The organism is Hyphomicrobium sp. CS1BSMeth3 (genome assembly GCF_900117415.1).
Classification (GTDB): Bacteria; Pseudomonadota; Alphaproteobacteria; order Rhizobiales; family Hyphomicrobiaceae.
This window is the reverse complement of the sequence record NZ_FPEI01000003.1, coordinates 168036-225706: the sequence shown is the minus strand read 5'-3', so window position 1 is coordinate 225706 and position 57671 is coordinate 168036. Positions and strand designations below refer to the sequence as shown.

At 62.8% G+C, this 57671-nt stretch carries 40 protein-coding genes (2 of these 40 cut by a window edge); 22 read left to right on the top strand and 18 right to left on the bottom strand.

The window, feature by feature from the left end; translation table 11 throughout:
* A protein-coding gene (locus CS1BSM3_RS02665) for a UbiA family prenyltransferase (protein WP_083528182.1) crosses the window boundary here: on the bottom strand, position 1 shows a 1-nt sliver of it. Its footprint begins 1547 nt before the window's first position; just 1 of its 1548 coding nucleotides falls inside the window; its start codon straddles the left edge of the window (only 1 of its three bases is visible, at position 1); its stop codon lies off the left edge, out of view.
* Between the two features lie 427 nt (positions 2-428).
* On the opposite strand from CS1BSM3_RS02665, the gene CS1BSM3_RS02660 reads away from it, so the two are divergent.
* From CS1BSM3_RS02660 to CS1BSM3_RS02650, 3 genes are all read left to right on the top strand, one after another.
* Positions 429-1082, top strand: a complete 654-nt coding sequence (locus CS1BSM3_RS02660) for a GNAT family N-acetyltransferase (protein WP_072385423.1) — start codon at positions 429-431, stop codon at positions 1080-1082.
* A gap of 450 nt (positions 1083-1532) precedes the next feature.
* On the top strand, positions 1533-2852 hold the full coding sequence (locus tag CS1BSM3_RS02655) for an exopolysaccharide biosynthesis polyprenyl glycosylphosphotransferase (RefSeq protein ID WP_174263608.1): 1320 nt from the start codon (positions 1533-1535) through the stop codon (positions 2850-2852).
* A gap of 189 nt (positions 2853-3041) precedes the next feature.
* Positions 3042-4811: an FAD-dependent oxidoreductase gene (locus CS1BSM3_RS02650; protein WP_072385422.1), complete on the top strand. Its 1770-nt coding sequence runs from the start codon at positions 3042-3044 to the stop codon at positions 4809-4811.
* Here CS1BSM3_RS02650 and CS1BSM3_RS02645 read toward each other — a convergent pair.
* Complete coding sequence (locus CS1BSM3_RS02645) at positions 4707-5975, bottom strand: glycosyltransferase (protein ID WP_083528180.1); 1269 nt, start codon at positions 5973-5975, stop codon at positions 4707-4709. The genes CS1BSM3_RS02650 and CS1BSM3_RS02645 overlap by 105 nt on opposite strands.
* A 421-nt stretch (positions 5976-6396) precedes the next feature.
* Here CS1BSM3_RS02645 and CS1BSM3_RS02640 point away from each other — a divergent pair, with 421 nt between their 5' ends.
* Both CS1BSM3_RS02640 and CS1BSM3_RS02635 read left to right on the top strand, forming a co-directional pair.
* The gene (locus CS1BSM3_RS02640; protein WP_072385421.1) at positions 6397-7758 is read left to right on the top strand and encodes an oligosaccharide flippase family protein; all 1362 of its coding nucleotides are present in this window, start codon (positions 6397-6399) and stop codon (positions 7756-7758) included.
* Positions 7758-8750: a glycosyltransferase family 2 protein gene (locus CS1BSM3_RS02635; protein WP_072385420.1), complete on the top strand. Its 993-nt coding sequence runs from the start codon at positions 7758-7760 to the stop codon at positions 8748-8750. The genes CS1BSM3_RS02640 and CS1BSM3_RS02635 overlap by 1 nt, the downstream gene beginning before the upstream one ends.
* A 33-nt stretch (positions 8751-8783) precedes the next feature.
* On the opposite strand, the gene CS1BSM3_RS02630 is transcribed toward CS1BSM3_RS02635, so the two are convergent.
* On the bottom strand, positions 8784-9578 hold the full coding sequence (locus CS1BSM3_RS02630; protein WP_072385419.1) for a WecB/TagA/CpsF family glycosyltransferase: 795 nt from the start codon (positions 9576-9578) through the stop codon (positions 8784-8786).
* A 555-nt stretch (positions 9579-10133) separates the two neighbouring features.
* Between CS1BSM3_RS02630 and CS1BSM3_RS02625 the strand changes: the two genes are divergently transcribed.
* The 7 genes from CS1BSM3_RS02625 (at position 10134) to CS1BSM3_RS02595 (ending at position 25465) form a co-directional block, all read left to right on the top strand.
* On the top strand, positions 10134-11393 hold the full coding sequence (locus tag CS1BSM3_RS02625; protein WP_072385418.1) for a polysaccharide biosynthesis/export family protein: 1260 nt from the start codon (positions 10134-10136) through the stop codon (positions 11391-11393).
* Positions 11394-11468: 75 nt separating this feature from the next.
* Positions 11469-13169 carry a Wzz/FepE/Etk N-terminal domain-containing protein gene (locus CS1BSM3_RS02620; RefSeq protein ID WP_072385417.1) on the top strand — a complete coding sequence of 567 codons (1701 nt, stop codon included), beginning with the start codon at positions 11469-11471 and terminating at the stop codon, positions 13167-13169.
* Between the two features lie 201 nt (positions 13170-13370).
* Positions 13371-19847: a type I polyketide synthase gene (locus CS1BSM3_RS02615; protein WP_072385416.1), complete on the top strand. Its 6477-nt coding sequence runs from the start codon at positions 13371-13373 to the stop codon at positions 19845-19847.
* 90 nt (positions 19848-19937) lie between these two features.
* On the top strand, positions 19938-21890 hold the full coding sequence (asnB, locus tag CS1BSM3_RS02610) for an asparagine synthase (glutamine-hydrolyzing) (RefSeq protein WP_072385415.1): 1953 nt from the start codon (positions 19938-19940) through the stop codon (positions 21888-21890).
* 71 nt (positions 21891-21961) lie between these two features.
* Positions 21962-22981: a glycosyltransferase family 2 protein gene (locus tag CS1BSM3_RS02605; protein ID WP_174263607.1), complete on the top strand. Its 1020-nt coding sequence runs from the start codon at positions 21962-21964 to the stop codon at positions 22979-22981.
* Between the two features lies 1 nt (position 22982).
* The gene (locus CS1BSM3_RS02600; protein ID WP_174263606.1) at positions 22983-24239 is read left to right on the top strand and encodes a glycosyltransferase; all 1257 of its coding nucleotides are present in this window, start codon (positions 22983-22985) and stop codon (positions 24237-24239) included.
* Between the two features lie 50 nt (positions 24240-24289).
* Positions 24290-25465, top strand: a complete 1176-nt coding sequence (locus CS1BSM3_RS02595) for a hypothetical protein (protein ID WP_072385414.1) — start codon at positions 24290-24292, stop codon at positions 25463-25465.
* A gap of 30 nt (positions 25466-25495) precedes the next feature.
* Here CS1BSM3_RS02595 and CS1BSM3_RS02590 read toward each other — a convergent pair whose 3' ends face one another.
* The 6 genes from CS1BSM3_RS02590 to CS1BSM3_RS02565 all read right to left on the bottom strand — a co-directional run bounded on the left by CS1BSM3_RS02590 (position 25496) and on the right by CS1BSM3_RS02565 (position 38235).
* Positions 25496-26863 (bottom strand): O-antigen ligase family protein, encoded by a 1368-nt coding sequence (locus CS1BSM3_RS02590; RefSeq protein ID WP_072385413.1) that lies wholly within the window; start codon positions 26861-26863, stop codon positions 25496-25498.
* A gap of 103 nt (positions 26864-26966) precedes the next feature.
* Positions 26967-29798: a glycoside hydrolase family 9 protein gene (locus CS1BSM3_RS02585; protein WP_072385412.1), complete on the bottom strand. Its 2832-nt coding sequence runs from the start codon at positions 29796-29798 to the stop codon at positions 26967-26969.
* A gap of 83 nt (positions 29799-29881) precedes the next feature.
* Positions 29882-31099: a glycosyltransferase family 4 protein gene (locus CS1BSM3_RS02580; protein WP_072385411.1), complete on the bottom strand. Its 1218-nt coding sequence runs from the start codon at positions 31097-31099 to the stop codon at positions 29882-29884.
* Positions 31096-32436: a glycosyltransferase family 4 protein gene (locus CS1BSM3_RS02575; protein WP_072385410.1), complete on the bottom strand. Its 1341-nt coding sequence runs from the start codon at positions 32434-32436 to the stop codon at positions 31096-31098. The genes CS1BSM3_RS02580 and CS1BSM3_RS02575 overlap by 4 nt, the downstream gene beginning before the upstream one ends.
* A 55-nt stretch (positions 32437-32491) precedes the next feature.
* A complete protein-coding gene (locus CS1BSM3_RS02570; protein WP_072385409.1) occupies positions 32492-37135 on the bottom strand; it encodes a MupA/Atu3671 family FMN-dependent luciferase-like monooxygenase in 4644 nt (1547 codons plus the stop codon).
* A 221-nt stretch (positions 37136-37356) separates the two neighbouring features.
* The gene (locus CS1BSM3_RS02565) at positions 37357-38235 is read right to left on the bottom strand and encodes an aldo/keto reductase (protein WP_072385408.1); all 879 of its coding nucleotides are present in this window, start codon (positions 38233-38235) and stop codon (positions 37357-37359) included.
* Positions 38236-38470: 235 nt separating this feature from the next.
* On the opposite strand from CS1BSM3_RS02565, the gene CS1BSM3_RS02560 reads away from it, so the two are divergent.
* Both CS1BSM3_RS02560 and CS1BSM3_RS02555 read left to right on the top strand, forming a co-directional pair.
* Positions 38471-39190 (top strand): 4'-phosphopantetheinyl transferase family protein, encoded by a 720-nt coding sequence (locus CS1BSM3_RS02560; protein ID WP_072385407.1) that lies wholly within the window; start codon positions 38471-38473, stop codon positions 39188-39190.
* A gap of 157 nt (positions 39191-39347) precedes the next feature.
* Positions 39348-40007, top strand: coding sequence for a peroxiredoxin (locus tag CS1BSM3_RS02555; protein WP_072385406.1), 660 nt, complete (start codon positions 39348-39350; stop codon positions 40005-40007).
* A 112-nt stretch (positions 40008-40119) separates the two neighbouring features.
* On the opposite strand, the gene CS1BSM3_RS02550 is transcribed toward CS1BSM3_RS02555, so the two are convergent.
* The 5 genes from CS1BSM3_RS02550 to CS1BSM3_RS02530 all read right to left on the bottom strand — a co-directional run bounded on the left by CS1BSM3_RS02550 (position 40120) and on the right by CS1BSM3_RS02530 (position 45515).
* Positions 40120-41022, bottom strand: coding sequence for a carbohydrate ABC transporter permease (locus tag CS1BSM3_RS02550; RefSeq protein WP_072385405.1), 903 nt, complete (start codon positions 41020-41022; stop codon positions 40120-40122).
* The gene (locus CS1BSM3_RS02545; RefSeq protein ID WP_072385404.1) at positions 41015-41968 is read right to left on the bottom strand and encodes a carbohydrate ABC transporter permease; all 954 of its coding nucleotides are present in this window, start codon (positions 41966-41968) and stop codon (positions 41015-41017) included. The genes CS1BSM3_RS02550 and CS1BSM3_RS02545 overlap by 8 nt, the downstream gene beginning before the upstream one ends.
* Positions 41969-42030: 62 nt before the next feature.
* Positions 42031-43368 carry an ABC transporter substrate-binding protein gene (locus tag CS1BSM3_RS02540; protein WP_143149051.1) on the bottom strand — a complete coding sequence of 446 codons (1338 nt, stop codon included), beginning with the start codon at positions 43366-43368 and terminating at the stop codon, positions 42031-42033.
* Positions 43369-43416: 48 nt separating this feature from the next.
* Positions 43417-44469 carry an ABC transporter ATP-binding protein gene (ugpC, locus tag CS1BSM3_RS02535; protein ID WP_072385402.1) on the bottom strand — a complete coding sequence of 351 codons (1053 nt, stop codon included), beginning with the start codon at positions 44467-44469 and terminating at the stop codon, positions 43417-43419.
* 293 nt (positions 44470-44762) lie between these two features.
* Positions 44763-45515, bottom strand: a complete 753-nt coding sequence (locus CS1BSM3_RS02530; RefSeq protein WP_072385401.1) for an SDR family NAD(P)-dependent oxidoreductase — start codon at positions 45513-45515, stop codon at positions 44763-44765.
* Between the two features lie 149 nt (positions 45516-45664).
* Between CS1BSM3_RS02530 and CS1BSM3_RS02525 the strand changes: the two genes are divergently transcribed.
* Entirely contained in the window at positions 45665-46090 is a 426-nt protein-coding gene (locus CS1BSM3_RS02525; protein WP_072385400.1) for a lipocalin-like domain-containing protein, read from the top strand.
* Here CS1BSM3_RS02525 and CS1BSM3_RS02520 read toward each other — a convergent pair.
* Positions 46078-46866, bottom strand: coding sequence for a class II aldolase/adducin family protein (locus tag CS1BSM3_RS02520; RefSeq protein WP_072385399.1), 789 nt, complete (start codon positions 46864-46866; stop codon positions 46078-46080). The genes CS1BSM3_RS02525 and CS1BSM3_RS02520 overlap by 13 nt on opposite strands.
* Positions 46867-47134: 268 nt before the next feature.
* Between CS1BSM3_RS02520 and CS1BSM3_RS02515 the strand changes: the two genes are divergently transcribed.
* A complete protein-coding gene (locus CS1BSM3_RS02515; RefSeq protein WP_072385398.1) occupies positions 47135-48247 on the top strand; it encodes a TRAP transporter substrate-binding protein in 1113 nt (370 codons plus the stop codon).
* 63 nt (positions 48248-48310) lie between these two features.
* On the opposite strand, the gene CS1BSM3_RS02510 is transcribed toward CS1BSM3_RS02515, so the two are convergent.
* Both CS1BSM3_RS02510 and CS1BSM3_RS02505 read right to left on the bottom strand, forming a co-directional pair.
* A complete protein-coding gene (locus CS1BSM3_RS02510) occupies positions 48311-49846 on the bottom strand; it encodes a TRAP transporter large permease (RefSeq protein ID WP_072385397.1) in 1536 nt (511 codons plus the stop codon).
* 5 nt (positions 49847-49851) lie between these two features.
* A complete protein-coding gene (locus tag CS1BSM3_RS02505; protein WP_143149050.1) occupies positions 49852-50427 on the bottom strand; it encodes a TRAP transporter small permease subunit in 576 nt (191 codons plus the stop codon).
* A 403-nt stretch (positions 50428-50830) separates the two neighbouring features.
* Here CS1BSM3_RS02505 and CS1BSM3_RS02500 point away from each other — a divergent pair, with 403 nt between their 5' ends.
* The 4 genes from CS1BSM3_RS02500 (at position 50831) to CS1BSM3_RS02485 (ending at position 54214) form a co-directional block, all read left to right on the top strand.
* Positions 50831-51451 carry a hypothetical protein gene (locus CS1BSM3_RS02500; protein ID WP_143149049.1) on the top strand — a complete coding sequence of 207 codons (621 nt, stop codon included), beginning with the start codon at positions 50831-50833 and terminating at the stop codon, positions 51449-51451.
* 15 nt (positions 51452-51466) lie between these two features.
* Entirely contained in the window at positions 51467-52684 is a 1218-nt protein-coding gene (locus CS1BSM3_RS02495; protein ID WP_072385396.1) for an HlyD family secretion protein, read from the top strand.
* Between the two features lie 118 nt (positions 52685-52802).
* Positions 52803-53435, top strand: a complete 633-nt coding sequence (locus tag CS1BSM3_RS02490; protein WP_072385395.1) for a response regulator — start codon at positions 52803-52805, stop codon at positions 53433-53435.
* A gap of 146 nt (positions 53436-53581) precedes the next feature.
* On the top strand, positions 53582-54214 hold the full coding sequence (locus CS1BSM3_RS02485; RefSeq protein ID WP_072385394.1) for a response regulator: 633 nt from the start codon (positions 53582-53584) through the stop codon (positions 54212-54214).
* 32 nt (positions 54215-54246) lie between these two features.
* Here the strand turns inward: CS1BSM3_RS02485 and CS1BSM3_RS02480 are convergent, their stop codons facing one another.
* Entirely contained in the window at positions 54247-54543 is a 297-nt protein-coding gene (locus tag CS1BSM3_RS02480) for a hypothetical protein (protein WP_072385393.1), read from the bottom strand.
* Positions 54544-54996: 453 nt separating this feature from the next.
* On the opposite strand from CS1BSM3_RS02480, the gene CS1BSM3_RS02470 reads away from it, so the two are divergent.
* A complete protein-coding gene (locus CS1BSM3_RS02470; protein WP_072385391.1) occupies positions 54997-56820 on the top strand; it encodes a PAS domain-containing sensor histidine kinase in 1824 nt (607 codons plus the stop codon).
* 240 nt (positions 56821-57060) lie between these two features.
* On the top strand, positions 57061-57671 hold the 5' portion of the coding sequence (locus CS1BSM3_RS02465; protein WP_072385390.1) for a hypothetical protein. The gene runs 88 nt beyond the window's last position; 611 of the gene's 699 nt are visible here — the first part of the coding sequence; the start codon lies at positions 57061-57063; its stop codon lies beyond the right edge, outside the window.

Genomic DNA, 57671 nt, shown 5'->3' with positions numbered 1-57671 from the left:
TATCTGTATGTTCGCCTGTTTTCGTGCTTCGAGAGGTGGCCTCCGCCTCCTCGGTCAGCCCTTGTCACGGGGCACCAAGCGCCTGGCACAGCCGGTGCCCAGAACGGGGAGCGTCGACGTGACCGCGTCAGTGGTTGCCGATTCCCCCGTACTGGTTTCTTGCGCTTGATAGTTACTGATACCTACACTTATACTAAAGTTCCGTATCTGTGGACTTGCTGCTTTGCCCACGAAATGGATGAGAGCCTGCTGTCATTTCGCAGTTAAGTAAAGCAATAGGATATGTCTACGAACGTATTAACCACTTTGATCTTCTGCCGGCGGCTCGGGACACGCTCGGTCAAAACTCTGGCCTTGATCTGATTGGCAGGGCCGATGTCGGCGGCCGGCAGCCGAATAAGAAATAATTCCCAAAGAGGAGCTTTTTGGTGCCCGCGAAGGTATCTGTCGTCCGAGCCACCCCAGATCATTCGCCGTTTCTTGCCCGGGCCATTCTGGCGGCGTCGCGATCACACCTGGAGTTTGGCCCCTTCGATGTCGCGCTCGGACTCGATGATGCAGAGATCCTCGACATCCTTGAATGGATGACGCTGAGCGATCTCGTCTGCAATTGCCACTTCACGAAGTTTCTGGTCGCGGAAGTCGATGGAACCCCGGCTGGCGCGCTCGCAGGGTTCGATCCCGCCGAGCCTGACTTGTTCCCGCTGGGTGCTGCCCTCTCCGATGCTCATGGTGGGCTCGGCCACGACGAAGATGAGCTTGTCAATGTGATGTCGCGTATCGAGGCCCTTCACAGGTGCTTTCCTGAAACGCGGCCTGGCGTCTGGGTTATTGAGTGGGTAGCGGTGGATGGAGCCTACCGAAGGCGCGGCATCGGCGGTCATCTCATGCAGGCAATACTTGCGGCAGGCGCGAGGCGCACACTCAAGAAAGCGCAGATCTCGACCTACATCGGCAACTGCGCGGCTGTCGCAACCTATGAGCGCGCGGGCTTTCGTATTGAAAGGGAGCGTCGCGACCCGGCATTCGCGGCTATATTGCAGGCTCCGGGCATGATTACCATGACGCGCGGCCTGCCCTAGAAAGCTTCGTTGCCGCATTTGACTGGGACGGTGGTGAAGTCTCTGTCGTGTGCGCGCCTCTACGGACGCAGATGGAAAATTGCCCGGACTGTTGCCGCCGGGTGCCGCTTCCCAGGCCGTTGGATCGAAAGTGGCGATAGCAGGGTCAGCAGTCGTTAAACATTAATAAACTTGGACTAAGTCTTTTACACTTTAGCGCTTTCCTGGCGTGAATTTTATGCTTATGCTCTCTATCGCTTATGCAACCGTGGGGCTGGGGAGCTCTGCCGCTGTTGCGCAGGCCGGGTTTGGTTTTTGCGTTTGTGAGCGTTCCATATGCGGCAGTCGATTTCGGGAGGTGCGCTAGTCGCGTCACGCGCTAGCGTCTTCGCAAAAATACTTGGATCTATTCCTGCTCCTGCTTTGGAGCGCTACTGCCTTCAGCTTTTGGCGCTGTGCCAATCAGCGGTCGTGATTCTCGCCGGCGGCGCTGCAAAGATCCTCTACCTGGATCTTGCTCTCGGACAGCCGCACGAGTCTTTTCCATATCTTGTGCCGGCCGTCCTTTTCGCGATCGCGCTGCACTACTGCTACAAGCAGCTCGGCCTGCAAAGCATCGATGCGCTTACGGGCCCCACCATTGGCTTCGGCCGCATCTGGGCCGGTCTGGCCATTGCCTTCATGGCATTGCTCGGCGCCATGTACTTGCTGAAGATCACCGAGGCGTACTCTCGCGGCTGGTTCCTGATCTGGTTCGTCATGAGCGCAGGCGCGCTGATTGTCGTGCGCTGGGCTTTCGCGCGCGGCCTGCATCAATTGGCGGCCCGTGGGTATCTCAGCCGCCACATCGGTGTCCTCGGCACGCGGGAATGCGTCGAGGCGCTGAAGGGCGAGTTCGACAAGGCAATGCCCTACGTGATCGTCGATGGATACTTCCTGTCGGACAGCAACTCGGATGACGCCGCCGACCAGGAGGCGATCCGCCGGCTCCTGGCTGCCATGCAGGCAGGCTCGTTCGGGAAGGTGGCCATTGCCCTGCCGGCAGGCGAAAAAGACCGTATTCGCAGGGCCTTGCGCCGTCTGGCACCCTATGCGCCCGAGATCCTGCTCTGCACCGACCTCCTGTCGTCCCCGGTACCGATCCACGGCTCGACCGTCATCGGCACGCGCCGCGCCGACGTCGTGAGCCCGGTGCCGACCTCGGAACGTTACCGGCTCGAGAAGCGCTTGTTCGACGTTGCTGCGGCAGCGATCGGTCTCGCGCTTCTGGCGCCGCTGCTCCTGCTCGTGGCGCTTGTCATCAAACTCGACAGCTCCGGCCCCGTGTTCTTCCGCCAGAGGCGATACGGGCGCAACAACAGCGTGTTCCGCATCTTCAAGTTCCGCACGATGACGGTTGCTGAGGACGGCGAGCGGGTGATCCAGGCAATGCAAAATGATCCGCGCGTGACGCGGGTCGGAAGGTTCCTTCGTGCGACCAGCATCGACGAGCTTCCCCAGCTCATCAATGTGCTGCTCGGGGAGATGTCGATCGTCGGACCGAGGCCCCATGCTCTCGTGCATGAGGAGCGCTTCGAGGACAACTTTGATCTCTTCTCGAGGCGGCGGCGCGTTCTGCCGGGCATCACCGGCTGGGCCCAGGTCAACGGCTATCGCGGCGAGACCAAGACGCCGGAGGATGTCAAGAAGCGCATGGATTACGATCTCTACTACATCGACAACTGGTCCATTTGGCTGGACCTGGAGATCGTCGTGCGGACATTCGGCGCCGTTCTTCGGGGTGCGCACTAGTTCTCGTCGAGCAGTCGAGGCGGGGTGGCGACGAGCCTTGATCTAAGCAGATTTGTAAGCATTTTGGCTCTCTCATGGTCGTCCCGCGGGGGATTGATCATCCGAGGTTCAGCCCTTGCTGCACTGTGCGGCGCGTGAGGTCATTCCGCGCTCCCGGTCGAAACGATCTGCGATAGGAGAGCCGATCCTGTGATTCTCGACATCGCAGATCTCGCCGATGGGCAGGAGTTGAGCGCGGACCTCTGCATCGTCGGTGCGGGTGCGGCCGGCATCGCGCTTGCTCTCAAGCTCATGAACCGCGGCCTGGACGTGCTCGTCGTCGAGTCGGGCGGCCGCCGGCACGAGGACGATGTCCAGGATCTGTACGCCGGTAGCGTCGCCGATCCGACACTGCACGCGCCGACCGATCGTTTTCGCTGCAGCCAGCTCGGCGGCAGCACGACGCTCTGGGGCGGGCGATGCGTTCCCTTCGATGCGATCGACTTCGAGAAACGCAGCTACGTCGCGCACAGCGGATGGCCGATCACGCTCGACGAGTTGCTCCCCTACTACCGCGAGGCCAACCGTCTCTGCGAAGCCGGCGCGTTCGCTTATCAGATCGACGAGGCCTTCGGCCGCCCGATGAAGCCCATGATCGCGGGTTTCGAGAGCAGCGCGTTTTCCACCGATTGCATCGAGCGCTTCAGCAAGCCCAGCAATTTCGCGGAGCGCTATGGCCCGGAACTCGAAGCGGCGCGCAATGTCCGCGTTCTGTTGCACGCGACGGCGACGCAATTCAGCTCCGACGACTCCGGCCGAACGCTGAGCCGACTCACGCTGCGCAGTCTGCGCGGCAGGAGCGTGACGGTGCGGGCGCGCGCTTTCGTTCTCGCCGCCGGCGGCCTCGAGGTGGCGCGACTACTGCTCGCCAATCGCACGCTGCATCCCGATGGGATCGGCAATCAGCATGGCGTCGTGGGCCGATACTACATGTGCCATATCGCGGGGACCATTGGGCGGATCAAGATCGATCGCCCCACCTCGGCAGTCTGGCACGACTACGACGTCGCCGATGATGGCACATACTGCCGCCGGCGTTTTGCGCTTCTTTCCGAGGCTCAGCGTCAGCACCGGATCGGTAATTTCGTTGCCCGCCTCCATCATCCGCAGATCGGCGATCCGGCGCATCGCACGGCAGCGTTGTCGCTGGTTTTTCTCGGGAGCCGGCTGCTGCCGTGGGAGTACAGGATCCGCGTTGCAGGATCTGACGGCGCGTCGCTTGGCCACTATGCGCATCACTTCACCAATGTGATGCTTGATCCGCAGTCTGCTGTGCGGTTTGCCTATCGCATGGTGACCGGGCGCTTTCTCGCGAGGCGTAAAATCCCCTCGCTGGTCGTGAAGACGAAGGCCAATCTGTTCAGTCTCGACTTCCATGCCGAGCAGGTTCCGAATCCCGAGAGCCGTATCGGGCTCGGCAATGAGACGGACGCGCTTGGCATTCCGCGGATCCACGTCGATTGGCGCTACTCGCCGCAAGATGTGGCGACTGTCGCGAAGTCCGTCGAGCTGCTCGCGAGTGACCTCAAGTCTTCGGGTGCCGGTACGCTTTCGTATGATCCTGGGACGATCGAAGCGGAAATGACGCGCTACGGCGCCTATGGCGGGCATCATGTTGGCACGGCTCGAATGGGCGACGACCCGAGATCGAGCGTGGTCGACCGCAATTGCCGCGTCCACGGCGTGGACAACCTCTATATCGCCAGCGCCGCGACATTCCCGACGTCGAGCCAGGCTAATCCCACACTGACGATCGTGGCGCTCACGCTCCGGCTCGCAGAGCACCTTCAAGGCAAGCTGCAACTCACGCGCAGCTCATCGGATAAGAAGGCCGTCATTTCGGAGATTGGCATCGGCGGTCGCGATAGCGCGAGCTTCGGCGCCGAGAACCTCCTGTCCAAACAGCTCGCGCAACATTGATGCGTTGCGGTCGATGTCGTGAGCTTCGATGACGCGCCGACGGCCCTCTTGGCCCATCTCGGCGAGCTCATTTGCCGGGGCTTCGAGTGCCGCGATCATCGCATTGGCAATGTGCTCGACTGAACCCGACGGGATGATCCAGCCGGAGTTGCTGTCGACCAGCTCCGGGATGCCCGCGATGAACGTGGTGATCACCGGGCGCGCAAGAGCGTAGGCCTCCATGATCGCAACAGGCAGGCCCTCCGCAAAACTCGGCAGCAAGAGCGCGCAGGCACTTCCGACGGCGCGGCGCACGTCCGCGTTGCTCCGCCAGCCCAAGAGCGTGACGTGCTCTTTCAGGTTGAGGCGGGCGATCTGAGCCTCGATCTCGCTCCGCGATTCCCCATCGCCGATCAGGACGACTTTCGTTTGAGGGTGGAGGGCGACGACGCGGCTTGTGGCTTCGACGATCAGGCTCTGCGCCTTTTGCGGACAGAGGCGCCCGACGCAGACGAACGTCGAGTTGCCTTCAAACGGCGCTTCGCTTGCCTCGAATTCCCGCAATTCGAGGCCGCAGCGCACGACGTGCAGCTTGTTCCACGCCGACATGCCCGCAGCACGCGCCAATTGCACGCGGCAGAAGTTGGAGATCGCAACAACGAAGCGTGCGCCGGCGACCTTTTCGGCGAGTGAATTGTCGCTCCAGTTGTCGAATTCATCGGGGCCGTGGGCGGTGAAGCTGAAGCTTGGGCCGCCCAGTCGCTCAGCCAGCAGCGCGACCGCAGTAGCATTGGTCGAGAAGTGTGCGTGGAGGTGGTCGACAGAGTCGCGGGCCGCCTGGCGCTTGAGCGACGCGGCCTCGAGCAAGTAGGCCGTATGGCGGATGACACTACGTCGTGCGTTGCGTACCAGCCGGAACCACGTGCCGGTTGCGCGCAGCATGCCTCGCGGATTGGTCGCGAGCTCGACGAAGAAGTCGGCGAGCAGGCCCGGTAACCGGCCGGAGAGGATGTAGCGTGTGCGGGCCTGCTCGGCTTTGTCCTGCTCGTCCACGAGCGCTTCCGGCCACCGCCGCACGGCATAGCGCTGCACTTCCACGCCCTGCGCCTCGAGGGCGTGGATCTCGCGACGAATAAAGGTTCCCGTGACCACCGGGTAGGTGTTCATGAGATACCCGACCTTCATTCTTCCTACCGTCATCGGGACAGCAGACATCCGCAAAGGCAGCGCATGAATTTCTAGCTTATCCAGAATGTTAAGAGGTCGGTTGCGTCATGGCGCACACTGGGGAATATGAATAATTCTCCACCGGCTGGCAAGGAATCTTCAGTCTGATGCTTGACCGGAGGTCTGCATCTTGCCGTCGAGGTTACTACCGTCAATACAACGCGGGCAATCGACACGACGATGGTTTCTTGGGGCGCGCAGCCACACTGTCAGCTTTCAATGGTACATATCCTGCACAAAGCCACGGACAAAGCTTCGGACATTCGGTTGGGCAGCAGGGCAGCTCCCCGGTGGAGCGCTTGCCACAATGCTCAGGTCCCGAGCAGAAGGCGCGCCCGCTGCGCGACCGGCGAAGCGCCTCGGACTTGAGATGCAATAAGTGAACACGAACGCCAAAATAGTCCGCGCTACATTCTGGACCGCGGCAACGTACGCTGCGTCTATCGTGCTCCGGTTCGGGTCGAATGTTGTCCTGTCCCGGCTGCTCACGCCCGAGACCCTCGGTGTCCTCCTCATCGTAAACACGGTCCGCCAGGGCATTGAGCTCTCTTCCGACATCGGCCTGGCCCAGAACGTCGTACAAAACAAGTCCGGCGGCACTGCCCGCTTTCTCAACACCATATGGGTGCTGCAGATCCTCCGAGGCGTGGCCCAGTCCGTGCTGGTGTTCGCATCCGCCGTGTGGATCGCAGGGCTCTACAATGTGCCGGTCCTAGCGTTCGAGTTGAGCGCCGGCATCCTTGTCGTCGGGGCGCTAGCCTCCACGTCCCTTTTTCTCATGCATCGCAACATGCAGATTGCGCGCATGAGTTTGTTTGAGGTCGGCGTGGATGCCATTGGTGCAAGCATAGCCATCACCGCTGCCCTCTTGAGCCCGACGGTTACGTCCCTGCTGATCGCGGCGATCGTATCTCAGGCCATGCGCACGCTGCTGACGCACTTGATCGCCGAGGAGCCCAACAAGCTGCAGTTCAGCAGCGAGTATGCGCGCGAGATACTTCAGTTCGGGCGCTGGATATTCCTGTCGTCGATTGTCATATTTTTGTGCGCAAGCTTTGACCGGTTGTACATCGGCAAGGTCGCACCGCTCGCCCTCGTCGGCATCTACGGGCTGGCGCGCGGCCTCTCCGACCTCCCTGCGGCCATGGTCGCACGCATCGGCTATTCGGTAATCTTCCCGATCGTCTCGGCGAACCAGAGCCTGGCGAGATCCGATGCGCGATCGAAGGTAGCCCGCGTGCGCTTCGCATTCCTATTGGCGGCCGCATCGATCATCGCATTTTGCGTCTCATTTGCCGATGTCGTTGTCGCCTTGATCTACGATGCCCGGTATCACGATGCTGCGTGGATGCTGCCGATCCTGCTCTGCGGCGTGTGGCTCGCCATTCTGTGCTCGATCAACGAGTACGTCCTTCTCGGCTTCGGCAAGCCCGCCTACAATATGATCGGTAACATCATAAAGCTGATCTACTACGTCGTTTTCCTGCCCTTGGCATTCCAGGCTGTCGGAATGGTCGGGATTGTCATGGTCGTTTCCGGCAGTGAGGTCGGTCGTTACCTGGCTCTCGCCGTGGGGCAGAAACGAGAAAACTTCTCGTTCATCAGGCAAGATCTGATTGCGAGCCTGCTCTTCGTCGCTCTCGTTGCTTTGTTTTCCTGGCTCAGATTGGTCGCAGGCTTCGGTACGGCCTTCTCGACGGTTCCCTTGGAGTTCGGCTGGCTGCTCGGGAGGCCGAGCTGATGTCCGCCCTGCCCGAAAACGCGACGCGGATCGGGGTCGTTCTCATTGGTCGCAACGAGGGCGAGCGGCTGATCGCGGCTCTGAGGTCTGTCTCTGGTCGAGCGGATACGATCGTCTATGTCGACTCCGGCTCGACGGACCGCAGCGTTGAGGCCGCTGAAGCCATGGGCGCGGCGACCGAGAGCTTGGACATGAGCACGCCATTCACTGCGGCCCGCGCGCGCAACGCCGGTTTTGCTACGCTCCTGAAGCGCGATCCGGCGGTCGACTTCGTGCAATTCATCGATGGCGATTGCGAGCTCGATCGCGGCTGGATCGACGTGGCGGCAGCCTTTCTCGAAAGCCATCCGGATGTGGCGCTCGTCTGCGGCCGCCGGCGCGAGAGGTTCCCGCAGCGCTCGATCTACAACAAGTTGTGCGACATGGAGTGGGATACGCCGGTCGGCGAGACGCGTGAATCAGGGGGGGACTTCCTCGTCCGGCGGGAGGCCTTCAGCGAGGTTGCCGGCTTTACCGAGCAGATGATCGCGGGGGAGGAGCCGGAACTGTGCGCGAGGCTGCGGCGCGCCGGTTGGAAAATCTGGCGGCTCGCCGCTGAGATGACCGTCCACGACGCCAACATTCTGCGCTTTCGCCAGTGGTGGCGCCGGGCTGTGCGATCGGGATTTGCCTACGCCTCGCTCCGCCACCTTCATGGCGCCGGCCCCGATCGGCATTCCCAGCGGAACGTCAAGAGTGCGCTGATCTGGGGCGCTGCCCTTCCCGTGGCCATAGCGGCCGCAGCGCTGGCCTACCCACCTGCCGCCGCTGCTGCCGTCATCTACCCGCTGCAGGCCGCCAGGATCGGTCTCCGGCAGAAGCACCAAGGGGCCGACCGATTTCTCTATGGGGCGTTCGTTGTTCTCGGCAAGTTTGCCGAGGCTGTCGGGATCGGCAAGTTCGCGTATGCCCGCCTGCGCGGCCGCGATCAGCCGCTCATTGAATACAAATAGCTGTGTCCACAGGGAATTAGATCAGCGGGAACGCTAGGCGCGCGGCCGCGCGAGCAGGCCCTTGATCGGGGCGAGAAGCGTGATCTCGGCGAGCACCATGGCGCACCGGGCGTAGCGCATGGTGAGGCGGCGCGGGTTGGTCGCCAGGCGCCAGAACCACTCGAGGCCGAGTTGCTGCATGAAACCGGGAGCCCTGATCTGGGTGCCGGCAAGAAAATCCAGACCAGCGCCGATGCACACGAACCCCACGGGGATGTTTCGCTCGACAGCGCGGGCAGCGAGCAGTTCCTGCTTCGGCGCGCCCAGGGCAACGAGGCACAAGCCAGCCCCCGAGGCGGCGATGCGATCGAGGGCTGCGTCGGCCTCGGCACCCTCGGGGTCAAAGCCATGCGGTGGAGCTTCCGCGCCAGCGATCCGAAGCTTGTGGCCGGTCAGGCGCGACAGCGTTTCGCCGGCGCTTTGGAGGACGTCGTGCGTCGTGCCGTAGAGGAAAATAGGGATGCCCTGCTCAGCGGCCGCCAGCGCGAGTGGAATAATGAGATCGGAGCCCGGGGTACGCTCGACGCGGGCGCCCTGTCGCGTGGCCAGCCTGGCTATCGGGGCACCATCTGCTGTAATAAAACGAGCCTTGGCATAGGCTTCCCGGAAGCGAGGCGAACGCCTGAGTTTGTCCAGGTGGTCCAGGTTGAGAGTAAAGACAGCGAAGCTTTCGCTGCGCACGGCCGTCTGAACGATCGCCGATACGGCCTCGTTCGCATCGGCCACATTGACCGGCCAGCCGTCCACTACGGCAAGAGTTTGGGGGCGAGACGCAATCGAGTTGAGCATACGCAGTACCAAATTTATACGCACGTTAGTGTTTCATTCATACACCGCCTCTCGGTGCACCGCAATTGGCGGTCCGCCGGGGTGTAGCGTGAAACAGTGTGCTGTTCTGAGACAGGGCCAGCGGTCGCCGGCGGTTCACGCGACTGACTTCGCAAGGGGCGCGCCAGTGGCGCGGTGCGCGGATCGCTTACGGCGCAACGCGGTGATGGTGTGGGCCGTCGGCCAGCGAACCGGGTGGCGATTGGGGGAGCGATCCCGGCCTTGCCGGAGGGCACGGCGGCCATAGTCGATTGCGAATGTCGCAACCGTGATGCGCTTCCGCTTTCGTGTGTGGGGAAGCAGTGTTAGTTTTGGCGGAGTAAAGCCGAATTCACGAAAAAGAGGCAGATTTCAGTTAGGTGGTTCGACGGCGCAGACGGTCCGGCCCAGCCCCTGATGGATGGTCTCTGTAATCGACGGCAATGTGGCCCGCTGTTTGCTTATTAGTACCCAAAGGTTTGCCATGGCTTCCTGGACATCCGTTAACGGATTTGGGTGGCGGGCTGGAGGCTGAGTATGAGGGTTCGTGCGTTCCTGGCGGTCTTTGCCGCCGTTGCATCTTTGAGTTCATCGGCCAGCGCCCAGGAGGCCGAAGGTTATCGTTTGGGGGTCCAGGATAGGCTACGGATTCATGTCCACGAGTGGCCTATTCTGACCGGTGAGTTCGTTGTTGGGGCGAACGGCTCTCTTATTCTTCCGCTGATCGGCGTCGTCCAGGCCAAGGGCCTCGAGCCCTCGCAGTTGGCAAGCCAAATATCAAATCGTTTGCGGGAACGCGCCAAGCTCGGCGCGACGCCTGACACGACCGTGGATGTCACTCAGTATCGTCCCTTCTACATTCTGGGGGGCGTCGAGCGGCCGGGTGAGTACAGCTACCGGCCGGGCATGCTTGTCGTGAATGCTGTTGCGATTGCCGGGGGGATTTTCCGGCCGCCCCGGACGTCTGACTGGGGTTTCGAGCGCGACGCCATCAATGGCCGGGGCGACCTTCGGCTGGCAGCCGTGAGGCGTGATGAGCTGGCGGCGAGAGAGCTGCGATTGAAGGCCGAAGCCGAAGGAAGCGAAGTATTCCCGCCGGTACCGCCGGCCTTGTCCGCGAGGGCCACCAGATTCATCGACGAGGAGCGCCTGCTCTTCAGCGCGCGCATCGATCGCCATCGCAATCAGTTCTTGGCTTACCAAGAGACCATCAAGTTGATCGAGGGCGAGATCAAGTCGCTCGAAGCTCAGATCGCCGCCGCTCGCAAGCAAGAGGACTCGGTTGCCAAGGAGCTCGAGGATACGCGTGGCCACGTAGCTCGTGCGCTCATACCGGCGCCTCGTCTGCTGCCGATCGAGCGCACGCTGGCTCAGATCGAGCGCGAAATGAAGGAAATCTCCACTCAGATCATGAGGGCGCGGCAGCAGATCAATGCGACCAAGATCCTTCGCGACAATCTGAAGGATGAGCGGCGCAGCACGGCTCTGACGGAGTTGCAGGCGCTCGAGGTGCAGAGGAAGGAGCTGGATGAGCGGGTCGAAACCGCCTCGCGTCTCGTCTCCGGGTCACAGGTTGCGTTGTCGAGCGCCGAGGAGCCGGGCGAAGTGTCCGGCACGCCCACGTACATCATCGTTCGCCAGCGTAACAATCTGGCAACCGAGCTACCTGCATCGGAGACGACCGTGCTCGAGCCTGGTGATATCGTGAAGGTCTACAGGCCGCAGGATGCCGGCTCGTCCCGCGGACGCGCCGGTGGTGCTCCTCGATCGTCGACGCAAGAGCAGCAGAGTCAGTAGCAGCAACCGAGTTCTTGTTCGCCGAGTGACCTCAGTCGTCGCTTGCCATGAAGTCAACGCCGGAAGCAGGCAGTCATGCTACATAAGAGTGTCGAGCCTCGCTCGCCCGACAGCTATCCCAGCCCGGCGGCAGCAAGTCCGTTCGATCAGATCGACCTTCGTTGGATGGTCAGCGCGGTGCTCCAGCACCGCTGGATGATCATCGCGGTGCCGGCGATCTTCACGGTGCTTGCGATCTTCTTCGTCATTGGCCGATCGCCAAATTTCACGGCTTCGACGCAGCTCGAGCTCACCAATCTGCGATTGGCCTTCAGCCGCGAGGATGCGCTTTTCGCTGAAACCCATCCGGATCCGACCTTTCTCGAGACACAGCTTCAGATCATACGATCGGATCGCGTCGCCCTGAACGTCCTGACGCATCTCCAGATGATCGCGGCCGATGCCTCCGCGCAGAGCAAGGCAGAAGCCCTCAAGAAGCTGCGTCAGGGCTTCTCGGCGGAGCGCGTCGGTCTGAGCAACGTCGTCGCTCTTTCCTACAGCTCGTCGAGTCCCGAGATGGCAGCGCAGCTCGCAAACGAGTTTGCGCGAGCCTACGTTGCCGAGCAGAACGCGGCCCGCTGGGATGCGGCGCAAGCCGGCAGCGGCTGGCTGCGTGATCGCTTGCGCGAGATCGGACCCAAGGCACGTGTCATCGCCGAGGCGCTGCCGCCGCCACACAAGAGCAACATGCGCGGATTGTTGATCATCGTCGCAGCGGGCATGGTCGGCGGTGTGCTCGCAGTTGCCGGTGCGTTTCTCTGGAAATTTCTCGACCGGCGCATTCTCACGCCGGAGGAGGCTGCAGCGGCAACCGGCGCAGAGTGCCTCGGCATTATTCCTCGATTTGCTGGATCGGCCAACGCGTCGCGAACCGATGTGAGTACGGAGCCGCAAGCCACCAACAGCTTCTCCGCCGACATGTCCTCGCTCTCGTACGCGCTCGACCATCCGAACTCGGAAGCTTGGTCGACGCTGCGGAACGTGAAGGCTGCGTGCGAGGATTGCTTCGGTGGAAAGGGGCTGCGCTACCTCGGAATCACCTCGACATTCGCAGGTGAAGGACGCTCGACGGTCGCCGCCAATCTGGCGCTGTCACTCGCGGCTTCGGGCAAGAGCGTTCTGCTCGTCGACTGCGATATCTACGATCCCGTGCTCTCGCGCACGTTTGCTGGTCCCGAAAGCATTGGGCTCAGGGACTATCTGCGCGATGGGCAGGCTTCGTTCGGGAGCCACGTGCTCGTCGAGCAGCGCACCGGCCTCAACTTCCTTCCGCTGGGAACCGGCAGCGGTGCGAATGGCGACGATATCTGGACCATTAATCTGCGCCGATTTTTTGAAGAGACGCTCGCCAGCTATGAGTATGTGATCTTCGACATTCCGACGCTCGGCAATCTTGCCGATATCCGCGCGGCCGCCCGCTACCTCGATGGCTTCTTGCTCGTCGTCGGATGGCGCAAGGTGACGGCCGAAACTGCCCGGCTGGGCGCGACATCGAGCAGCGTGATGCACGAGCGCCTGTTGGGCACGGTGCTCAACAACGTCGATAGCCGCGAGACGCGTTGGCTGCTTTCATCGCAAGTCAATTTCCTGAACAAGAGCGTGCAGACGGACGAGCTGCCCGGCGTGGTCGAAACCGTCCGCCGGGTAACCAACAAGACTTCCAGATCGAAGAAGGTGCTGGTCAAGGTCGCATTGGCCTTCATTCTGGCTGCTGCAACGATGGCCCTTCTCCCTTGATGGGGCGGCGCGGACGAGTGAAAGCCTGACGAGCGCTTTGTCGAGATCGGGAACAGATCTCGCGGAGCGCTGTAGCGCGCTTCTTGCAATGCCGAGGCGAAATCAGGGCGCCCGGCTACATCGCAGCGTTTCCTCGGCACGGCCGAGATTTCGACCGGGCCGAATGGCGCGGTCTCGAAGCGAAGGCAGGATTGATCGAGTATGGTAGACGAGCCGAGCGCCAATGATATTGCCGTGATCGGTCTGGCACTCCGTGTGCCGGGCGCTCGCGACGCGCGCCAGTTCTGGCAAAATCTCCGCAACGGGGTCGAATCCATCGAGGATCGGACGCCGGAGGAGCTGGTCGCAGCGGGAGAATCCGCTGAGCGCATCCGGCGCAGCAACTATGTTCGGCGCACGTCCGCACTTCCCGGCATGGCGGACTTCGACGCCGAGTTCTTCGGCTTCAGCCCGAAAGACGCTGCGATCATGGATCCGCAGCACCGCCACTTCCTCGAATGTGCCTGGGAGGCGATGGAGGACGCGGCGCGCCCGCCCGAGCGCACCACGGGGCCGGTCGGCCTGTTCGCCGGCTGCGGCATGGGCAGCTACTTCTACTTCAACGTCTGCAGCAATCGCCCGCTTGTCGATCAGGTGGGCATGTTCCTGCTGCGGCACACCGGCAACGACAAGGATTTCCTGGCGACACGCGCCTCGTACTTCTTCGATCTGCATGGGCCGAGCGTGAACGTGCAGACGGCGTGCTCGACCTCGCTCGTTGCCATCCACTACGCCTGCCAGAGCCTGCTCAGCGGCGAATGCGAGATGGCGCTCGCGGGCGGCGTGACGATCGAGATGCCCCACAACCGCGGCTACCTCTTCCAGGAAGGCGAGATCCTTTCGCCCGACGGCCACTGCCGTGCTTTCGACCATCGCTCTGCCGGGACGGTCTTCGGCAGCGGCGTCGGTGTCGTCGTGTTGCGCCGCCTGTCCGATGCCCTCGCCGACGGCGATCCGATCCGCGCGGTGATCAAGGCGACCGCGATCAACAACGATGGCGCCGGCAAGGCGAGCTATCTCGCGCCGAGCGTCACCGGGCAGGCGGAAGCGATCGTCGAGGCGCAAGCCCTGGCGGGCATCGACGCGGACTCCATCCAATACGTCGAGTGCCACGGTACCGGCACACGCCTCGGCGATCCGATCGAGATCGCGGCTTTGACCCAGGCCTTCCGCCAGAGCACGGACAGGACCGCCTTCTGCCGCGTTGGCTCGGTCAAGTCGAACATCGGCCATCTGGATACGGCTGCCGGCGTCGTCAGTCTCATCAAGGCGGTCCTGGCGCTCGAGAACGGCGAGATCCCGCCGACGCTCGGCTATGAGGCGCCGAACCCCGAGATCGACTTTGCTTCGAGCCCGTTCGTCGTTGCCGACAAGCTGGTGCCGTGGCCGACGACAAAAGGGCCGCGGCGCGCGGGCGTCAACTCGCTCGGTGTCGGTGGCACGAATGCGCACGCCGTCGTCGAGCAGGCACCGTCGCGGGCGCTGCCCGCAGCAGGCGCCGCGGACGGGCCGCAGCTTCTCATTCTCAGCGCACGCAATCGCAAGGCGCTCGATGATGCCGGTCAGCGTCTCGCGACGCACATCGAGGCAACGCCCGATCTTCGCCTCGCCGATGTCGCGCATACGCTGATGGAAGGGCGCCGCCGCTTCGATCAGCGGCGCGTCTTCGCCGTGGCAGACCGCGCCGATGCAATCACGGCGCTCTCGCAACCCGATCTGCGCCGCGGCTTCACGCATACGCCCATCGAGGGGCTTTCCGGCGCCGTCCTGCTCTTTCCCGGCGGCGGGGCCCAGTATCCCGGCATGGGCCGCGCGCTCTACGCGAAGGACCGCACGTTCGCGGCCGCCGTCGACGAAGGCCTGTCCTACCTTCCCGCCGACCTCGCTGCCCGGATTCGCGATCTTTGGCTCGGCACATCGACGGCGACGAGCGAAGCTGCCCGAGAGCTGCTGCGTCCCTCGCTCCAGCTTCCTGCAATTCTGATCATCGAGGTCGCTCTTGCGCGCCTCTGGCAGAGCAACGGGCTGAAGCCCGCCGCGCTGATCGGCCACTCCATGGGCGAGTATGCGGCCGCGACGGTCGCCGGCGTGATGTCCTTCGAGCGCGCCGTACGCCTCGTCCAGCTCCGCGGCGAGCTCTTCGACGAAGTGACGGGCGGCGGTCTGCTGAGCGTGCCGCTTGCTGCTGATGCGCTCGCGGAGCGGCTTCCCGACACGCTCGACATTGCCGTGATCAACGCGCCGGAATTGTGCGTCGTCTCGGGGCCCGACGGCGAGATCGAGGCCTTCCGTCAGGCCCTCGTCGCGGACGGCATCGACGCGGTGCGCGTGCCGATCAACGTCGCCGCGCATTCGCGAATGCTCGAGCCGATCCTCGGCCGCTTCGAGGTATTCCTGCGCGCGACACCGCTCTCCGCGCCACGGATCCCGATCGTCTCGAACCTCACCGGTACGTGGATGACGCCCGCCGAGGCGACCGATCCACTCTACTGGGTCAAGCATCTGCGCTCGACCGTGCGCTTTGCCGATGGCCTCGCCACTCTGGCGGCGGACAAGACGCGCCTCTATATCGAGGCTGGTCCTGGCCGCATGCTCTCGTCCCTCGTCAAGGCCCAGGGCACCATCGACGCCAATGCCGTCGTCAATTCATTGCCGCATGCCGACGAGGCGGTGGACGACCACCTGTATTTCCTCGCAGCCTTTGGGCGCGCCTGGGCTTGTGGTCTGCCTCTCCCCATTGAGCAGCTCGCCGCAGGCGCCAATCCGCGTCGTGTGCGTCTGCCGACCTATGCCTTCCAGCATCAGCGCTACTTCATCGAGCGTGTGGCTCCGGCCGCTGCGGAGAAGGATGCGGAAGTGCCGGCGAAGCGGCCTGATATGGCGACCTGGGGTTGGGCGCCCTCGTGGAAACCCGCCTATGCCGCCGGCACGCTCGGCGCCGACGAGGAGGCGAGCAGCTATCTCGTTTTCCTCGATGATACCGGCGTCGGCGACGAGATGGTGCTGCGCCTCCGCGCCAAGGGACATCGTGTCACCACCATAGCGCTCGGCGATGCCTTTGCGGCAAAGCCGGACGGCAGCTACGTGCTCTGCCCGGAGCTCGGGCGCGAAGGCTACGACGCCCTACTCACGCACCTTGCGGCAAACGGCGGCATCCCCGCGCGCTTCGTGCACCTCTGGCTGCTGACGGCCGACGAGAATTTCCGGCCCGGCTCAAGCTTCTTCCACCGTAATCAGGAGCGCGGCTTCTACAGCCTCTTCTTTCTCGCGCAGGCCCTCGGCGACGCCGACCTCGCAGACGACGTACAGATCACGCTCGCCACGAACGGCGCACAGCGCGTCGGCAAGGAGCCGCTGCTCTATCCTGATAAGGCGACCGTTCTCGGCCCCGCGCAAGTGCTGCCGCGCGAGCAGGCGAATGTCCACGTCCGCGTCGTCGATCTGCCGCTCGCCGCCGAACGCAGCGGAACCGCGCGCGGTCGTATGATCTTCGGCACCAGGACCGGCAAGGCTGCGAGCGGGGATGGCGTACGGCCGCTCGTCGACATGCTGTGGGATGATCTCTTTGCCGAGCCGGCAAGCGAGATCGTGGCCTATCGCGAGGGCCGGCGCTGGATCAAGGCCCATCGCGAAGTGCGCCTCGACGCGCTCGCTGACGGCGCGGATCGCTTCCGCGAGGGCGGCGTCTATCTGATCACGGGCGGCCTGGGCGATCTCGCGGTCGCATGTGCCGAGGACCTTGCGAGGACATGGCGTGCCCGGCTCGCCCTCGTCGGTCGCCTCGAGCTGCCTGAGCGCGCCGAGTGGCCCGATTATCTGGCAGCGCGCGGGGCTACCACGCGTGTCGGTCGAGCGATCGCCGCGATCCAGGCGATCGAGGCTGCCGGTGGCGAGGTCATGTACGTGCGCGCCGATCTCACCAACCCGGAGGCTGTACGCCGCGCCATTGCCGACACCAAGGCGCGCTTCGGCGCGCTGCATGGCGTTCTCCATGCAGCAGGTGTCGTGAGCGACAATCTCATTCAGTTGAAATCGGTCACCGACGTCGAGGATGTTCTGGCGCCGAAGGTGCTCGGCACCATGGTGCTCGAAGAAGCGCTGGCCGGCGAGCCGCTCGATCTTTTCGTCCTGTTCTCCTCGACGAGCACCGACACGACGCCTGCTGGGCAGGTCGATTACGTCGCTGCGAATGCCTTCCTCAATGCCTTTGCCGAGAGCCGGGCGAGCAAGGGAAAGACCGATGTCATCGCGGTCCACTGGGGGGTGTGGTCGGATGTCGGCCTCGCCGCTCGCGCGATTCGGAATGCCGAGAGCGACACACCTCTGAGGACCGTCGACGCCGCCAGCCAGCCGCTGTTTGCGGACCGCGTGCATGAGGAAGGCACCGGCGACTGGCTGGAGCTCATGGGTGATCCTGCCCGCCAGTGGCTGCTCGATGAGCACCGGCTGCGCTCCGGCGAGGCCGTGTGGCCCGGCACCGGTTACCTCGAGCTCGCCGCCGAGGCGGCGCGCGAGTTCGGCATCCATGGCGCGATCGAGATCGCCGACCTCACGTTCCTTCGCCCTATACATGTGCCCGACGGCGCGCCGCGGCCCATACGCGTGCGCGTCAGCCGGGATGGGCAGAATCTGCGCCTTGCGATCGAGAGCACGGCCGAGGCCGACAAAGGCGGTGCCTGGTTCCGCCACGCCGAGGCAACGGCGGCGATCGTGCGCACGCCGCAGCCGCCGCCGATCGACATTCAGGATACGATCGCGAGCTGCGCGATCAAATCTCTGGGCGAGGCCGGCCGAGCCATGCGCTCCGCACAAGAAGCTCATCTGCGTTTCGGGCCGCGCTGGCAAGTGCTGCGCGAGATGCACCTGGGTGACGGTAAGGCCATTGCCCGGCTTGCGCTCGACGAGGCTTTCGCCGGGGATGTCACGAGCGGTCTTCTGATGCATCCGGCGCTCGTGGACATTGCGACCGGCTACGCCATGGCGCTCATCCCCGGCTACGATGCCGCCGCGGGCCTCTGGGTCCCGGTGAGCTACGGCCGCGTGCGCCTCTATCAGCCGCTCCCGGCGTCGATCTGGAGCCTGGTCAAGCTCTCTGCCGACAATACCTTCGGGTCGGGCTTCGCCACCTTCGACGTGACCATCGCCGACGAATCCGGGCGCGTCCTCGCAGCAATCGAGAGCTTCACGGTGAAGCAGCTCGAAGCCGGCAGCAATTTTGCGGCAGCGCTGCACGATACTTCCGGCGCCCTGCCTGCTGCTCGTGGCCATTCCAGCCGCGAGCTCTCGCCGGCAATGGCGCGGCTCGCAGCGCAAGTCGGCAACGGCATCCTGCCTGCGGAGGGGGGCGAAGCGCTCCGCCGTGCCGTCGCGACGGGCCTCCCGCAGGTCGTCGTAAGTTCCATGGATTTGATGCTGCTCCAGAAGGCCGCCGCGCATCGCGAGGAGGGAGCCGCAGTGACGCCCGGGCTCGACCGCCCGGATGTGGACAGCGCGTTCGTCCCGCCCGAGACGGAGATCGAGAAGACGCTTGCCGGATTCTGGTCAGAGCTGCTCGGGATCGACAAGATTGGCACGGCCGACAGCTTCTTCGATCTCGGCGGTCATTCGCTCGTCGCCGTGCGCCTCTTCCGCATGATCAAGAAGGCCTATGCCGTGGATCTCCCGATCTCGGCACTTTTCGAGGCGCCGACGATTGCGGCGTGCGCGCGCCTCATCGAGGAGGCCGGGGGCCACTCGGGAAGCGGCGATGCCCCCGCATCTCCATCTCCCGCCGACGGCGCCAGCAAGATCCAGTTCGCGCATGTCGTGCAGATCCACGCCGGGCGCTATCCGCACGCGACGCCGCTCTTCATCTGCGCCGGCATGTTCGGCAACATCCTCAATCTGCGCCATCTTGCGATTCAGATCGGGCAGGATCGCCCTGTCTACGGCTTGCAGGCGCGCGGGCTATATGGAGGACAGGCGCCGCACGAGACGTTCGAGGAGATGGCCGCGAGCTATCTCGAGGAGGTCCGTGTCGTGCAGCCGCGCGGACCGTATCTCCTCAGCGGGTTCTCCGGCGGCGGGCTCGTCGCCTATGAGATGGCACAGCAGCTCATTGCGGCCGGTGAGACCGTCGACATGGTGATCATGCTCGACACGCCGTTCCCGGAGGGACTCGAGCTATCGAGGCTTGATCGGCTGTACATCCGATACCAGGAGTTCCGGCAGCAGGGTGGCGCCTTCTTCCATCGGTGGCTGTACGACCGCATATCGTTCGAGCTGAAGCGCCGGCAGAAGGAGAGGACCGACGAGAGCGGCAGCGAGCAGTTCCACAACAACGAGGTCGAAGCGGCCTTTCTTCGAGCGCTCGCGCGGTACCAGGCCGAGCCGTACGGCGGATCGACGCTTCTTCTGCGTCCGAAACTGCGGACCGCGTTCCATCTTCGCGATGGGCGACCGCTCAACTCGGATCGTCGTGTCGTCAAGTCCGACAATGGCTGGTCACCTTACCTTCCGGCCCTTTCGGTCAAGGAAGTTCCGGGCGATCACGACAACATGATCCTCGAGCCGAATGTTCGGGTGCTTGGAACATACATGCGCGAGGCGCTGAGAACGGCCGGGCAGATGCCGGTGCCGGAGGCATTGGCGGCCGAATAGGCACATCCGGCCGATCGGCTGCGTGACAGGGCTCGGCGTATCCCCCATGAACCAGAGCGCCGCGCAAAGTGTTTGTATGGAGTAGTTGCAGTGTGTGGCATCGCCGGGATCATCGGCCGCTTGAGCGAGCGCAATCGTCGCGCCGTCCGATCGATGTCGAGCGCGCTCGCACATCGGGGGCCGGACGGCGAAGGCTTCTTCGAGAGCACCCCCGATCATCGCGGCAACGGCGTGCTGTTCGCGCATCGCCGGCTTTCGATCCTCGACCTTTCGGACTCCGCGTCGCAGCCCATGACGGACGCGGGTGGCCGCCACACGATCACCTACAACGGTGAAATCTACAACTATGTGGAGCTTCGGAACCGCCTCCGCGCCGAGGGGCAGACCTGCCGCAGCAGCGGCGACACCGAGGTCATGCTGCGTCTCCTGTCGCGTGGCGGCGCCAAGTCCGTCGGCGATCTCCGCGGGATGTTCGCCTTCGCGCTCTGGGACGACGCGCGCGCCGAGGTCTTGGTCGCCCGTGATCCAATGGGCATCAAGCCGCTGTACATCTGCAGGAACCCCGATACCAGCGCGGAGCGCGAGTGGTCGGTGCTCTTTGCCTCCGAGGTTCGGACCATTCTCGCCTCGGGCTTGCTGCAAACGCCGCGTCTCAACCCCACTGCCGTCGCGAGCTTCGTTTGGAACGGATTTGTCGCCGGGCCGGATACGATCATCGACGGCATTCATTCGCTGCCGCCAGGGCACGCTGCCGTGCTCGATCTCGACGGCAATGAGAAGTCCCGCGAGCGCTTCTGGCATTATCCGCCGGCCAATGCTCCCAAGGATGGTGATGTTGCGAGCGTGCGGCGAGCGCTGCACGAGAGCGTCGAGAAGCATCTCGCGAGCGATGTGCCGCTCGGCATCTTCCTGTCCGGCGGCATCGACAGCAGTGCTGTCGCCAACATGGCAGCTCGCGCATCGCAATCCGAGGTCGTTACTTTCACGCTCGCGTTCGAAGAGCAGGAATATGACGAGGGTCCTTTCGCGAGGGAGATCGCCAAGGCCATTGGAACGCGCCATAGGGAGGTGCGCTTTACCGAGCAGGACTTTCTTTCCTCGCTCGACCGGGCCCTGGAGAGCATCGACCAGCCGACGTTCGACGGTCTGAACTCCTTCTACATCTCGCAAGCCGTACGCGAGGACGGCATCAAAGTTGCTCTCGTCGGCTCCGGCGGGGATGAGCTGTTCGGCGGCTACAAGAGCTTCCGCGACTTGCCGCGCCTTCAGGCCATCGCGCAGCGGCTTGCCTGGCTGCCGAAAGAGGGGCGCATTGCGATGGCCCGCGCGATCGCTCATCTCGCGGATCGCTCACGCGATGGCGTCGGCACGCAAGTAAGATGGGCGAAGCTTCCAAGCATGGTCGCCGAAGCGGATGACCTGCTTCAACTCTATCAATTGGCCTATGCCCTGTTCGTGCCGGACTTCCACCGGCGCCTCTTGAACGACGTGCCGGACCCTGCGCGCGTCGCGAGCGGCCTGCCGAGCCCCCTGAGGCGCGATCTTCAGGATGAGATCGCCGGACGTTCGCCGCTGGCGGCGCTTGGCATCCTGGAGCAGCGGCTCTTCCTCGGCGAGCGGCTCTTGCGGGACATCGATGTGGCGAGCATGGGGGTATCGCTGGAGACGCGCCTGCCGCTGGTCGACAGCGTCGTCACGGAGGCCGTGACGCGTCTGCCGGATAGCGTGCGCTATGCCCCACTGGGACGTAAGCAGCTCTTGCGGGATGTTGGACTAGAGGGATTGAGCCCTGCGCTGTTCGAGCGGCCGAAGCGCGGCTTTCAGATGCCGTTCGATCGTTGGATCCGGCAGCGCCTCGGTACGGAGATGGATGGCGTCATGCGCGATCCGCAGCTTTGCAAGGCCGCGGGGCTCGACGCGGGCACGGTCGACCTGCTCTGGAGCTCCTATCTCAAGGGGAGCAAGGGCCTGTATTGGTCCCGCGTGTGGGCGATCTATGTGCTTCTGCGGTGGTGCGATCGTCATGCCGTCAGCGTCCAGTAAACCTTTTCGCGTATGCGCTTCTTTCTTCGAGGATCAGTCTGGTGCAGCTCCGCATACAAGATGAGACAGCTATGACCAGTTCCGCTGCATCGACGACGGAGGCAGCCGCGCATTCCCGTGTGCGTCCCGGATCCTACTGCCTCATTACGCCTTGCCGCGACGAGGGGCAGTTTGCTCGGCGTACGCTCGAGTCGGTCAGCAAGCAGACCCGGCTCCCCGCGCTCTGGGTGATTGTCGATGACGGCTCCACCGATGACACGCCGCAGATACTCGCCGAGTACGCGGAGCGCCTTCCGTATGTTCGGGTGGTGAAGACCAAGAACCGCGGCTTCCGTCACGTTGGTGCGGGCGTGATGGAGGCGTTCTATGCGGGGCTGGAGACGATCAGCCGCGAGGAGTGGGAGAGCTTCGAGTTCATCTGCAAGCTGGATCTCGATCTCGATATTCCGTCCGGCTACTTCGAAGAGATCATCCGGCGCATGAATGCGGAGCCGCGGATCGCGACCTGCAGTGGATCGCCGTATTTCCTGTCGAAGGCCGGGACCCTGGTCAGCGAGGAGTGCGGCGAAGAGACTTCTGTCGGCATGATCAAGTTCTATCGCCGATCGGCCTGGGAGCAGATCGGCGGCTTCATTCGCGAGCTGACCTGGGACGCCATCGACTGCCACATCTGCCGGCTGCACGGCTGGTACGCGCGAAGCTGGGACGATCCGGCCATCCGCTTCCAGCACTTGCGCCCCATGGGGTCGAGCCAGAAGAGCTGGTGGACGGGGCGTATCCGGCACGGAAAAGGCCAGTGGTACATGGGGACGGCGCCGCTCTACATGCTCGTGAGCGGGCTCTATCGTATGACCCGTCCGCCGTATGTTGTCGGCGGCGTCGGAATGATGTGGGGCTACCTGCGTGCCATGCTCAGCGGCACGCCGCGTTTTCCCGACGCCGAGGTCCGCCGCTTCATTCGGCGATACCAGTATGCGTGCCTGCTGATGGGGAAGAAGCGGGCGACCGAGTGGCTCGACAAGCAGCAGTACGATGTCTGGGCGCGACGCAACGCACCGGGGCGGGCTCCTGAGACGCAGGCTGGTGCTTAGCATGCTGGACCGTAGCAATGTCAGCGCGGCCCAGAAGGATCGGATCCTGTTCGTTACTCATGTGGCGATCCGACAGACGCCGGAGGGTCTCTGGATCGATGACCAGACGGCGGAAGGTCTTGTTCGTTGGTGCGAGAATTTCGGCCAGGTCTCGTATGCAGGGATCGAGCTCGACGAAGAAGATGTCGCCAAGTGGCCCACCATCACCTGGGTCCGCATTGAAGACTTGCCCTGCAGCGACCGCCTGAACATCATCCGCCTGCCACGCGCTTACAGGATCGGCGCGTTTTCCGGGGCGTACAAGCGCACACGCGCTCTGCTCGCGGACGAGATCGCGCGCAGCGGCTATCTCTGCTTCACGCTCGGCGCGGTCGTCGGAGACTGGGCCGCGATCGGCGCACTCGAAGCCATCAAGCAACGGCGCCGCTACGCAGTATGGTTCGATCGCGTCGAGCACGAGGTCGTGCGGTCGGATCTGCCGAATATGCCGCTCAAGCGGCGTATGAAGGAGAGGATTACGCTGCTGCTGATGCCGCGCTATCACCGCTATCTGATCGAGCGCAGCCAGCTTGGACTGTTTCAGGGCAAGGATTGCTACGACCACTACAGCCAATTCACCAACAAGGGATTCTGCGTCTACGACACGCACACTAAGACCTCCGATTTCATCGATGATGCCGTGCTTCGCGCCAAGATCGCCAGTGCGCATCAGGGTGAGCCCTTGCGCATCTGCTATGTCGGCCGAGCCGCCGACATGAAAGGGCCGCTCGACTGGATCGAAGTTCTGGCGAAGGCACGGGATGCCGGCGTGCCGTTCAAGGCCACTTGGTTCGGAGATGGCCCGATGATCGAGGAGATGCGCCAGATGGTGGCCGATAGAGGCCTCGATGGCGTAATTTCTCTTCCAGGCTTTCTTTCCGATCGGGGCGCGGTCCTCGATGCCATGAGGGACGCGCATGTTTTTCTCTTTTGCCACAAGACGCCGGAATCACCGCGCTGTCTGATCGAGGCCCTCGTGTCCGGCACGCCGATCGTCGGATATGCGAGTGCCTATGCGCGCGACCTCGTGGCGGGCGACGGTGGCGGCGACTTTGTCGATGTCAGCGACGTTCGCGGCCTGGCAGATCGTCTGATCGCGCTCAACGGGAATCGGCAGGCCTTGGCGGATCTCATCGCTGATGCTGCGAAGTCAGGCCTGAGGTTCGACGAGCAGACTGTCTATCGCTACCGTGCCGGGCTGCTGCGCGACAAGCTTTGAGACGCGATTGCGGGAAGTGACGCCACTCTCACCTGTGGAAGGGGAGGAACGTGCTGCTGACGAAGACCGCGGCGATTGCTGCCACCGCGCTCATTCTGCTGCACGGCGCGAGTGCGGGTGCGCAACTCGCGCCGGAGCCTAAGCCGGCTGGCTCGTCGTCGACCCCTGAAGGGCAGAAGAGCAAGAGCATGCGGATACCCGAGCGCATTTTCGTTTCCGGCCATAGCCTCACCAACGAGCCGATACCGAGCGATCTCGCCGCGATCGCCGCAGGTTTTGGCCACAAGGTGTGGTGGAACCGGCAGTATCTCGAGGGATCTTCGATCAAGCAACGCAGCCGTGGTGATGCCGAAGGTGCGTCGCCCTGGACCGGCTATGCGAAAGGCATCGACTATAAGAATGCACGGATCGATGTTCTCGCCGAGCTGCGCCGGCCGGCACATCATCCAGATCAGCCCTATGACACGCTGCTCATCACGGAGCAGCACGGTGTTCTGAGTTCACTCGTCTGGCAGGACACGCCGACCCATCTGCGGGATTTCCATGATCGCTTCATCGCGCTCAATCCAGATGGCGTAACCTACTTCTACGAGTCCTGGCTTTCACTCGATAGCAAAGCTGATCCGCGCCGCTGGATAGCGTACGAGCGCGCGGCGGCGCCCGTGTGGCGCTGTGTCGTTGCGCAGACCAATGCTGCATTTGCCGCCGAGGGGCGCCGCGATCGCATCATATCGCTGCCGGCGGCCTTGGCCTTGGCCGGACTGATCGAACGGGCGACGCAGGGGGGAGGCGTACCCGGGATTACACGCGAGAGCGTGCAGGCGACCGTTGGGAGTATCGTCGAGGATCAGGTGCATCTCACCCGCCTCGGCAACTACTACATGGCCCTTGTGACGTTCGCCTATATGTTCCCGCAATCCTCTCGCGGGGCCTGGCACCCCGCCGAGGTGACGCCGCAACAAGCAGCGGCGCTGCAGGAGATTGCGGCGAGCATCTCTGCTGAGCCGCTGCCACCGCCGACGTCGATCGAGGATTGCCGCGACTACGTGCGAAGGTCCTTCATGTGGACTTATCTCAGCTATTTCGGCGAGACGTTTTGGCGGAGCGAGAAGGGCTATCTCGGCTCCCTCTATCTGCGGGCCAAGGTGGCCGTGCAATGGTGGCGCCTCTTCGGGAGTGACGGCCCCGAGAATCCTCTGTCGAAGGGCGCGTACCAGAAGCGTTGAAAGCCATCGCCGGCTTGGCGGACCTTCGCCTCAACGCAGGAGACTGCCGGCACTTCCCTGCAGGAATGGCTGATAGACGGCTGTGCCAGCAGCACCGGACCGCTCGAAGAGCCGCGCCTGCTTGATCTGGTGCGCGAGGCCATAGGTCAACCCGACGATCACAGCGAAGGCATACTGGCTTTCCTGGATGACGAGAATGTACTCGTAGAGCGAGTGCGCATAGACGATCAACATCGCGGTTCCGAGCCCGAGCAGATGGGCGGCTCGAGGATCACCCGTGGCCACCCAACTGTAGCGGAACGCGACATACATCGGGTGAAGCAGAAGGAGAATGAAGGCGAAGAGACCGAAGTACCCCGACTCGGCTGCGTTGAGCAGATAGGCGTTGTGAACGATATTGTTCAGACTCCCCTCGACGGGGGCGACGCCTGCTCGAACTGAATAACCATAGTTCTTGCCGATGTAGGAATAGTGGTTGGCTCCAATGCCAAAGGGATGGTCTTCCAGCATCGCCCTCGCGGCCCGATTGAAGGCTGCCCGCTCGTCGTACTGGCTTTCCATCGGTCGCGCGACGGCAAAGCGATCTTCTAGCGCCGAGAGGGCAATGGGGGCGAGTGCTGACGCAACAACCACGCTGATGACGCCAAGGAAGGCTTTCCATCTCGAGGGGCGGTGCACGAGCGACAGGAGATAGCAGGCAATGAAGCCCATGACGCAGAAGCCGAGAGCAGCTCGGGATGCGATGATCGAGGCAACCAGGAAGCCGATAAGCGGCGTGGCGAGATACTGAAGCTGCCGCCTCCCCGCCAGAAGCAAGGCGAAATGGGGAAACACAACCAGATGATTGACCAGACCAAGCGTATTCTGGTGGTTGAAGGTGCCTGTCGGCTGCAGTGCGCCAACGACGAGCTTCTGATAGACCACAAAGATGATTTGAATGACGAGGCCGAGCGCCAGCCCCTTCATGAACTGGTCAGGTACGGTCTCCTCGGTGCAAGCCTTTGAAATGACGATGACGAAGAAATAAATCCGTATGAACTGCCATACGTAGAACACTGCGGCCGTCGGCTGCTCGGCCTGAAATACGGACAGTGATATGGCGCTCAGGTAGATGATGAAGGGCAAGTGATATCTGATGGAATTCTTTTGATGCCTGAGAGCGATGTATGCAGCTATGGCGATAAGGTCGATCGCCGATATGAGCATGCCGGATGTATGGCCGACCCATGCATGGTCCCAGGTGTAGATTTCGAAGTCGAGCTGGGGTAGCGCCGGCAGCACAAACGGAAACAGTCCGAAGAGAATCCAGAACCTGTCGCGCAGGTAGGCGTTGCTCCGCAGGAGCATGGAAAGCGGTATAACGCCTAAGAAGCCGATCGCCATCGCCGCGTATTTCATAGCGGTGTGCCGGCTCCCGTGTACTTGCTCTGCGAGCGCGCCGCCCGATCCTGACGGACGCCCAGTGCGGCGTTATGCGATCTCGAGTGCATCCGGCTGGCCCTTAGTTGGGGCGAAGCGAACCGGATCTCTCCAGCTCGCTCTGGGCATGAAGATACAGCCAGATCGCCGCCGTCGTCCCAATGGTTTGGTGCACCGAGTACTCCTGCTGCGCCACCAAGAGTGGATGCTCGATGAAGTACTCGTAGACGGGCATTGCGAAGCGATTGGGATGGACGCGCCTGTTTTGCGCATTCTCTCTCGTCCCTGTGATCGGCAGGGGGGACCAGTACTGGCCAAAGATCCAATCGTGTGCCGTCTGCGATTGAGGTGACCAGCCAAAGACAGTGATGCCGTCGGGGACTTTGACCCCCATGGCTCTATGATCCTCGTGCAGAGGATGCTTGACCGTCCTCAGTCCCAACCCTGTAGTCATGCTGAGGCCGACCTGATTGGCGCCGAGAATGTGCGCCGATGCGATCTGCATCGTTCGCAGCAAGCTCTTGTCACCCGACAACTGGTGCGCGCGAATGAACATCTGAGCCTGATTGTAGTCCGGTGCGAGACCTTGCCCCCATCCCATCGGGGCGAACGGGTGCTTCATGCTAGGGTAGGCGACAATAGCTTGCGATTTTGCAACCATCTGCGCCGCGGCAACGAACGAGTGGCGGATCCGGTTCTGCAAGTCCTTGTTGGCCGTCGGAGCCTCTGCCCGAAGATACTCCCAGGCGCCGTCCGCAATATGCAGGTACACTTCCCCAGGATTGGTCCAGCCTGCCTCGAACGCCTCCCCGTACTCGCTATTCCCCGTCAATCGAAACATCGCTGCGGCGGCTGCCGTGCGATGCTCTACCGAAGCCTTGTGCAACTCCTGCTCGCGCGTCTTCCACGAGGCCTCGGTGAGGACGCCGGCTTTGGTGGCTAGAGCCCGGACCTCCGAGTAGTAGCTCTCCGGATCGAGCTGGACGCGCTCTGCAAATCTCCAGGCATCGCCGGCGCTCTTCTCGTAAACCTGAGCAAGACGCTCCTTCCCGAGAAGTTTCAGGATTCGCGCGAGCTTTGCAGCGCCGCCGGCATAGCGATAGGTCGAGATATGATCGGGAGCGAAGGCGAAGACCGTCTGGTGCTCGAGGAAGCTCGGAACGCCGAGCAAAGGATGCGCGGAGCTCTCAATACCTCCCGACACGCTTCCGTCGGCGTGCTGAAGGCGGCGAAAGAAATCAAGTGTCCAAATGGCTTCGTGGACCAAGTCCGGCACATCGTCGATCTCGGCATAGAGATCGCGGTCCAGTATCTCACTCGACTTCGGAATGCCGAGCGCCATGCTGCGCATCACGTCCGGCGCGCTTTCGTAGACATCGAGCAGCAGATTGGCGACGCTAACGTGGAGAATGAGCCGATCCCAATCGCCGGCATCCATATAGCCGCCCCAGTAGGTGGACGGGGCAATCGTGTCGGTGATCCAAGGCGCCTGGCTGCCGTCTTCCGCCTGCACGAAGCCAGAGCCGGCATTCGTGGACCACGAGAGAGGGAGTTTCGATTGGAGGACGGTGATCGATACGCCCGGTCTGAAGGACGCGGGTCTCGTGAAGCCGAAGCGCCCGTCGAGGGCTATGCCGCTTCGATGATTATAGAGGCCTCCAATCGACGTCCTTCCTGCTCGCAGCCAGATATCATCCGCGATCGCGAACGGGTCCGAGACACCAAGGCCGGGTACGTGAATTCGGTATGTTCCCGGCCGAGCGGGCTTCCAGGCGCCGAAATCGAGCTCGAACACGTAAGTGCCGGCGCGATTGGCGATGTGGACAGGGAAAGCGACAGGCGGCCCCGCCGAATTGGGGGCAGGATTTCCCGTCGGGCCGTCCGCGATCTCGAATGCATCAGGTTTTGTCGCGCCGACAGTCGCGAAGCCATTCAATGGCTGCGCCGATCCGGAGAAGCCGTCTAGCCAGATCCGCTGCCCCTCGGAGAAGCCATGACGGGGAGCTGACAGGGTTGGCGGTGTTCCAGGATGTAGCTGTGCTATGCGCACGCCCTGGCCAAGGCTCGGGTACTCCGCGAGCTGAGATGGCAAATTACCGCGGCGCTCTGGATTGGTCGGCGTGACGCGTAGAGCGATCTGGGATGAGTATTGAACGTCTCCTCGCTCGTCCAGGATCTCGAATGTGCCGAGGCCGTACGATCTGAAGTCGACTGCTCCCTCGGCGCTGCCGCCCGGAAGCCATAGTGCGAGGTAGGCAACCTTGCCTTCGTCCGAGGTGCCATAGCCATGCTGATTGGCGCGAATGGATATGGAGCGTGTGCGGCGGCTCGAATACTCGAACGACGAGTCCGGGAGAATGCCCCGTGGCCAGCGAATAGTGTGGCGGCCTTCTGGCAGCGGTTTCGCCAGTTTCAGGTAGATGTAGTGTTTGAGGCTGGCGCCCGTCATCGTCTCGTCGCCGGCACCGCGATAGATGCCGGAATCGTACGGCACCGATTTCCGGTAGACAGCGCTAACTCTGGCGCCGCCGATCTCGCCATAGCCGGATGCGTCGTCTGCGCTTTGAGTATCGAAGTATTTGCCGGGCGGGGTGTCGCTGAAACGGATGTGCGACCGGTCTGGGCCCACAACCTTACCCCATCGACCGTTCACCTGGACCCATGTCTCGGGCGTCTCAGACCTCGGCGCGGCCAGACGCTCGATTGTTCCCGGCTGAAATGGCGGATCGCGCACCTCGACTGCAACGACATCCGGTGCAGCAATCGTGATCTCATGAACAGTCTGAGCGGTCGCGGGCGTGAGCGACGATGCCATGGCGCAGAGCAGGGCAGCGACCATCGGAGCAGAGGCGATCGAGCGCCTCCGCCTCTTTGCGATCACCACGCTTTCCGCATCGTTGTTTGTGATCATCATCTGTGCTGTTGCCCTTGCAGTCCGGTCTCATGGGAACGGGCGGCGTGACGGTGAGCAGTGTTCCGAGTTTGCGCCTCAAGGCCTCAGGCGAACACCCGGGTCGACTGCCGATCGATCGCAGTACGAATTGCGTCTCGCAGGATGCCAGCGCTGACCTTGACGTCGAAGCGCCGCCGTGCGGTCACTAGCGCCGCATCGCCCAGCCTCTGGCGTAGTACGCCGTCATTCGCGAGCAGCTCGATTTTCTCGAGGATGGCGGCGGCGTCCGCTTGAGGCACGAGGAACCCGTCATGCCCCGGGCTGATCATTTCGCTCGTGGCGCCGATCACTGTGGCGATGACAGGAAGCCCGGCACTCATGGCTTCCATGACGGCGACGGGCCACGCTTCGCCGAGCCCGGTGCTCGCCAGAACCAGGACGTCTGCTGCGGCAAGCACCTCATGGACGCCCTGCTCGGCCAGCGAGCCCGTGAATGTGACGTGGTTCTCGAGGTCGAGCTCTCGCGTGCGCTTCTTCAAAGCGTCTTCATGTGGACCACCACCGACTACCGTGTAGTGCAGATCCAGCCCGTTGTTGATGCCCTGGCGGAGGGCCTGGAAAACATACTCGTGGCCTTTTGCGGCATTGAGCCGAGCAACGGTTGCGATGTGCAGTTTGCCTGGGACGAACGCGCGCGGACGGCGTGCACCATCGGCACGCGCCGTGTCGATGCCCATGAAGGTTTCTATGACGCGATCCGGCGGCACGCCTGCCTGATCCTCGAGCTGATGGCGCAGGTGCTTTCCGACGGCACAGACAAACGAGGCGTCTCTGAGCTTGGCCTGATGATCCAGGCCGTAGACCGCGAGATCGCCATGCAGGGTGATGCTGTAGGTGGGCCCCCCCTGGCGGCGTGCGAGAGCGAGGACATGAGCCGTGTCGGCGCACGAATGGCCGTGGACATGACGCACGCCGTGCTGGCGGGCCCAGTGGGTGAGATCGATGGCCGAGGCGATCAAGACGGCCTGTTTTGCGCGCTCGCTCGTCTGGCGCGCCTGGAGAGGCCGCAGGTACGACAGGCTTTGGCCGAGACCTTTGCCACCTACAGCCGCCCAGTTGAGGAGGCCCGGCAGAGATGGCGGGTAGATGTAGTGCGTCTCCGAGATTGCGGCACTGGCAAAATCGTGCGGGCAGTCAATGGAGGGACGTCTCGTGGAGACGAGCGCCACCTTCTCCCCCATGCTTTTGAGGGCTTCGATCTCGCGCCAGAACATGATGTGCGTCTGGCCAGGAAACTCGGGTACAAGATATCCGATCGTCATAATTCTCTCGCGGGCAGGGGGGCCGGAATTGCCGATCTGGCCATCGCTCCATCGCGCGTGCGGGAACGAAGGGCCGTAGCGTAGACAGACAAGATTTGCTCGGCTTTCGCCTGCCATGTGAGTTCGCGTCGAACTTTCTCTTGGGCGGCCTTACCCATTTGGATAAGGGCATCGGGAGCGGCGATGATGCGCTCGAAGGCCTGCCGCATTCCCTGAATGAGGCTTTCCGCATCGTGGAACGCGACGCGAATGCCGGTGTGCTCATCGACGAGCTCGGACGGCCCGGCATAGTCGGCGACCACGGGCACTGTTCCGCTTGCCATGGCCTCGACGACGACACCGCCGCCAAACTCGCGGATGCTCGGAAGAGCCATGAAGTCGGCGGCGCGCAGAAGACTCAGCGCCTCGGGCTGCTTCAGCCAGCCACGGAAGTTCACCTGATCGCGAACGCCGAGCTCGGTGGCCAGTTGCTCGAGCTCCGCTCGCTGCGGTCCATCTCCGACGATATCGATCGTGAGGCGCCCCGCGAGAAGCAGCGGTTGAGCGGCTTTCAAGAGAATGTCGGCGCCCTTGTATGGCACCAGGCGGCCGATGAATATGGCGCTTACCGTAGAGGCAGATCGGGGCACGCGCGGGACCAGCCAGCTTTCGTCTGCGCCGTTCTCCGGAATGAGCACGCACTTGTGCTGCGCCCACTCCGGCATATCACTCAGCGTGTGCTTGGAGCCGACGATGAGGGCGGAGGCATGCCTTCGGGTGGCTCTGTAAAACGGCATGAGCTTGTGAGCAGCTCGGATATGCGCCAACCACTCCTTCTCGGCATATTGACGGGCGCGAAAATTCTTGGGCCAGGGCGCGCCGCCATTCAGCGGTCCGATCACGAATGGAACGCCGGCCTGCGCCAGCTTCTTGGCAATGGGACTTTGATTGGTCGGGCTGAGAGGCGTGATGCGATGGACGAGGTCGAACCTCCCGGCTTCAATCTGTGAGCCAAACTGCCGCCAGACTTCCCGTTCGAATGAGTAGTAGCTCATCGACGAGAAGGCCATCATCGTCGTCCAGCCCTTGCCGTCGCCTCCCCGCAGGCGATCGGAAAGCCGGTACATCGGCGCGGCCATGTACTCATTGTCGATCGCGGTGAAGTCCGCTCCCTCCACAAGTCCGGCTCTCAGGATCGCGTCCCGATTGCGCACGTGGGTTACGAGATGGGCGTTCGTTCTCTTCGCGATGGCGCGCGCAATGTTCCAGCCGACGAGCGGAACGCTCGTCCATTCTGGATTTGCCGCCTCGGCGATCAGCAGAGGGCGATACGGTGCAGACCGGCTTTGCTCTTCCATCGAACTTCTTGCGGCTGGCTTCCGGTTGATCGAGCTTCGGCCTTAGGTAGGCACATCAGCCCGCTGGTCGTGTCATGGCCGCGCGGCGGCCGGCGAGGGCGGCGCGGCGTTCGGCAGCGCGCGCAGCCACATTCGTGAGATGCTTGCTCGCGCCATCCGCATCGCGCAGGTGCCCGACCAATCCTGATATCGTCGGAAAGCGGTAGAGGTCGGTGATCGAGAGCTTCGGCGTGACGTTGGCCTTGATCTCGCGATGGGCCTGAACGGCCAGCAGCGAGTGACCGCCAAGATTGAAGAAGTTGTCGTTCAGGCCGACACGATCGACGCCCAGAATGCTCTTGAAGATGTCCGCGATCTGCCTCTCGAGGTCGCTCTCGGGAGCCACGTATGCTTCGCTCGTCGCGGCAGGGGACGCTTTGCCGGGCTTGGGCAGCAGCTTTCGATCCACCTTCAGGTTGGGCGTCAGCGGGAACTGCTCGAGAGCGACGAAGTGCGCGGGCACCATGAACTCGGGCAGCGACGTGCGCACGTGCGTGCGCAGCTCCTCGTCCGAGATCGATCCGCTCTTGAAGCGCAAGTAGGCGACGATGCGAACGTCGCCGGGCGTGTCCTCGCGGATGATGGTCACGGCCTGGCTGACGCCCGGATGGCGGCCGATGCAGTTCTCGATCTCGCCAAGCTCGATGCGGTGGCCGCGAACTTTGACCTGATGATCATTGCGGCCGATGAAGTGGATATCGCCCTCGCTGCCGATGCGGACGAGATCGCCGGTGCGGTACATGCGGCTGCCAGGAACGAACGGATTGGCGACGAAGCGCTCCGCGGTCAGCTCGGGGCGGTTGTGATAGCCGCGCACGACGCCTTCGCCGCCGATGAGCAGCTCGCCGGGCATCCCCGGCGGCACCGGCCGCAAGCGCGCATCGAGAACATAGAGCTGCGTGTTGGCGATCGGCGTGCCGAGCGGCACATTGCCGTCCGTATCGTGGGCCGGGCCGGTGGACGACCAGATCGTCGTTTCAGTAGGCCCGTACATGTTCTCGATGCTGGCGTTCGTCGCGCGCCGGAGCTGGCGGAGCAGCGGCCCCTGCAGGGCTTCGCCGCCGAGGAACATGTGGCGGACTTCTGCCAGGGCGGCGCGATCCTCGTCGCTCTCGAGCAGCATCGTGGCCATGGCGGGCGTGCACTGGAGGTGCGTGACGCCATGACGGCGGATGAGCGCGCCGGCACGCTCGACCTCCGATGCCGTCGCGGTCGCAGCGAGCGGCTGCTCGGCAGGACGGCGCGCCTTGACCGCCGCCACGACCTCGGCGAGCGGCTTCAAAGCTTCGAAGGCGATCTCGGACGCAATGCCAAAATCGATGAGGCAGGCGATCTCGTCGATGCCGATGGCGGAGAGCTGATCGACGCGGGCAAGCGCGTCCTCAACGGTGCCGAACAGGCCGCTGTCATCGAAGTAGCGCAGAAAGGCGAACTCGAGGATCGCCTCCATCTCGTCGTCGGCCAGCGTGCGCAGGTCGAGATCCGTCGGCTTGTTCACGCCCTGCGGCCGCTTGAAGGCCGGGAATGCCCATGCGTACTGCTTGATGAGCGCCGCCGCGCTCCGAAGATAGTTCTTCATGGGGGCGCGCGCCTGCTCGCGGACGACCTCGCGGTCGCGGCCGACGAGCGTGTGCAGCATCATCGTGACTTTGTATTGGGACGGATCGCGCCCATGCTTGCGCAACTCATCGCGATAGGCCGCGACCTTCTCCGCCACTTCATCGATCGACTGGCCGAGCAGATGCGTCAACACATTGGCACCGGCACGCGCAGCGTCGCGGAAGGTCTCCGGGTTGCCGGCGGTCGTCACCCAGATCGGGAGCTCTTTCTGAATGGGACGTGGCTGCGTCATGACGTCGACGGGTTTGCCGTCCGGCGCGCCGAACGCAACCTTCTCCCCGCGCCAAAGCTTGCGCACGACCTCCATGTCGCGGAAGAGCGCCGACCGATTGGTCGGAGGCGCATTCTCGGGGCGCAAGAGAAAGTCTTCTGGCATCCAGCCCGAGGCAAAGGCCAGAGCGGCGCGGCCATTGCTCAAGTTGTCGACGACAGCCCATTCCTCCGCGACACGCGCAGGATGGTGGAGCGGCAGCACGCAGCTACCGGCGCGGATCGAAAGGTTCTTCGTCACGGCAGCGACAGCGGCGCCCGTGACGGCCGGATTTGGGTAGGGACCGCCGAAGGCATGGAAGTGCCTCTCCGGCGTCCACACGGCGTTGAAGCCATGCGCGTCGGCGAAGCGCGCGCCCTCGAGGAGCAGTTGATACTTCTTCGCACCCGGCGCGTCGTCATCGCCCCAGTAGAAGAGGCCGAAATCCATGTTGGCTGCGCGCCGTGCGGCCTGTGCGTGCGCACCGCCCTCGTGATGGTAGTGCTCGTCTGGTTGAATGACGACCTTGAAGCCGCGGGCGAGCGTCCAGAAGAGCTCCAGAACCGAAATGTCGAACGAGAGGCTCGTCACCGCCAGCCAGACCGGCTGCCCCGTCGCGGGGCGGTGGATGCGATCATCCATGCCCGCGAAGAAATTGACGACATTGCGATGCTCGACCATCACGCCTTTCGGGCGGCCAGTGGAGCCGGACGTGTAGATCACATAGGCGAGGTTATGCGGCGCGGCGTGGTGCGCCTGGGCCGAGGCGGCGGGAGCGGCTGCAAGCGCACCAGCAATCGAGATCGCGCGCACGCCCGGGATGGCGGTCGTCGGCAGTGCCGAGGCCTCCACGATCAGCGTTGCAAGGCCGCTATCCTCGATCATGTAGGCAATGCGATCGGCGGGATAGGCCGGGTCGAGCGGGACGTAAGCGCCGCCGGCCTTCAGGATCGCGAGCGCGCCGACGACAAGATCGCAGGAGCGCGTGAGATTGAGGCCGACCAGCGTGTCGGGTCCGACGCCGAGCGAGGAGAGATAAGAAGCGACGCGGCTGGCCTTGGCGTCGAGCTCGCCGTAGGTGAGGCTCTCCGCCCCGCACACGAGGGCAATGGCGTCCGGTGTCGCCGCGGCCTGGCGTTCGAAGAGGGTGTGAACGAGCGCGGCGCGGTCATGCTCGTGCGCCGTGGCATTTCGCGTGTGGAGGAGCTCGTTCAGCTCATTCTCGGACAGCAATGGCAGATCAACGACGCGGGCGCTGTCATCGGCATGGAATGCCGCAAGCGCCATGCACAGGCGTTGCGCCAGCGCCTTGGCGTCATTGACTGAGAACCTGGCACTGTCGAACAGCACACGGGCCATCGAGCCGTTGACCGGGAGCGCAAAGGTGATGGCGGCGCTGTCGCAGGGCTTGGCCGCCATCGGATCGGCTGTGAGCTTGATGGCGACGGTAGCGTGCAGAGTGCCAAGATACGGCGTGCGACTTGAAAGGTCGGCCACATATGCCACGTTCCGGCGAAGCTCCGCGAGCTCGGCCGTGACCGCCTGCGTGAGCGACCCTGCCGTCGCCTGATCGGCGATCGACGCGCAGAAAGGCACACTGTCGGCAATATAGCCGGGATGGCGTGCCGCGCGTGCGGTCAGAGCGTCATCCGTGAAGAAGGCTTCGACCCGATCCTGGCCGGTCAGGCGCGCGAGACCGGCCACAAGCGCGGCCAGCGCGCGCGCATCCGCGAGGCCCTGAGGAAGAGGGAGATCCACGCTCTGCCACTGCGCGGGTGACTTTTCGTCCGCAGCGGTGATCCCGTACAGATCCAGATCGCGGAAGTCGCGCAGCCGCCGGCGGAAATACAGCTCATGATGCGCAACGTCGGCGAGCAAGGCCTCGAGATCCTGTGCGTCGTCGCTCGCGGGCGACGGCAGCACCTCACCGGCGCGCAGGACGTCGGCAATCGCGACCGGCTTGCCCGAAGCATTGCTCAGTCCACCGATGCGAACAGCCCCATCGACTGTGGAGATTTCCGCCGAGGTGGCGTCCACGGAGAGGACGGTGCCTGCGCTGGCCGAAGCGGGGCGCTCCACCGTTTCGAGCGACAACACGTTATAGGCGCGCGAGGCCGTCCTGAGCTTCGGCAGGCTCAGCGGGTTCTTGTAGCCGGCACCGAAGTTGAGCGCTCGAGACAGGCGGCTGATTTCAGCGGTCGTCTTGCCGAAGTCCAGGGTGGCGCCCAAGGCAGGGCGATCGTGCCCGCCGTGGCGCGACCACTGCGCCATGTTCTGCTGGGTGCTGGCGAGCGTTCCGGCTTCGATGCCATCGAGCAGAGTGGCAAACGATGCCAGCCCCGCCTCGAAGCACTTCATATTGAGGGTCAGCGACGTCTCGTCCGGGGAGATCTCGAAGGCGGTCTGGACGTAGATGACGCCTTCGTCGACACGATCGGACAGTGCATGCCAGGTCACGCCATAGTCGGTGTCGCCAGCGAGGATTGCCCAGGCAGGGGCATAAAGGCCGGCATGGCGCGGAAGGGGGCCGTCATGAAAGTTCACGGCGCCTTGGCGCGCGGTCTGCCAAACCTTGGGTGGTATGATGCGCAGGTTTGCAATGCTGAAGAACCAGTCGCAGTCGAGGGCCGGAAGGCCGTCCCGCATGACCTCTTCGGCGCGCAGGCGTTGGATCCCGCGCTCCTGTGCCCAGCTCGCAATACCGCTGTCGGCTGTGACGACCGCCGAGATACGATGGCCGCGCTGCAGAAGTTGGTTACCGCACTGCGAAAGAAGCGATGCGTCCCCCATAAGGACACACGAAATTTCTTTAACACGCATTAACTTAGCCCCGCGAGTGCACGAACTTGCGCCTGCATTATGCCGCGCTGAACTTAACGCACAGCAAGAATAACGCCAAATCAGGTGTGGGTGTTTAAGTGTCGCCTAAACCATTCCATCCCACCGGTTCCGCCGATGATGATCGGTCAACGAAACCACGTCTTTCTAGACGAATGTTTGACGGCTTCGGCTCAGGGACGCTGTGACGCCGGTAAGTTCGCCTGCCCGGCGGTGTCGGGCCCCTCTCCAAAACGGGGCGTTAACCGTGCTGCCAGGCCCTGCGCCAGGGACGCGACGTGTTCCACTTTGGTGCTGGATACGAGCAGCATGCCGTTCGGGCGGCGGAGGTGCGCCGCGTACAGGCGGTCGATCGCTTCAGCATCGGTCAATCCGCTCGGGCCGTGCTGCTGCGGTCCTGAAACGATGACGCGGTAGGTAATGTCGGGAACGAGCTCCGCAGACCATTGCGCCTCGTCGGTCTGCACGATGGCATCTTCCCAGCCGGCTTGACGCTTCAATTCGGCACAGCCGGCAAAGTCGCCGGCGATGCCGAACGCCCGAATGAGGCCTTGCTTGATGAGGCTGCGGTAGGTCTCCGCAAGCTCCTGCGGCCGCGTCGCGCGCTGCAAATTGGCCTCGTGCAGAAAATGGATGTCGATCACATCCACCTTGAGGCGCCTGAGCGAGTCCTCGACGGTTCGCCTCAGCCCTTCCGATGTGAGCTCCGGCCATACCTCGCGCGCGAGGCCGACCTTGCTGGCGACCTTCTGCAACACGAGAGCGGGACGCACAGCCGAAAGAGGCGCGCGGGCGATCCACCCCGCCGCGGGAATCCCGTACTTCGTCGCGACGGTGAAGGAATTGCGACGAGGGCGCAGGAAGGTCTGCAACTCGCGCTCGGCCAGGCCGTGTCCGTACGAGGGGGCCGTGTCGAAATGGTGCAGCCCAAGGTCAAAAGCCGCAGCGAGCAACCGCTGCCGGTCCTTCGAGCTGCCCATATGGTGCAGCCTGGCGGTGCCAAATCCCAGTTTGCTTGTGGTAATCCCACTTGGCAGCACAATAGAAATCATACGCAATCCTATACGCAGCCAAGCGAGCATCATCTAGCGGCGGCTGCGCGGCCAGCGAGGGGGCCAAACTACAACCCGGGCAAGGCTTGTCAACGTATCGCCGGGGCCTCCGGCATCAGCCCGCGCACCGGAATGCGCGCACGAAGCTGCAGTGCGCCGGTGCTCGATCGGTGCTGCGCTGGCATTCCATCGCGCTCATGATAGTCTTCGGCAAAGGCCCGCAGCATTGTGTGACATGCCCAGTCTCATCCCTGTCACAGTCTCGATCTGGCCGATCTCGGTGTCTGCCGGGCGACTGGAGAGCCTTCACACGATCCTCGATTCTGCAGAGAGGTCGCGCATCGAGAAGATGCGCACCGACAGCGCGCGCGAGTTGATCGTCAGCCATGGAGTGGCGCGCGAGCGTTTGGGGGCCCTCTGCGGCATCCCGCCGGAGGCCGTCGTGTTCAGGACGGAGGCACGAGGCAAGCCTCATCTCGAGGGTATCTCGGCGCCGGTAGCGTTCAACCTGTCGCACAGCGGTGGCTATTGCGCGCTCGCGACCGGTGCCGTCGCGCGCCTGGGTGTCGATATCGAGGCATTGCGGCCGGCCATCGATGACCTGGCGACCAATGTGTTCAGCGAGCGGGAGCTCGGCTTGTATGCCGCGATCGTGCCGGGCGACCGTACGCGCGCCTTCTTTCGAAGTTGGGTTGCCAAAGAGGCCTATCTGAAGGCGACAGGGGATGGCCTCGCCGGCGGCCTGCAGAGCCTCGAGACCGAGCCGACCGCCGACGTGGCTATTCGGCCGATCGGTATCGGCGGTGATGCCGGAGTGCTGCGGTCGTGGCGGTTCGAGGGTTTCGATGTGTCGGAAGGCATTGTCGGCGCCGTCGCGGTCGATGCCGGCGGCGCAGCGATCGATATCCGCATACGCCGCATCGACCCTGAGCTGCCGGCGCGCGCCGATCCTTAGACCGCCCTCTCATAAGCTTCGCATCAATTTGAACGAGGTGGCCGACACGGGCCGTGGTAGCTGATTTGAACCTGACAACAGCCTGCCCTAAGCTGATACGGGTCTGACAGTCCCCGAGGGCGGGCCGTCGCCACCCTCATCATTGAGCGAGGCAACAATGGCACTGCGTATCAATGACGAAGCCCCAGACTTCTCCGCGGACACCACAGCCGGTCCGATCAATTTCCACGAATGGATTGGAGACGGCTGGGCCGTGCTCTTCTCCCATCCCAAGGACTTCACACCCGTCTGCACGACCGAGCTCGGTTACATGGCCGGCCTCGCCGGAGACTTCGCAAAGCGCAATACGAAGATCATCGGCATCTCGGTCGATCCCGTCGAGAGCCACCAGCGTTGGAAGCAGGACATCAAGGACGTCACCGGCCACGCCGTGGACTACCCCCTGATCGGCGATCCCGAGCTGAAGATCGCCAAGCTCTATGAAATGCTGCCGGCAAGTGCCGGAAGCAGCTCCGAGGGCCGCACGCCGGCGGACAATGCGACGGTGCGATCGGTGTTCGTCGTCGGGCCAGACAAGAAGATCAAGCTTTCGCTGACCTATCCGATGACGACGGGCCGGAACTTCGATGAGATCCTGCGCGTCATCGACAGCCTGCAGCTCACGGCCAAGCACAAGGTCGCAACGCCCGCGCAATGGAAGCCGGGCGAGGATGTGATCATCACGCCGGCTGTTTCCGACGAGGAGGCACAGGCGAAGTTCGGCGGCTTCACGCGGCCCAAGCCCTATATCCGCGTGACCAAGCAGCCCCAGGGCTGAGCAAGCGCTGAATAAGCGCTGAGCAAAGGCTGATTGAGATACGGCACCGGTTGCGAAAGCAGCCGGTGCCGTAATTTCTTCCTGCAGCAGGATGTGACGGCGCAGGCCGCCCCTATTCCTTCACGGCGCCCGTCAGCGACGAGACGTAGTAGTCGACGAAGAAGGAATAGAAGATCGCGACCGGCAGCGAGCCGAGCAGCGATCCCGCCATGAGCGCACCCCACTGATAGACGTCGCCCGTGACCAGCTCCGTCAGGATGGCGACCGGCACGGTCTTGTTCTCGCTGCTCTGGATGAAGGCGAGCGCGTAGATGAACTCGTTCCAGGAGAGCGTGAAGGAGAAGATGCCGGCCGAGATCAGGCCCGGCACGGCGAGCGGCAGCGTGATCTGGCGCAGGATCTGGAGGCGGGTTGCGCCATCGATGAGGGCGCATTCCTCGAGCTCGAAGGGGATGGATTTGAAATAGCCGATCAGCAGCCACGTGCAGAAGGGCACGAGGAACGTCGGGTAGACGAGGATCAGCGCCAGCGGGCTATCGAAGAGCCCGAGCTGCACCACCATCGTCGCAAGTGGAATGAACAGGATCGACGGCGGGACGAGGTAGGCGAGGTAGATCGCAAGGCCGACGTACTGGCTTCCTTGGAAGCGCAGCCGCTGGATGGCATAGGCGGCGAGCGCGCTCGCGAAGAGCGAGAGGAACGTCGCCCCGAATGCCACCAGCATCGTGGTCCAGAGCCAGCTCGGATACGACGTCTTGAAGAGCAGGTGATGGATGTGGTCGAGCGTCGGCGAGCTGATCCAGAGCGGGTTGTACTTATTGAAGTCGTAGAGCTCGGCGTCCGGTTTGAAGGCCGTGACCGTCATCCAGTAGAACGGGAAGAGCAGGATGATCACGAAGCAGGTGAGCGGGAGCCACAGCACGACCATACGGCGCGCGCGGCTGTCCCACGCCATGGTCTCGTTCTCGGGCGCAGTGACCGGCTTGTTTTCTGCGGTTGCGGCTGCGTCAGTCATTGGTCTCTCCCTGCTGCCACTTGCGCCGCGCGAGGGCGAAGTAGCTGAACAGCGTCGCAAAGACGAGGAACGGGATCATCGATACGGCGATCGCCGAGCCTTCGCCGAGCTGGCCGCCCGGAATGGCGCGCTGGAAGGCGAGCGTGGCTAGGAGGTGCGTCGAGTTCACCGGCCCGCCGCGCGTGATGGCATAGACGAGCTGGAAGTCGGTGAAGGTGAAGATGATGCTGAAGGTCATGACGATCGCGAGGATCGGCAGCAGCATCGGGAAAGTGATGTACTTGAAGCGTTGCCAGGCTGTCGCGCCGTCCAGCATCGCCGCCTCGTAGAGCGAGGGCGAGATGGTCTGCAGGCCTGCGAGCAGCGAGATGGCGACGAAGGGAATGCCGCGCCAGATATTGGCGGCGATCAGCGACCAGCGTGCCGGCCAGGCCGTGTTGATGAAGTCGACGTTCGTCTCGCGCAGGCCCGACTTGATCAGCAGATGCGAGATGATCGAGAACTGCGGATCATAGATCCACCAGAAGGCGATGGCCGTGAGCACGGTCGGCACGATCCACGGCAGCAGAATGATCGCGCGCAGGAAGCTCTTGAACGGCAGGTGATTGTTCAGCAGCAGCGCGAGCCACAATCCGAGGCCGAATTTCCCGATCGTTGCGATGCCCGTGTAGAACACGCTGTAGAAGACCGCGCCCCAGAAGATCGGGTCCTGGAAGAGGTACGTGAAGTTCTCGACGCCGACCCAGATGCCGGCCCGGCCGATCGTGGTGTCGGTGAATGCGAGGTAGATGCCGAGGGCCAGCGGATAGGTCAGGAAGGTCATCAACAGACCGACCGCCGGGAACAGGCAGACCACCACCAGGAATGGTTTCGAGTCGAACAGGCGGCCAAGCCAGGAAGGTTCGGCGCGGCGATGCACCCAGGTGGAGAGCGAGGCGTCGGTCATGGCGCAAATTATCCTGCGAGGTGACGGCGGCGCTCGCGAGGAACGCCGCCGTACCGTTCAGTCTAGCTGCGGAAGAAGCGGCGCGCGCGGCGCTCCGCTTCGGCGGCCGCGGCTTCGGGCGTAGACTGGCCCGAGGCGACGGCGGCGCACATCTGCACCATGATGTAGTCGGCGTTGGCCGCGGCGGAGGCCTGGCTGATCGGGCCCTTGTAGCCGATCCAGAAATTGCTCCGCATCGTGTTCTTGAACAGCGAGACCTTGGGATCGCTTTCCCACACTGCGCTCGTCGAATAGTTCTCGAGCGGCTGCGACCAGTAGCCGAGGTTGGCCTGCAGCCACGGATCGTACTGGTCCTTCTCGAGCAGGAACGACAGCAGCGACTTTGCCGCGTTCTGGGCCTTGCTGTGCTTGAAGACCATCGCGTTCAGCGTGAGGCCCGCCATCGGCGAGACGTTCAGCTTGCCCTTCGGCAGCAGGCTGTGCTGCGTGTCGTCGGCGATCGGGCGGAGCTTCTCATCGCGCTTCAGCGCGAAGTACATCGACACACCGTTCGCCGTCAGCCAGATTTCATTGGCGGCATAGGCGCGGTTGTTGCTGATGTCGTTCCAGGCGATCGTGCCGGGAATGAAGGTCTTGTAGAGCTCCTGGAGATACTTGAGCGCCTCGACCGTCTCCTTGCGGTTGATCGCGACCTTGTTGTCCTCGTCGACGAGGAAGCCGCCGTGCGACCAGACCAGCCAGTTGGCGAAGCCGTTGCCGTCGCCGACTGCGTTGCCGAGCGCGAAGCCCGGGGGCTTGCCGGCGGCGTGCAGCTTGCGGCAGAGGTCGAGATACTTGTCGAGATCATCCGGCGGCGCATCGTAGCCCGCGGCATTCACCGCCGACTTGCGCCACACGAGCGGGCCGCCCGAGGCGCCGAACGGCAGGCCGATCCAGTTGTTCGTGCCGTGCTTCTTGCCGTACTTCTGCGCGAGCGGCAGCCATCCGCCGTACTTCTTGCCGATGTACTCGGCGACATCCGAGAGCTCGACGAGCTTGTCGGTGTAGATGTGCGGCGCCTCGTTGAAGCCGAGGATGATGTCCGGGCCGGCGCCCGTGTTGGCCGTGACGGCCGTCTGCTGCGTGATGTCCTCCCAGCCGACGAAGTCGACGCGGACCTCGACGCCCGTCTCCTTGGTGAACCTGGCGCAGTTCGCGCGGAAGATCTCCTCATCCGGCGGCACGAAGCGGGCCGGGCGGAGCACGCGCAGGGATGCGCCCTTCTCGATATCCAGCTTCGGCGGTGTCGCGTCCGCCGTCTTGATGTTGGACTGGGCCAAGGCGAAACCGCCTGTGACGCCGAGCGCTGCGGCGCTCGCGCCGAGTTGCAGGGCTGTGCGTCTGGTGATCAGTGCCATAATGCTTCCTTCCCTAGTGGTTGAAGACGTGCTTCTTGTTTTTATTGGCTTTTAGCTGGCGAGCCGTTGGCCGGAGCCGCCTGCGAAGAGGTGCACCAGACCGAGGTCCGGCGTGATGCGGATCGTCTCGCCGGGGCCTGCTGAAATGCGCTCGCGGAAGGCACACGTCAGCGGCGTATCGCCGATGCGGACCATGACCTGTGTCTCCGAGCCTGTCGGCTCGACAATCTGGACGGTGGCCGGAATGCCATCGCCATCAGTAAGCCGCATATGCTCGGGCCTGATGCCGTAGTAGCCGGCGCCGTTTTTGGCGCTCGGCGGCATCGGCAATACGGCACCGCCTTCCGTGACGAAGCCGCCGTTGCCCGTGGAGCCGGGGAGGATGTTCATCGCCGGCGATCCGATGAAGCCTGCGACGAACAAATTTGCCGGCCTGTCATAGAGCTCGAGCGGCGCACCGGTCTGCTCGATATTGCCGCTGTTCATGACGACGATCTTGTCGGCCATCGTCATCGCCTCGATCTGGTCGTGCGTGACGTAGACGGTGGTCACCTTCAGGCGCTGATGCAGCTCCTTGATCTCCGAGCGCATCTGGACGCGCAGCTTGGCATCGAGGTTCGACAGCGGCTCATCGAAAAGGAAGACCTGCGGATTGCGCACGATCGCGCGCCCCATGGCGACGCGCTGGCGCTGGCCGCCCGAGAGCTGGCGCGGAAAGCGGTGGAGGAGCTGTTCGAGGCCGAGGATCCTCGCGGCCTTCTGCACTTCGCGCTCCATGACGTCGCGCGGCGCCTTGGCGAGCTTCATGGAGAAGGCCATGTTGTCGAACACGGTCATGTGCGGATAGAGCGCGTAGTTCTGGAACACCATCGCGATGTCCCGGTCCTTCGGCGGCACCGTGTTCACGACGCGCCCGCCGATCGCGATCTCACCGCCGGTGATGTTCTCGAGGCCGGCAAGCATTCGCAGAAGCGTCGATTTTCCGCAGCCCGAAGGACCGACCAGCACAACGAACTCGCCGTCGGCGATGTCGACGCTGACCCCGTGCAGCACCTCGACCGAGCCGAACGCTTTCCGAACGTTGCGGATATCAACCGTCGCCATGTTTCCTCCACGGGCAGGGCCGCTTTGCGGGCCCATTTTATTATTTGAAACTGGTCGCTAGGGGAGCGATCGGTCGCTTGAAGCCCACGGCGGCAGTAAAGTGCTCTTAACAGGGTTCTTCAACGAATGGAAGTGCCGCAGGCCGCTGGCCGGCCTGCGCAGATTGAAGGTCGATCTGTCAGACAACTCAAGGAGATGCAGATCCGTCTGCGGGGATGGCTCGAGTATGTTCCGCGCTTGGAATGCGTGACGCCGTCCGCGGACTTTCTGCGGCCCCTCGCATTTGGCGCGCATCAATGAAAGACGCGGCCTGAATCGATGACGATCGTTTGGCCGGTCATCGTCTCCGTGCGGCACATGGTGACGACCATGTCCGCGCAGTCGTCCTTGTCGGCGGGTTTCTTGAGCAGTGACGCTGCGGCCGAGCGCTCGATGTGCTCGGCACGGAGATTGGAAGTTGCGCGCGTGCCTTCGAGAAGGCCGGGAGCAATGCAATTGACGATCGTCTCCGGCGCCATGGCAACGGCCATGCAGCGCGTGAGATGGATCAGCCCTGCTTTCGAGACCGCGTAGGCGATCGAGGATCCCGTGGGGCCGAGCCCCGCGACCGAAGCGATGTTTACAATGCGTCCGCGCCCCTGCGCTTTCATTATCGGCGCCACGGCCTTCATAAGACGCATGGGGCCGGTGAGGTTCACCGCCATGATCTTGTCCCATACCTCCTGTGTGAGGCCGTCGAGGTCCGGGAAAGGGATCGCGATGTTGTAGGCCGCGTCGTTGACAAGAATGTCGAGGCGACCGAAGTGCGCCTTCACGTCACCGACGAGACGATCGACGGCTGCACCATCAGCAATGTCGCAGGCGAAGGCCGCTGCGTTGATCTGGTAGCTCGAAGCAAGCTCGCGCGCGACGCTCTCGGCTTGATCGCGGCTCTTGGCGTACATGACCGCGATGTGCACGCCTTCCCTGGCCAGTGCGTGACAGATGCGCTGCCCGAGCCCGCCATTGCCGCCCGTCACCAGCGCTACCGTGCCCCGAAGCTCCATGGCCGTTCTCCCTTTTGCGGTCGCAGGTATCGCGCCGCGTTTCTGTTTCCGGGTGCCAATGTGAGGCTTGACCACGGCCCGATGCAAGGCACAGTTCGCGAGGATGTGCCCATCAATCGGTGCGGGAATGCTTAGTGGAGAGGGACACAATGACGGCCACTGCGAAGGTTCTCATCGGTGCGTGGCGCCTCGAGAGCTGGTCGCTTGTCTATGAGGACGGTCGTCCGCCGGAGTTTCCTCTCGGGCAGGATGCGCAAGGGCTCATCATGTACACCGAGGACGGTCACGTCGCGGCGACGCTCATGAAGGCCGGTCGTCCGGCCACGGCGCCATCTTCCGAGGCTGCGAAGGCGGCCGCCTATGCCGAGACCTTCGCCTATGCGGGCCGCTACGAGGTCCGTGACGGCACGGTCTTTCATTCGATCGAGATCGCGACGAACCCAGCCCTGATCGGCATCAGGAGCACGCGGTACATTCAGCTCGAGGGTGATCGGCTGACGCTTTCGGGGCCTGATTTCGCTCCGGGCGCAGCGCGCACGCAGCGTATCGTCTGGCGGCGCGCTCAATCCCGATAGGACGGATCCTTGCGGTCGAGGAGCCGCAGCAGAGCAGGCCATTCGAGCAGGCCATAGGGGCGGACAGCGCCTGGTGCGTACATCGCCGTCGATTTCTCGACGACCGCGGCCGCGAGCGTGTTGAGCTCGGTATTGCACGCGAGTGCTGCGAGCTGCGCCTGGCACGAGCGCTCGAGCCCGTACATCCGATTGAAGGTCTCCGGAATGCTCGGGCCGACCGTCAGCAGGCCGTGGTTCCGCAGGATCATGATGTCGCTCTTGCCGAGGTGCGCGGCGAGCTTCTCGCGCTCGGCGGGATCGCGCTCCGGTCCGGTGAAGTCGTGATAGGCGACGCGCGGATAGAAGCGATGCGAGGTCTGGGTGAGCGGCAGCAGCCCGCACTTGAGCGAGGACACGGCCATCCCCGCGATCGTGTGGGTGTGCATGATCGCCATGACATCGGGGCGTGCGCGATAGATGGCGCTGTGGATCACGAAGGCGGCCATGTGCAAGCCATAGCCGTGATCGAGCTCGGGTTTGATGAGGATGTTGCCATCGAGATCGACGCGCATGAACGACGATGCCGTCATCTCCTCGAAGAGCAGGCCATGCAGGTTGAGCAGGAAGTGGTTCGGGTTGTCCGGCGCGCGGGCGGTGATGTGGGTATAGATCATGTCCGACATGCCGTAGTGGTCGGTAAGGCGGAAGCAGGCGGCGAGGTTGACGCGCGCTTCCCATTCGGCCTCGGATACCGACGACCGAATGGACGGGAATTTCAGGTCATACGTGCTGCTCATCGCGCGCCTCCAATTGCTCTGCGCAGAGCTTCAACCTGCTGCGTGCCCTTCGCAAGGACATCCTAGTTCACCTGCGCGCGTTGCCCATAGCGGGACCGTTCGCATTCGCACTTCGCAATATTGCAGCGCCGAAATGCGCGCGGACACTGCAATTGCTGCAATAAATTGGATCGCACGAGACTGGTGGAGGCTTCCCCGCAGCGCTAGTTTTGAATGGTCGGTGGCTTCCGTAAACCACCGATGTTTTGCTCAAGGGAGGAATAGCATAATGAAAAATACTTCTCTCGTGACCGCGGCGGTGGCTGCGGCCCTATCGACGGCTTTGGCGGTTGCCACCCCGGCGCTCGCCCAGCAGCCGCGAGTTCTTAAAGTGCAGACAGCCGTGCCGCCTGCCTCCACCACGCAGGATGCACTGAAGTTCCTCGCAGAACGCGTCGACAAGATCACCGGCGGCCAGCTCAAGATCGATGCGCTCGCAGGTGGCGCGGTGGTGCCGCCGTTCGAGATCCTGGACGGGGCGGCCAAGAAGGTCCTCGATGGCGCCTACGGCATTTCCTATTGGTGGTACGGCAAGAGCCCGACGGCGACGCTGTTCTCGAATACGCCGGCGGGTATCTTCGGGATGGATGCCATCGACTTCATCGGCTGGGTTTATGAGGGCGGCGGGCTCGAGCTGTGGAACGAGTTCTACCAGAAGGAGCTGAAGCTCAATCTGGTGGCCTTCCCGAGCATCCCTCCGAGCCCGCAGGCGCTCGGCTGGTTCAAGAGACCCATCAAGGATCTCGCCGACTTCAGGGGCATGAAGTGCCGTCAGACGGGGATCGTCTCGCAGCTCTACGCCAAGATGGGCATGGCTGTGGTCAACATGCCGGGCGGTGAAATCCTGCCGGCCGCCGAGCGTGGCACGATCGATTGCGCGGAGTGGGTCGGTGGCGTCGAGGATCTGCGTCTCGGCCTGCATACGGTTTGGAAGTACCACTACACGCCCGGCATGCACGAGAGCGCCTCCGTTGCCGAGTTCGCCATCAACAAGGACGTGTGGGACAGCCTGCCGCCGCATCACCAGGAAGCCATCAAGTCGGCAAACTCGGAGACGTTCCTGCGCTGGTGGGCGAAGTTCCAGAAGCAGAACGCGGATGCCATCGACGAGTTCACCACGAAGCACGGCGTGCATCTTCTGACGGCCCCGCCCGAGATCAATCAGGCGTTCCTGAAGACGTGGGATGAGTTCGCCGCGGCGGAGGCAGCCAAGAACCCGTTCTTCAAGAAGGTCTACGAGTCGCAGCGGGCCTATGCCGCGAAGGTCGTGCCGGCCAAGCGCTTCATGTTCCCGCCCTACAACGTCCAGGCCGATCACTACTTCCCGCCGAAGAAGCAGTAACCAAGCCCACAAGAGAATGAAGGGCGGCTTGAGCCGCCCTTTTTTTGTTGGGGCGCCGCCGGCCTATCGCACGAGATGCGGCAGCCAGAGCGCGATGGCGGGGAACATGAGCATGAGGATCAGGACCAGAACCTGAATGGCCATGTAGTCCATCATGCCTCGGTAGATCGTCAGCAGGCTCCACTGCGGCACGACATTGCGCAGGTAGTAGGCCGACATGGCGACGGGCGGGCTCAGGAACGCTGTCTGCATGTTCACTGCGGTGAGCGCGCCGAACCACAGCAGAAGGTCGAGCTTGCTGAGGCCGAGCTGCAGCTTCTCGACGACCGGCAGCACGATCGGCAGGAACACGAGGATGATCACCGGCCACTCGAAGGGCCATCCGAGCAGGAAGAAGATGAACATGATCAGCCCGAGCTTCCACCAGTCGCCGAGCGGAATGGCGAGCAGCGAGTCGGTGATCAGGTTCGCCGTGCCGAGCTTCGTGAAGATGGCGCCGAAGACGGTCGACGCGACAGCCAGGAACAGCACCATGGCCGATGTGATCATCGTGCCGCGCGCCGCATTGGTGGCCGACTTCAGATCGAGGCGGCCATAGACGAGTGCGAGCAGCGCTGCGCCGAAAGCACCACAGGAGGCGGCTTCGGTGGGCGTGGCGAGACCTCCGACGATGGTGCCGAGCGTGAAGCCGATGAGCGCACTGAGCGGCGCGATGCCGAGGACAACGGCACGGAAGTAAGCATTGCGGTTGTAAGGAAGCGCACTCAGCGATGCCAGCGCCAGCCCGATGATCGAGATGTCGAGCCTGCCGACCGTGAAGGCAAGGCGCGGGATGCCCGCTTGGCTCAGCACGACATCGAGGATCACATACGTGATCACCACCAGGCACACGAGGCCCAGGACTCGTACCGGCGCTCCTACCTCCTCCGTCGTCATCGCGTGGTAGGCCGCCTGCCTCTCGTCGTCGGTCATGGCAGGACCGAGCTTGGGATTGAGGAAGCTGCGGATCAGCGCATAGGCAACGTAGAGGGCGGCCAGCAGAAAGCCCGGTCCGAATGCTGCCGAGTAGAGCAGATTGACCGGTATGCCCATGGTCGGGCCCATGACGACCAGCATGACGCTCGGCGGGATGAGAATGCCGAGCGTGCCGCCTGCTGCAATGGCGCCGGCGGACAGGCGCGCGTCATAGCCCGCCTTGATCATCATCGGGCCGGCCATGATGCCGAGCACGGTCACGGCGGCGCCGACAATGCCCGTCGCCATGGCGAAGATCGTCGCGGTCAGGATCACGGCGAGGTAGAGCGAGCCGCGCAGCGTAGCGAGCAGGCTGCGCAGCGCGCCGAACAAGCGCTCCATGAGCCCGGCCTGCTCGGTCATGTAGCCCATGAAGATGAAAAGCGGCACGGCGGGAAAGATCTCGTCCTTCATCGTGCCCCAGATCTGCAGGTAGGCCAGATTGAAGGTCTGGTCCCATCCGAGGCCGATGCCGCCGAAGATGATGGCGAGGAACAGGAGCGTGAACGAGATCGGGAAGCCGATGAAGATGACGGCGACCATCCCGAACAGCATGATAAAGCCGAGGACTTCGGTGAAGCTCATGACCGTCAGACCTCGATTTTTTCGTGCTTGGTCAGGAATTCTCCAGTTCGCCAGGCCCAGAGACTCTTCATGAGCTCCGAGATGCCTTGCATGAAGAGCAGGAACGCGGTCAGCGGGATGATGCCACGCATGGGCCAGAGCACCGGCGTCCAGGCGCCGGAGCTGCCGCGCTCGTTGATCGAGATCGAGTAGAGGAAGTCGTCGATCGAGATGTAGAACAGCACGGCCATGGTCGGCAGGAAAAGAAAGAGGAAGGCCAGGCTGTCGATCATGCCCTTGGTGCGATCCGAGAAGCCCTCCCACAGCAGGTCCGTGCGGACGTGCGCCCCTTTCAGAAGGGCGAGGGCGCTGCCGAGCATGAAGAGCGCCGCATACGACATGGTCGTTACGTCGAGTGCCCAGATGGTCGGGTCACGCAGTACGTAGCGGGCAAAGACCTCGATCACGTTGGCGAAGATCAGCGGAATGATCAGGAGCAGGAACAGATAGCTCGACCGCTCCGTGATCGCGTCGATCGTGCGGATGACGGCCAGATAGCCTCTGGGCGGCGCCGGCCGGGACGGCGGCGAGGTGTGAGACATGAGCAGGCAGCCCCTGTGACGGCGGTGTTCCCTCCGAGGCAGCCTGCGTCGGGTCGTCCCCCGCTGACGAAGAAGGGGTGCTAACCGCCCAACAGTTCCGGACAGCCCCACGAAACAATGCTGACATCCTAGTTTAGCGACATTACGGGCGCCAGCACTACGATCGTTGTCTGAGTAGGCGCGTCCTCGCGGGACCGACCATATCGACGGTGGCCATAACATCATCGACTGGGCGTGGACGGAAACTCAGCGCAATCGCGAAAAATGGCGCTTTTCTCCCGCGGGAAAAGCGCGGCGCATGTCGGGGTTTCTACCGATATTCGCGTGCGGGCTCAGGGTTAGAGTTCCGGGCGGGGTCCCCCGGGCAGTGCGACGCAAAAAATTACTCAAACGGATCTCGCGTATGCAGGATGCTCCTAGGGCGAGTTCGAGTTCATCCCAACCCGTCCAAAGCGCCGACGCCAAGAGTGAAAGCGGCTATTGGTTCGCCCTGCTGCGCGACTGGTGGTGGCACGTATTGGTGGTGGCCGGCGTTCTCTTCTTGCTGATCATCGCCATCTCCGCTCTAGGCGGGCGGGCCGAAGGGCCTCCTCTTCCGCCGCGCAATCCGATCGCAACCAGCCACGCCCCGTGGTTCATCACAGCGCCCGGCACGCCCGACACGCTCCTCAATCTCATGGCCGTCGTGCTCATTGCGACAATCCTGTTCTTCGGGGTGTTCTTTTTCTGGCTGCACGCGCTGCCCGAGCGGCTCGTACATAAGTCGAGCAAGTTTCACATCGATCTCGTCGCCGTGCTCGCGCTCTTGTCGCTGTTCACGCACATACATGCCTTCTGGGTCGCTGCACTCCTCCTGGCGTTCGTCAAGGTGCCGGATCTCTCGCGAAGCTATTTCGGGCGCACGCTCGAGCGCATGACGGCATCATTGGAGCAGATCGCGGAACGGCCGGATGGCTCCGAACTACGCAATGAGAAAATAGGGCCGAAGCCGGAGGGCGATGCGCCGCGCCCCCAGACGCACTAAGGGAAGACGCTGTTCATGCTCGAGTTGATGCTGTGCTCGTTGTTCACGCTGCTCCCGGACTATCTCTACCGGCGCTACGTGCAGGGGAAGCGCTGGGGGCACGAGATCAACTTCTATAACGTCTGGTACGAGCTCCGATACGGCATCACGAGCTGCATCATGCTCACGGTCGGCCTCATCACGGTCGTGCTCTACTATCATCCCGGATCCACCAACGTTGTCAGCCTTTTCCGCATCATTCCCATTGTGCCCGAGACCAACGGCAGAGTTGCCGAAGTGTACGTCGGGCCGAGCGCTGATGTGACGCGCGGAACGAAGCTCTTCAGGCTGGACAGCAGCAAGCAGCAGGCGGCGCTCGAGCTGGCACGGCGAAACATTGCCGAGGTCGACGCCCGGATGATCTCGGCGAAAGCGGATATCGCCGCCGCCGAAGGTCAGGTGCTGGAGGCCAAAGGCTCCTACGAGCAGGCCGTGGATGAACTGAACACGAAGCGCAAGATCGCGGAGGTGGTGGCGCAGCGGGAAATCGAGCGGCTCGAAAAGCTTGTCGACAGTCGTCTCGGCACCCTGAATGCCGCGACCGCCAACAAAGAAGCCGCCGAGATCAAGCTTTCGACCTTGCTGCCCGCGGAGCGCGCGAGCGCTGAAGCCGCTGAAAGGCAGGCGCAGGTGGATCTTGATAAGACCGTTGTCGTCGCAGGCGTCGACGGTCGCGTCGAACAGTTTCTTTTGCGCCCGGGAGATATCGTCAATCCGCTGATGAGGCCGGCGGGCGTGCTCGTCCCGGAGGGCGTTGGGGCGCGTCTGGTGGCGGGCTTCTCGCAGATCGAAGCGCAAGTCATCAGGCCAGGCCTCATCGCTGAAGCCACGTGTACGTCGAAGCCCCTGACGATCATCCCGATGGTGGTCGCAAGTGTTCAGGACTATGTGGCGGCGGGGCAGGTCCGCTCGACCGAGGCTCTCATCGATCTGCAGCAGGTGGCGCGCCCTGGTACACTGACCGTATTCTTGGAGCCTCTCTATGCAGGCGGCATGGACGGGGTGACGCCCGGCAGTAGCTGCATCGCGAACATCTACACGAGCAATCACGAGAGATTGTCGAAGCCAGATACAGGGCTATGGGAGAGCATCTACCTTCACGCGGTCGACGCCGTCGCGCTGGTGCACGCACTGGTTCTGCGCCTGCAGGCTCTCGTGCTGCCTGTGAAGGTATTGATCGGCGTGAGCCACTAGGAGCAAACAACACAACGGAGCTCGGCGCTAATCTTAACCGCACCAAATCCGGGTTTTCCCTGATGGAGTACGTTAGATTTACGGTTAAGATTTCGGCACGAGCCCGGGGGAGGGGATAATGACCCGTATTTTGATCGCTGACGACCACGCGGTCGTAAGAATTGGGTTGCGTCAGATTTTGCAGACGAGGAGCGGTTGGGAAGTCGTCGGAGAAGCGGCGGATGGCCTTGAAGCGGTCAATCAGACGCTGCTGCACAAGCCGGACGTCGTGGTGCTCGATTATTCACTGCCCGTCATGAACGGCATTGAGGCCACTGCCAAGATCTTGAAAGCGCTCCCGAAGACGCGGATCCTGGCCTTCACGATGCACGATTGCGAGACGATCCTGACGCAGCTCCTTCAGGAAGGCGTGCAAGGCTACCTTCTAAAGACCGAAGCAGATCAATATCTTATCGAGGCGGTCAAGTACGTCGCGAGCGGCAGATATTTCTTCTCGAGCACAATATCCGATCACATTCGGGAGCGCTTTCTGAAGGCACCGCGAGATTCGCTCAGTGTCTTGACCGATCGGGAGCGAGACGTCGTGCGTCTCATTGCACTCGGAAACAAGAATAAGGACGTGGCCGAGGCGCTCGGTATCAGCATAAAAACGGTGGAGACGCACAGAGCCGCTGTCATGCGGAAACTCAATATGCCGTCTTCAGCTAGTCTGGTCCGTTATGCTGTTCGCAATAAAATTGTTTCTGCGTAAATTTGCATAACAACCAACCAATCTTCCTATTCGCTTGCGCGTCTCAAGAATTGCGGGGCTTCGCTCAGGATCTCTCGTGGTTACCACGGATGGTATTTGCTGGCCACTGGAGCCACAATGCCATAAAGTCCAGGCGCGAGGCTTCAATGGTTCGCGTGTTGATCGCTGATGACCACGAGATCGTGCTGGCGGGAGTTCGCCGGCTTTGCGAAAACTCGCCTGGGCTGGAGGTCGTAGCGGAAGCCTCCGAAGGTCAGGGCGCCATCGATAAAGCGATCGAGACGCAGCCCGACATTGCCATTATCGACTTCTCTCTGCCGGTGAAGAATGGCGCCGAGGTTGCCCGCGCCATCCGCGAAAAGTCCGCCAACACTCAAGTGCTGATCTACACGATGCACGACAATGACATCGTGGTGGAAGAGGTGCTGCGGTCCGGCGCGCAGGGTTACGTCGTCAAAGGTTCACCCACCAATGCGCTGCTCGACGCCATATTCGCGCTGGCGGCACACCGCCCGTATTTCTCGGACAGCATTGCGTCGAAGCTCGTCGGCAACCTGACGCACGAGCACGCCGACGGCAGCGTCCGCCTGTCCAGCCGGGAGCGTAGCGTCGTTCAATTGATTGCCGAGGGCTATTCCAACAAGCAGATTGGCCGGTTGCTGAAGGTCACCCTGAAGACGGTGGAGTCGCATCGCGCTGCGATCATGAAGAAGCTCGGCGCCAAATCGTCCGCTGACCTCGTGCGCTATGCCATTCGAAATTATCTGATCGAGCCTTAGCTTGCGCGAGAACGCCGCGGGATCGACGCGGCTCAGTTGCTCTTGCGCTGTGCTCTGTCGTCCATGAGAGCCTTGCCACGCTCTTTCGCGACCCGCTCGCAGGTCGCCCGCCATTCGGCGCGGGTCATGTGCGTGTCCTTCTCCCAATTTGCGAGGCAGCCTCGAAGCCAGTCCTCGACACGGCGCCGAACGACTTCCTTGTCGACGTCGCGCGCGGGAGCTGCCGCTTTGCTTGTTGGCTTGGTGGGAGGTGTCTGCGCCACGACCTCTGACGCGATGCAGGCTGAGCAAATAGCGAGCGTGGAAGCAAATGGCAGAAGGATTTTCATTCGCGCTCTCCCCTGAATGCAACAAGGCTAGTCGCTGGTGGGCGCGAGTACATACGGATAAACGCGGTAAGGCTTCGGAACTATCCCGCCGACTGATGCAGCCGATTGGCGGTGCTGCAGCTATTGTGGAAAGAACGCCATCGCAAAGCCTACGCCCGCGAGTGCCCCAAAAAGACAGAGGCCGCTTACGACAGCGGCCAGCCACGCAATCTCGAAAACTTCTTGCTTCAGACGCTGCATGAGAGCGGTCCCCGATTTTTGATCACCGAAGCATGCGAGCAAGAGAGATGCGCTTGCCATCAGGGAAAGACCGGAATGCCGATCCATTTTGCCCATTTCTGAACATATGAAATAAACCATATTATCTATTGATTTCGGTCAATACATTGAGATGATTGCTTGAGTAACCTAATCTAGTAAGCTGATAATTAGCCCCGTTCAGTAGACGGATCTATGTCTCAGCGGCGTGCACTTCCGATATTATCGCGCGAAGAGGGGGCCTATTTGGACCTCGCTTTGGAAGTGGGTAATATTGGTATATTCCGTGCCGATCTATTCACTCGCCGAACGCAATTCTCCCCACAATTGCAGCGCATTGCCGGCGTCGAGGGCCAAGGCGAGCTCAGCTACGAGCGCGCATTGGAGCTCATTCATCCCGAGGATAGGCCGAGACTCATCGAAGCTGCGCAGAGGGCGGCAGACGCACCCGACGGCAGATGGGCCGTGGTTTGTCGCACGGTGCGGCCCGATCAGAGCATTCGCTGGGTGGCAATACGCGGACGTCGTCTCTACAGGGCCGGCGGTGTGCCGGAAGCTTCGCTCGGAACCGTGATCGACATCACCGCCTTGAAGGAGGCGGAGATCTCGCTCAAGGCGATGAACCAGCGCTATCAGTTCGCGCTCGAAGCCGCGAAGATGGGGACATTCGAGATCGATCATCGTCGCGCCACGCTATCCATCGATCCGCAGATGGCGCGGCTTCTGAATTTGCCCGCCACCGTCGAGCAGATCTCGCTCGAGAAGCATGGCGCACAGGAAATCCAATCGGTGGAGACGCTCATCTCCACGCTCGCCTCGTTGAAGAGCGCAGGATCCGGCCAGCCGATAGAAGTGGAATTCGACGGGGAGGGATCCGCGTCGCGGTGGGTGCGTCTGCGCGCCGACATCAAGGACGATCGCATCTTCGGAGTGGCGCTCGACACGACGAGAGAGCGGCAGGACGCGCAGATCCTTCGTGAAAAGGAGGCGCGGCTGCGCGTTGCCACAGAAGCAGCGGCCCTCGGTGTCTTCGAATGGAATCCCGAAACCGACGTGTGCCTGTGGGAGAATGACCGCATATACGAGATCTTTGGGCGTGACCGTGCCTCGGGCCCGCTGAGCCTCAGCGATACGCTTTCCGCGCACCTGCATGCCGATGATCGAAACCACATCCTGGAGCGGCTGCAGCGCGCAGTTCGCCGCAACGGCAAAATCCACCTCATTGGCGAGCTGATCAACAACAAGCGTTCGAAGCGCTGGCTCGAGGTCACCGGGCGGGTCTATCAGAACGATGCCGTTTCGAAGCGCCTCGTCGGCGTCGTTTCGGACATCACGCGCCAGAAGCGTTTGCGCGCTCGCGCACTGAGATTGGCCGTGCAGGTGGAGCAGGTCCAGCAAATCGAGCGCCGCAATATTTTCCAGGAACTCCACGACACGACGATTCAACATCTCGTCGCCGCTTCGCTCATGGTCAGCGAGCTACGGCGCGCCGATGAAAACACGATGAATGCGGCGATGTCCGCCCTCGAGTCCTCGCTCTCTCAAGCCATCAAGGAAGTGCGCACACTCAGCTACCTGATGCACCCGGCATCGGTGAGCGCCAGAAACTTTCCCTCTGCAGCCGCCCACTATGTTCGCGGCTTCAGCACGCGCAGCGGCCTCGAGTGCAGCTTCAGGTGCGACAGGCCCGTGACCGAATTCTCGAGCGCAGCCTTGCACACGGCTTTTCGCGTATTGCAAGAGAGCCTCACCAATATCTTCCGCCACGCCGGCGCGAGCAAAGCGTCGATCCAGGTGCGCGTCATCAATCGGAACTTGCACGTTATCGTCGCCGATAACGGACCCGGCATCGACAAGCATGTCCGCCGCAAGACATCCGCGCTTCCGCCCGTGGCAGGGGCCGGCCTCAAAGGAATGCGGATGCGCATCCGGCAGGTAGGGGGCCGTCTTGCATTGACGAGTGCGCCGCACGAAGGCGTGCGCATTCATGCCGTTCTTCCACCGCGCGCCGTTTCCTGATCCTCTTCAATTTTCTGCAATCAGCGACCGGCGGGCGCGTATAGCGCGATCCCCAGGAACAAGAGCGCTTCGCAGAAGTTCCACCGAAGGTGACGAGGCATCGTCGGCTCAGGAATGAGTGCGACACCCGATGTCGCGCGGATAAATACAGCATAAACGCTATGGGGAGCGCGAGCTTGTCTTCAAGGAATGGGTTGGCTCCATAGAGTCCAGAGCGAGTGCTATCGCGTGGAGGCAGAAGTGACTGTGCGCAATATCGTCGACACCAACAGGTTCGTCCGCCAGCTCATCTCCGAAACCACGAACAGACGGCACCGCTTTCTTCTGAAAGCCTATGACCGCCATCGCAGTCTTGAAATGGCCGGGCTATATCAGGAGCTCTTCGCGCCGGATATGATGGTGCCCGAACCCGTTTATCATCTCGCGGCCCATGGCGTGCAGGTCAGGCTGGAAGGCCGCGACATGGTCGAGAGCATGTATCGAAGCTGGGCTGAGAGCAACGAAACCGTCTTCTATGTCGAGAAGGAGACCATTGCGGTATCCGATGATTTCGTGAGCTCCGTATCGCTTGGCTATCATCAGATATCGGGACGCTCGCTGCGCGAGACCAAGATCGTCAGCTATCTCCCGAAGTTTGCCTCGCGATATCTGCTGAATGTCGCTTTGAATACGCGGCGCACGGGCAAGGGCGATGCCGGCTCGATGTATCTCTACAAGAATACGTTCTACATGATCTGGCGGTACGATGATCTGGGCCGGCTGATCGGCGAAAGCGTCTGGGAGCCGGAGCCAGGTGCCGCGGAAATACTGAAGCTCGATCGCCGCGACGTGGTGACAGTCGCCGAGGCTGC

Coding starts and splice junctions, on each gene's coding strand:
- CS1BSM3_RS02645 (WP_083528180.1), bottom strand. CDS start 5,975: ATGAAGGTCGGGTATCTCATGAACACCTACCCGGTGGTCACGGGAACC.
- CS1BSM3_RS02490 (WP_072385395.1), top strand. CDS start 52,803: ATGACCCGTATTTTGATCGCTGACGACCACGCGGTCGTAAGAATTGGG.
- CS1BSM3_RS02500 (WP_143149049.1), top strand. CDS start 50,831: ATGCAGGATGCTCCTAGGGCGAGTTCGAGTTCATCCCAACCCGTCCAA.
- CS1BSM3_RS02525 (WP_072385400.1), top strand. CDS start 45,665: ATGACGGCCACTGCGAAGGTTCTCATCGGTGCGTGGCGCCTCGAGAGC.
- CS1BSM3_RS02470 (WP_072385391.1), top strand. CDS start 54,997: ATGTCTCAGCGGCGTGCACTTCCGATATTATCGCGCGAAGAGGGGGCC.
- CS1BSM3_RS02630 (WP_072385419.1), bottom strand. CDS start 9,578: ATGCTCAACTCGATTGCGTCTCGCCCCCAAACTCTTGCCGTAGTGGAC.
- CS1BSM3_RS02620 (WP_072385417.1), top strand. CDS start 11,469: ATGCTACATAAGAGTGTCGAGCCTCGCTCGCCCGACAGCTATCCCAGC.
- CS1BSM3_RS02495 (WP_072385396.1), top strand. CDS start 51,467: ATGCTCGAGTTGATGCTGTGCTCGTTGTTCACGCTGCTCCCGGACTAT.
- CS1BSM3_RS02555 (WP_072385406.1), top strand. CDS start 39,348: ATGGCACTGCGTATCAATGACGAAGCCCCAGACTTCTCCGCGGACACC.
- CS1BSM3_RS02600 (WP_174263606.1), top strand. CDS start 22,983: ATGCTGGACCGTAGCAATGTCAGCGCGGCCCAGAAGGATCGGATCCTG.
- CS1BSM3_RS02570 (WP_072385409.1), bottom strand. CDS start 37,135: ATGGGGGACGCATCGCTTCTTTCGCAGTGCGGTAACCAACTTCTGCAG.
- CS1BSM3_RS02505 (WP_143149050.1), bottom strand. CDS start 50,427: ATGTCTCACACCTCGCCGCCGTCCCGGCCGGCGCCGCCCAGAGGCTAT.
- CS1BSM3_RS02605 (WP_174263607.1), top strand. CDS start 21,962: ATGACCAGTTCCGCTGCATCGACGACGGAGGCAGCCGCGCATTCCCGT.
- CS1BSM3_RS02550 (WP_072385405.1), bottom strand. CDS start 41,022: ATGACTGACGCAGCCGCAACCGCAGAAAACAAGCCGGTCACTGCGCCC.
- CS1BSM3_RS02530 (WP_072385401.1), bottom strand. CDS start 45,515: ATGGAGCTTCGGGGCACGGTAGCGCTGGTGACGGGCGGCAATGGCGGG.
- CS1BSM3_RS02575 (WP_072385410.1), bottom strand. CDS start 32,436: ATGGAAGAGCAAAGCCGGTCTGCACCGTATCGCCCTCTGCTGATCGCC.
- CS1BSM3_RS02565 (WP_072385408.1), bottom strand. CDS start 38,235: ATGATTTCTATTGTGCTGCCAAGTGGGATTACCACAAGCAAACTGGGA.
- CS1BSM3_RS02545 (WP_072385404.1), bottom strand. CDS start 41,968: ATGACCGACGCCTCGCTCTCCACCTGGGTGCATCGCCGCGCCGAACCT.
- CS1BSM3_RS02510 (WP_072385397.1), bottom strand. CDS start 49,846: ATGAGCTTCACCGAAGTCCTCGGCTTTATCATGCTGTTCGGGATGGTC.
- CS1BSM3_RS02615 (WP_072385416.1), top strand. CDS start 13,371: ATGGTAGACGAGCCGAGCGCCAATGATATTGCCGTGATCGGTCTGGCA.
- CS1BSM3_RS02590 (WP_072385413.1), bottom strand. CDS start 26,863: ATGAAATACGCGGCGATGGCGATCGGCTTCTTAGGCGTTATACCGCTT.
- CS1BSM3_RS02560 (WP_072385407.1), top strand. CDS start 38,471: ATGCCCAGTCTCATCCCTGTCACAGTCTCGATCTGGCCGATCTCGGTG.
- CS1BSM3_RS02625 (WP_072385418.1), top strand. CDS start 10,134: ATGAGGGTTCGTGCGTTCCTGGCGGTCTTTGCCGCCGTTGCATCTTTG.
- CS1BSM3_RS02520 (WP_072385399.1), bottom strand. CDS start 46,866: ATGAGCAGCACGTATGACCTGAAATTCCCGTCCATTCGGTCGTCGGTA.
- CS1BSM3_RS02485 (WP_072385394.1), top strand. CDS start 53,582: ATGGTTCGCGTGTTGATCGCTGATGACCACGAGATCGTGCTGGCGGGA.
- ugpC (WP_072385402.1), bottom strand. CDS start 44,469: ATGGCGACGGTTGATATCCGCAACGTTCGGAAAGCGTTCGGCTCGGTC.
- CS1BSM3_RS02480 (WP_072385393.1), bottom strand. CDS start 54,543: ATGAAAATCCTTCTGCCATTTGCTTCCACGCTCGCTATTTGCTCAGCC.
- CS1BSM3_RS02515 (WP_072385398.1), top strand. CDS start 47,135: ATGAAAAATACTTCTCTCGTGACCGCGGCGGTGGCTGCGGCCCTATCG.
- CS1BSM3_RS02635 (WP_072385420.1), top strand. CDS start 7,758: ATGTCCGCCCTGCCCGAAAACGCGACGCGGATCGGGGTCGTTCTCATT.
- CS1BSM3_RS02585 (WP_072385412.1), bottom strand. CDS start 29,798: ATGATGATCACAAACAACGATGCGGAAAGCGTGGTGATCGCAAAGAGG.
- CS1BSM3_RS02580 (WP_072385411.1), bottom strand. CDS start 31,099: ATGACGATCGGATATCTTGTACCCGAGTTTCCTGGCCAGACGCACATC.